The sequence below is a fragment of the Campylobacter sp. MIT 97-5078 genome (assembly GCF_006864455.1).
Taxonomy (GTDB): domain Bacteria; phylum Campylobacterota; class Campylobacteria; order Campylobacterales; family Campylobacteraceae; genus Campylobacter_D.
This window is the reverse complement of the sequence record NZ_QHLK01000004.1, coordinates 1-56,056: the sequence shown is the minus strand read 5'-3', so window position 1 is coordinate 56,056 and position 56,056 is coordinate 1. Positions and strand designations below refer to the sequence as shown.

General features: G+C 34.3%; 61 protein-coding genes and 1 tRNA gene (1 of these 62 cut by a window edge). 43 read left to right on the top strand and 19 right to left on the bottom strand.

The features are described from left to right. The 3 genes from DMB91_RS03120 to DMB91_RS03110 form a co-directional block, all read left to right on the top strand. Nucleotides 1-683, top strand: the 3' portion of a protein-coding gene (locus DMB91_RS03120) for an amino acid ABC transporter permease (protein WP_034902427.1). Its footprint begins 70 nt before the window's first position; the window shows 683 of its 753 coding nt (coding positions 71-753); the start codon falls outside the window, past its left edge; it ends in the stop codon at nt 681-683. 5 nt (nt 684-688) lie between these two features. Next, nucleotides 689-1,369 carry an amino acid ABC transporter permease gene (locus tag DMB91_RS03115; RefSeq protein WP_034902425.1) on the top strand — a complete coding sequence of 227 codons (681 nt, stop codon included), beginning with the start codon at nt 689-691 and terminating at the stop codon, nt 1,367-1,369. 72 nt (nt 1,370-1,441) lie between these two features. After that, nucleotides 1,442-2,371 carry a ribose-phosphate pyrophosphokinase gene (locus tag DMB91_RS03110; protein WP_034902423.1) on the top strand — a complete coding sequence of 310 codons (930 nt, stop codon included), beginning with the start codon at nt 1,442-1,444 and terminating at the stop codon, nt 2,369-2,371. A 28-nt stretch (nt 2,372-2,399) separates the two neighbouring features. On the opposite strand, the gene DMB91_RS03105 is transcribed toward DMB91_RS03110, so the two are convergent. Together DMB91_RS03105 and DMB91_RS03100 are read right to left on the bottom strand one after the other, a co-directional pair. Then, on the bottom strand, nt 2,400-2,798 hold the full coding sequence (locus DMB91_RS03105; protein WP_034902421.1) for an acyl-CoA thioesterase: 399 nt from the start codon (nt 2,796-2,798) through the stop codon (nt 2,400-2,402). 11 nt (nt 2,799-2,809) lie between these two features. After that, the gene (locus tag DMB91_RS03100; RefSeq protein WP_034903595.1) at nt 2,810-3,217 is read right to left on the bottom strand and encodes an acyl-CoA thioesterase; all 408 of its coding nucleotides are present in this window, start codon (nt 3,215-3,217) and stop codon (nt 2,810-2,812) included. 105 nt (nt 3,218-3,322) lie between these two features. Here DMB91_RS03100 and ciaB point away from each other — a divergent pair, with 105 nt between their 5' ends. The 3 genes from ciaB to cysK all read left to right on the top strand — a co-directional run bounded on the left by ciaB (nt 3,323) and on the right by cysK (nt 6,643). Beyond that, complete coding sequence (gene ciaB / locus DMB91_RS03095; RefSeq protein WP_034902418.1) at nt 3,323-5,176, top strand: invasion protein CiaB; 1,854 nt, start codon at nt 3,323-3,325, stop codon at nt 5,174-5,176. Nucleotides 5,177-5,282: 106 nt separating this feature from the next. Continuing rightward, nucleotides 5,283-5,579 carry an HU family DNA-binding protein gene (locus DMB91_RS03090; RefSeq protein WP_034902415.1) on the top strand — a complete coding sequence of 99 codons (297 nt, stop codon included), beginning with the start codon at nt 5,283-5,285 and terminating at the stop codon, nt 5,577-5,579. A 149-nt stretch (nt 5,580-5,728) separates the two neighbouring features. Beyond that, entirely contained in the window at nt 5,729-6,643 is a 915-nt protein-coding gene (gene cysK, locus DMB91_RS03085; RefSeq protein ID WP_034902413.1) for a cysteine synthase A, read from the top strand. On the opposite strand, the gene DMB91_RS03080 is transcribed toward cysK, so the two are convergent. From DMB91_RS03080 to DMB91_RS03070, 3 genes are read right to left on the bottom strand one after another with little or no spacing between them, the layout of a single operon-like run. Next, entirely contained in the window at nt 6,615-7,208 is a 594-nt protein-coding gene (locus DMB91_RS03080) for an SCO family protein (RefSeq protein ID WP_231549650.1), read from the bottom strand. The genes cysK and DMB91_RS03080 overlap by 29 nt on opposite strands. Then, nucleotides 7,205-7,654, bottom strand: coding sequence for a hypothetical protein (locus DMB91_RS03075; RefSeq protein ID WP_034902410.1), 450 nt, complete (start codon nt 7,652-7,654; stop codon nt 7,205-7,207). The genes DMB91_RS03080 and DMB91_RS03075 overlap by 4 nt, the downstream gene beginning before the upstream one ends. Beyond that, a complete protein-coding gene (locus DMB91_RS03070) occupies nt 7,647-8,117 on the bottom strand; it encodes a copper chaperone PCu(A)C (RefSeq protein WP_081946885.1) in 471 nt (156 codons plus the stop codon). Before DMB91_RS03070 ends, DMB91_RS03075 begins: the two co-directional genes overlap by 8 nt. A gap of 168 nt (nt 8,118-8,285) precedes the next feature. On the opposite strand from DMB91_RS03070, the gene DMB91_RS03065 reads away from it, so the two are divergent. Continuing rightward, entirely contained in the window at nt 8,286-9,239 is a 954-nt protein-coding gene (locus tag DMB91_RS03065) for a murein L,D-transpeptidase family protein (protein ID WP_034903585.1), read from the top strand. After that, nucleotides 9,239-10,234, top strand: a complete 996-nt coding sequence (locus DMB91_RS03060; protein ID WP_143116802.1) for an alanine racemase — start codon at nt 9,239-9,241, stop codon at nt 10,232-10,234. The genes DMB91_RS03065 and DMB91_RS03060 overlap by 1 nt, the downstream gene beginning before the upstream one ends. Here DMB91_RS03060 and DMB91_RS03055 read toward each other — a convergent pair. Together DMB91_RS03055 and DMB91_RS03050 are read right to left on the bottom strand one after the other, a co-directional pair. Further along, nucleotides 10,226-10,906, bottom strand: coding sequence for a disulfide bond formation protein B (locus DMB91_RS03055; RefSeq protein WP_052043126.1), 681 nt, complete (start codon nt 10,904-10,906; stop codon nt 10,226-10,228). The genes DMB91_RS03060 and DMB91_RS03055 overlap by 9 nt on opposite strands. Next, the gene (locus DMB91_RS03050) at nt 10,884-11,522 is read right to left on the bottom strand and encodes a thiol:disulfide interchange protein DsbA/DsbL (RefSeq protein WP_034902404.1); all 639 of its coding nucleotides are present in this window, start codon (nt 11,520-11,522) and stop codon (nt 10,884-10,886) included. Before DMB91_RS03050 ends, DMB91_RS03055 begins: the two co-directional genes overlap by 23 nt. A gap of 273 nt (nt 11,523-11,795) precedes the next feature. Between DMB91_RS03050 and mapA the strand changes: the two genes are divergently transcribed. From mapA to DMB91_RS03015, 7 genes are read left to right on the top strand one after another with little or no spacing between them, the layout of a single operon-like run. Continuing rightward, nucleotides 11,796-12,434 (top strand): outer membrane lipoprotein MapA, encoded by a 639-nt coding sequence (gene mapA, locus DMB91_RS03045; protein WP_034902401.1) that lies wholly within the window; start codon nt 11,796-11,798, stop codon nt 12,432-12,434. Beyond that, nucleotides 12,431-13,012 carry a ComF family protein gene (locus DMB91_RS03040; protein ID WP_034902398.1) on the top strand — a complete coding sequence of 194 codons (582 nt, stop codon included), beginning with the start codon at nt 12,431-12,433 and terminating at the stop codon, nt 13,010-13,012. The genes mapA and DMB91_RS03040 overlap by 4 nt, the downstream gene beginning before the upstream one ends. A gap of 39 nt (nt 13,013-13,051) precedes the next feature. Continuing rightward, nucleotides 13,052-15,628 (top strand): DNA gyrase subunit A, encoded by a 2,577-nt coding sequence (gyrA, locus tag DMB91_RS03035; RefSeq protein ID WP_034902395.1) that lies wholly within the window; start codon nt 13,052-13,054, stop codon nt 15,626-15,628. 55 nt (nt 15,629-15,683) lie between these two features. Continuing rightward, nucleotides 15,684-16,250, top strand: coding sequence for a lipoprotein required for motility (locus DMB91_RS03030; RefSeq protein WP_312845393.1), 567 nt, complete (start codon nt 15,684-15,686; stop codon nt 16,248-16,250). Further along, complete coding sequence (locus DMB91_RS03025) at nt 16,226-16,678, top strand: hypothetical protein (protein WP_034902392.1); 453 nt, start codon at nt 16,226-16,228, stop codon at nt 16,676-16,678. Before DMB91_RS03030 ends, DMB91_RS03025 begins: the two co-directional genes overlap by 25 nt. Before the next feature lie 13 nt (nt 16,679-16,691). Beyond that, the gene (locus DMB91_RS03020; RefSeq protein WP_034902389.1) at nt 16,692-16,916 is read left to right on the top strand and encodes a hypothetical protein; all 225 of its coding nucleotides are present in this window, start codon (nt 16,692-16,694) and stop codon (nt 16,914-16,916) included. Next, a complete protein-coding gene (locus DMB91_RS03015; protein WP_143116801.1) occupies nt 16,889-17,821 on the top strand; it encodes a glycosyltransferase in 933 nt (310 codons plus the stop codon). The genes DMB91_RS03020 and DMB91_RS03015 overlap by 28 nt, the downstream gene beginning before the upstream one ends. 1 nt (nt 17,822) lies before the next feature. On the opposite strand, the gene DMB91_RS03010 is transcribed toward DMB91_RS03015, so the two are convergent. The 9 genes from DMB91_RS03010 to gatC all read right to left on the bottom strand — a co-directional run bounded on the left by DMB91_RS03010 (nt 17,823) and on the right by gatC (nt 25,119). Then, a complete protein-coding gene (locus DMB91_RS03010; protein ID WP_034902386.1) occupies nt 17,823-18,752 on the bottom strand; it encodes an AEC family transporter in 930 nt (309 codons plus the stop codon). A gap of 132 nt (nt 18,753-18,884) precedes the next feature. Further along, complete coding sequence (locus tag DMB91_RS03005; protein ID WP_034902383.1) at nt 18,885-19,682, bottom strand: shikimate dehydrogenase; 798 nt, start codon at nt 19,680-19,682, stop codon at nt 18,885-18,887. Continuing rightward, nucleotides 19,679-20,482: an SPOR domain-containing protein gene (locus tag DMB91_RS03000; protein WP_034902380.1), complete on the bottom strand. Its 804-nt coding sequence runs from the start codon at nt 20,480-20,482 to the stop codon at nt 19,679-19,681. The genes DMB91_RS03005 and DMB91_RS03000 overlap by 4 nt, the downstream gene beginning before the upstream one ends. Nucleotides 20,483-20,495: 13 nt before the next feature. Then, nucleotides 20,496-21,041, bottom strand: a complete 546-nt coding sequence (locus DMB91_RS02995; RefSeq protein ID WP_081946884.1) for a DUF1882 domain-containing protein — start codon at nt 21,039-21,041, stop codon at nt 20,496-20,498. Further along, a complete protein-coding gene (locus DMB91_RS02990; RefSeq protein WP_034902378.1) occupies nt 21,038-22,282 on the bottom strand; it encodes a serine hydroxymethyltransferase in 1,245 nt (414 codons plus the stop codon). Before DMB91_RS02990 ends, DMB91_RS02995 begins: the two co-directional genes overlap by 4 nt. Nucleotides 22,283-22,284: 2 nt before the next feature. After that, nucleotides 22,285-23,784: a lysine--tRNA ligase gene (gene lysS / locus DMB91_RS02985; protein WP_034902375.1), complete on the bottom strand. Its 1,500-nt coding sequence runs from the start codon at nt 23,782-23,784 to the stop codon at nt 22,285-22,287. Then, a complete protein-coding gene (locus DMB91_RS02980; RefSeq protein WP_034902371.1) occupies nt 23,784-24,251 on the bottom strand; it encodes a Fur family transcriptional regulator in 468 nt (155 codons plus the stop codon). The genes lysS and DMB91_RS02980 overlap by 1 nt, the downstream gene beginning before the upstream one ends. A 15-nt stretch (nt 24,252-24,266) precedes the next feature. Then, a complete protein-coding gene (locus DMB91_RS02975; protein WP_034902368.1) occupies nt 24,267-24,815 on the bottom strand; it encodes a CvpA family protein in 549 nt (182 codons plus the stop codon). A 16-nt stretch (nt 24,816-24,831) separates the two neighbouring features. Continuing rightward, complete coding sequence (gatC, locus tag DMB91_RS02970; protein WP_034903570.1) at nt 24,832-25,119, bottom strand: Asp-tRNA(Asn)/Glu-tRNA(Gln) amidotransferase subunit GatC; 288 nt, start codon at nt 25,117-25,119, stop codon at nt 24,832-24,834. A gap of 119 nt (nt 25,120-25,238) precedes the next feature. On the opposite strand from gatC, the gene DMB91_RS02965 reads away from it, so the two are divergent. The 14 genes from DMB91_RS02965 to DMB91_RS02900 all read left to right on the top strand — a co-directional run bounded on the left by DMB91_RS02965 (nt 25,239) and on the right by DMB91_RS02900 (nt 38,618). After that, nucleotides 25,239-25,799 carry a hypothetical protein gene (locus DMB91_RS02965; protein WP_034902365.1) on the top strand — a complete coding sequence of 187 codons (561 nt, stop codon included), beginning with the start codon at nt 25,239-25,241 and terminating at the stop codon, nt 25,797-25,799. Next, nucleotides 25,799-26,794, top strand: coding sequence for a hypothetical protein (locus DMB91_RS02960; protein WP_034902362.1), 996 nt, complete (start codon nt 25,799-25,801; stop codon nt 26,792-26,794). Before DMB91_RS02965 ends, DMB91_RS02960 begins: the two co-directional genes overlap by 1 nt. Continuing rightward, nucleotides 26,791-27,105 carry a hypothetical protein gene (locus tag DMB91_RS02955; protein ID WP_034902359.1) on the top strand — a complete coding sequence of 105 codons (315 nt, stop codon included), beginning with the start codon at nt 26,791-26,793 and terminating at the stop codon, nt 27,103-27,105. The genes DMB91_RS02960 and DMB91_RS02955 overlap by 4 nt, the downstream gene beginning before the upstream one ends. Then, nucleotides 27,092-27,721: a type III pantothenate kinase gene (locus DMB91_RS02950; protein ID WP_034902356.1), complete on the top strand. Its 630-nt coding sequence runs from the start codon at nt 27,092-27,094 to the stop codon at nt 27,719-27,721. Before DMB91_RS02955 ends, DMB91_RS02950 begins: the two co-directional genes overlap by 14 nt. 19 nt (nt 27,722-27,740) lie before the next feature. Further along, entirely contained in the window at nt 27,741-29,084 is a 1,344-nt protein-coding gene (locus tag DMB91_RS02945) for an FAD-dependent oxidoreductase (RefSeq protein ID WP_034902353.1), read from the top strand. A gap of 50 nt (nt 29,085-29,134) precedes the next feature. Beyond that, a complete protein-coding gene (gene pyk / locus DMB91_RS02940; protein ID WP_034902350.1) occupies nt 29,135-30,595 on the top strand; it encodes a pyruvate kinase in 1,461 nt (486 codons plus the stop codon). An 81-nt stretch (nt 30,596-30,676) separates the two neighbouring features. Beyond that, a complete protein-coding gene (locus tag DMB91_RS02935) occupies nt 30,677-32,065 on the top strand; it encodes a replicative DNA helicase (protein ID WP_034902347.1) in 1,389 nt (462 codons plus the stop codon). A gap of 74 nt (nt 32,066-32,139) precedes the next feature. Further along, a complete protein-coding gene (lpxD, locus tag DMB91_RS02930; protein WP_034902344.1) occupies nt 32,140-33,108 on the top strand; it encodes a UDP-3-O-(3-hydroxymyristoyl)glucosamine N-acyltransferase in 969 nt (322 codons plus the stop codon). 87 nt (nt 33,109-33,195) lie between these two features. Beyond that, the gene (locus DMB91_RS02925; RefSeq protein WP_034902341.1) at nt 33,196-33,789 is read left to right on the top strand and encodes a UPF0323 family lipoprotein; all 594 of its coding nucleotides are present in this window, start codon (nt 33,196-33,198) and stop codon (nt 33,787-33,789) included. A gap of 21 nt (nt 33,790-33,810) precedes the next feature. Beyond that, a complete protein-coding gene (locus DMB91_RS02920; RefSeq protein ID WP_034902338.1) occupies nt 33,811-34,983 on the top strand; it encodes a glutathionylspermidine synthase family protein in 1,173 nt (390 codons plus the stop codon). A gap of 17 nt (nt 34,984-35,000) precedes the next feature. Then, nucleotides 35,001-35,933: a D-2-hydroxyacid dehydrogenase gene (locus DMB91_RS02915; protein ID WP_034902335.1), complete on the top strand. Its 933-nt coding sequence runs from the start codon at nt 35,001-35,003 to the stop codon at nt 35,931-35,933. Further along, nucleotides 35,923-36,414 carry a YajQ family cyclic di-GMP-binding protein gene (locus DMB91_RS02910; RefSeq protein ID WP_034902331.1) on the top strand — a complete coding sequence of 164 codons (492 nt, stop codon included), beginning with the start codon at nt 35,923-35,925 and terminating at the stop codon, nt 36,412-36,414. The genes DMB91_RS02915 and DMB91_RS02910 overlap by 11 nt, the downstream gene beginning before the upstream one ends. Before the next feature lie 10 nt (nt 36,415-36,424). Continuing rightward, complete coding sequence (locus tag DMB91_RS02905) at nt 36,425-36,901, top strand: hypothetical protein (protein ID WP_052043124.1); 477 nt, start codon at nt 36,425-36,427, stop codon at nt 36,899-36,901. Next, complete coding sequence (locus DMB91_RS02900) at nt 36,894-38,618, top strand: ATP-binding protein (protein ID WP_034902326.1); 1,725 nt, start codon at nt 36,894-36,896, stop codon at nt 38,616-38,618. The genes DMB91_RS02905 and DMB91_RS02900 overlap by 8 nt, the downstream gene beginning before the upstream one ends. Before the next feature lie 26 nt (nt 38,619-38,644). On the opposite strand, the gene DMB91_RS02895 is transcribed toward DMB91_RS02900, so the two are convergent. Next, the gene (locus DMB91_RS02895; protein ID WP_034902322.1) at nt 38,645-38,827 is read right to left on the bottom strand and encodes a hypothetical protein; all 183 of its coding nucleotides are present in this window, start codon (nt 38,825-38,827) and stop codon (nt 38,645-38,647) included. A 217-nt stretch (nt 38,828-39,044) separates the two neighbouring features. Between DMB91_RS02895 and DMB91_RS02890 the strand changes: the two genes are divergently transcribed. From DMB91_RS02890 to DMB91_RS02845, 10 genes are all read left to right on the top strand, one after another. Further along, nucleotides 39,045-39,650, top strand: coding sequence for a nitroreductase family protein (locus DMB91_RS02890; protein ID WP_034902320.1), 606 nt, complete (start codon nt 39,045-39,047; stop codon nt 39,648-39,650). A gap of 308 nt (nt 39,651-39,958) precedes the next feature. Further along, a complete protein-coding gene (gene nrfH, locus DMB91_RS02885; protein WP_409513462.1) occupies nt 39,959-40,432 on the top strand; it encodes a cytochrome c nitrite reductase small subunit in 474 nt (157 codons plus the stop codon). 18 nt (nt 40,433-40,450) lie between these two features. Next, nucleotides 40,451-42,268 (top strand): ammonia-forming cytochrome c nitrite reductase subunit c552, encoded by a 1,818-nt coding sequence (locus DMB91_RS02880; protein ID WP_034902315.1) that lies wholly within the window; start codon nt 40,451-40,453, stop codon nt 42,266-42,268. Between the two features lie 171 nt (nt 42,269-42,439). After that, nucleotides 42,440-42,991: a membrane protein gene (locus tag DMB91_RS02875; RefSeq protein WP_034902311.1), complete on the top strand. Its 552-nt coding sequence runs from the start codon at nt 42,440-42,442 to the stop codon at nt 42,989-42,991. A gap of 178 nt (nt 42,992-43,169) precedes the next feature. Further along, a tRNA-Ser gene (locus DMB91_RS02870) sits at nt 43,170-43,259 on the top strand. A 112-nt stretch (nt 43,260-43,371) separates the two neighbouring features. Beyond that, nucleotides 43,372-45,417, top strand: coding sequence for a capsular polysaccharide biosynthesis protein (locus DMB91_RS02865; protein WP_143116800.1), 2,046 nt, complete (start codon nt 43,372-43,374; stop codon nt 45,415-45,417). 185 nt (nt 45,418-45,602) lie between these two features. Further along, nucleotides 45,603-46,790: a capsule biosynthesis protein gene (locus DMB91_RS02860; RefSeq protein WP_034906236.1), complete on the top strand. Its 1,188-nt coding sequence runs from the start codon at nt 45,603-45,605 to the stop codon at nt 46,788-46,790. Nucleotides 46,791-46,893: 103 nt separating this feature from the next. After that, nucleotides 46,894-48,030 (top strand): hypothetical protein, encoded by a 1,137-nt coding sequence (locus DMB91_RS02855; RefSeq protein ID WP_034906239.1) that lies wholly within the window; start codon nt 46,894-46,896, stop codon nt 48,028-48,030. 6 nt (nt 48,031-48,036) lie between these two features. Then, nucleotides 48,037-49,422, top strand: a complete 1,386-nt coding sequence (locus tag DMB91_RS02850) for a cytochrome P450 (protein ID WP_034906242.1) — start codon at nt 48,037-48,039, stop codon at nt 49,420-49,422. Continuing rightward, entirely contained in the window at nt 49,419-49,772 is a 354-nt protein-coding gene (locus DMB91_RS02845; protein ID WP_034906245.1) for a hypothetical protein, read from the top strand. Before DMB91_RS02850 ends, DMB91_RS02845 begins: the two co-directional genes overlap by 4 nt. A 122-nt stretch (nt 49,773-49,894) precedes the next feature. Here the strand turns inward: DMB91_RS02845 and uvrB are convergent, their stop codons facing one another. Beyond that, complete coding sequence (gene uvrB / locus DMB91_RS02840) at nt 49,895-51,865, bottom strand: excinuclease ABC subunit UvrB (RefSeq protein ID WP_034906248.1); 1,971 nt, start codon at nt 51,863-51,865, stop codon at nt 49,895-49,897. 102 nt (nt 51,866-51,967) lie between these two features. Here uvrB and zapB point away from each other — a divergent pair, with 102 nt between their 5' ends. From zapB to DMB91_RS02820, 4 genes are read left to right on the top strand one after another with little or no spacing between them, the layout of a single operon-like run. Next, nucleotides 51,968-52,198, top strand: coding sequence for a cell division protein ZapB (gene zapB / locus DMB91_RS02835; protein ID WP_034906251.1), 231 nt, complete (start codon nt 51,968-51,970; stop codon nt 52,196-52,198). After that, complete coding sequence (locus DMB91_RS02830; protein WP_034906254.1) at nt 52,188-52,430, top strand: hypothetical protein; 243 nt, start codon at nt 52,188-52,190, stop codon at nt 52,428-52,430. The genes zapB and DMB91_RS02830 overlap by 11 nt, the downstream gene beginning before the upstream one ends. 5 nt (nt 52,431-52,435) lie before the next feature. Continuing rightward, on the top strand, nt 52,436-52,909 hold the full coding sequence (locus tag DMB91_RS02825; protein ID WP_034906257.1) for a prepilin-type N-terminal cleavage/methylation domain-containing protein: 474 nt from the start codon (nt 52,436-52,438) through the stop codon (nt 52,907-52,909). Further along, nucleotides 52,906-54,753, top strand: coding sequence for a primosomal protein N' (locus DMB91_RS02820; RefSeq protein WP_034906260.1), 1,848 nt, complete (start codon nt 52,906-52,908; stop codon nt 54,751-54,753). Before DMB91_RS02825 ends, DMB91_RS02820 begins: the two co-directional genes overlap by 4 nt. Nucleotides 54,754-54,862: 109 nt before the next feature. On the opposite strand, the gene DMB91_RS02815 is transcribed toward DMB91_RS02820, so the two are convergent. Continuing rightward, nucleotides 54,863-56,056 (bottom strand): DUF2972 domain-containing protein (locus DMB91_RS02815; protein ID WP_221886025.1); only part of this gene is annotated, 1,194 nt, incomplete at its 5' end.

The window sequence follows — 56,056 nt, the reverse complement described above, 5'->3', positions numbered from 1 at the left end:
ATAGTTCAAATCCGCTTGCCTTATGGAAATTTATTGATACTTTAAATCATAGCGATCGCTTTTTAAGCGGTTTTGCTTATACGCTTTCAGTGAGCGTTTTAGCTCTTGCTATAGCACTTATTTTTGGCACTATAGGTGGAGTTATGGCTACAAGTAAAAATAAATTCCTTAAAGCCTATACAAGGGTGTATGTGGAGATTTTTCAAAATACACCCCTTGTGATACAAATTTTTTTCTTATATTTTGCCTTGCCACCACTTGGCATTCATTTAGGTATTTTTTTAGTCGGTGTTTTAGGTGTTGGTGCCTATCATGGTGCTTATGTGAGTGAAGTGGTGCGAAGCGGTATACAAGCTGTGCCAAAGGGGCAATTTGAAGCAGCAAGTTCCCAAGGCTTTACTTATATACAGCAAATGCGTTATATCATCGTGCCGCAAACCATTAAAATTATTCTGCCTCCACTTACCAATCAAATGGTAAATTTGATTAAAAATACCTCAGTTTTACTCATTGTAGCAGGTGGAGAGCTTATGTATCAAGCTGATATTTATGCAGGAGAAAATCTCAACTATGCTCCGGCGTATATTTTTGCTGCATTTTTATATTTTATAGTGTGCTATCCTTTGGCGTATTTTGCCAAAACTTATGAGGATAGGCTCAAAAAAGCTCATCTTACAAGGTAGGAAAAATGGAAAATGTTTTTAATGCACAAAATTTTGCCTTTTTGGGACACGGGCTTGTTTTAACGTTTGTTATTGCCTTTGCGACTTGTGTGATTTCTATCGCTCTAGGCACTTTTTTAGCTATTATTCGCAATTACGGCGATGCTTTCAGTAAAGCACTTGCCACTTTTTATATAGAAGTATTTAGAAATTCGCCCTTACTTTTGTGGATGCTTGCTGCTGTTTTTGTTCTACCAAATTTTTTCAGCTTGCCAAGTTTTGTGAGTGCAAGCTATGCAAGTGCTTTTTGGGGAACTATAGGTTTTTCACTTTATACAAGTTCAGTTATGGCTGAAATCATTCGTGGAGGGCTAAACTCTATCCCAAAAGGGCAATTTGAAGCAGCGTATTCTCAAGGCTTTAGCACCTTTTTTACGCTTTTTTATATCATCTTGCCTCAAACCTTTCGCAAGGTTATTCCTTCCATGCTTTCTCAGGTTGTAACGACGATTAAGGATACTTCTTTTTTAGCTGGACTTCAAATCGCAGAACTTACTTATCGGTCAAAAATACTGCTTGCTCAACTTAAAAGCTTTGATCAAATTCTAGCTATGATTGCTTTGGTTGCTGGGGTGTATTTTGTGATTTGTTTTGCACTTTCAAGCTTGGTGCGTTATTATGAGAAAAAAACAGCTTATGCGTTTTAGAGTTTTTGTTTTTGTGCATATTAGTTATTTTTGGTTATAATCATTTTTTGAATTTGACACAAAAGGCTTATCATGCGTGGTTATAAAATTTTTTCTGGTTCAGCGAATATAGAATTTGCAAAAAAGATTTCAAAATACCTTTCTTTACCCATTAGCAATGCCGGCGTAAAACGCTTTAGTGACGGAGAAATTAGCATACAAATCGATGAAAGCGTGCGTGGTAAAGATGTCTTTATTATACAAAGCACTTGTGCACCAACAAATGACAATCTCATGGAAATGCTTATACTCACAGATGCATTAAAAAGATCAAGTGCAAGTTCTATCACGGCTATTATTCCGTATTTTGGCTATGCAAGACAAGATAGAAAGGCTATGCCTAGAGTGCCTATCACAGCTAAGCTTGTCGCCAATTTAATGCAAACGGCTGGTATTGACAGAGTTGCTACTATTGATCTTCATGCAGGGCAAATTCAAGGCTTTTTTGATATTCCTGTGGATAATTTATATGGAAGTATAGTGTTTAGCCAATATATACAAGGAAAACATTATAAAAATCCTATCATCGCAAGTCCGGATATAGGCGGTGTTGCTCGTGCTCGAAGTGTAGCTAAAAGCTTGGGACTTGATCTTGTTATCGTTGATAAGCGTCGCGAAAAAGCAAATGAAAGCGAAGTGATGAATATTATCGGCGATGTTAAAGACAAAGAAGTAATTTTAGTTGATGATATTATTGATACGGCTGGTTCTATTACCAAGGCTGCTGAAGCTTTTAAACAAAACGGAGCAAAATCCGTAATGGCATGTTGCACTCATGCTGTGCTTAGTGGTTCAGCTTATGAAAGGATAGCTAAAGATAGCCTTGATGAGCTTGTTGTAACCGATACTATACCTTTACGCGAGGAATTATCTAAGATTAAAGTTTTAAGCGTAGCTCCTATTTTTGGCGAGGTAATTCGCCGTGTATATTATAATGAAAGCGTAAATTCTTTATTTATTTAAGTTTAAATTTAGCTCTTAAAAAAAAGAGCTAAAAACGGCTTTGCTTTTCTTTATCTAAAAGACTAAGATCGATTTTCTTTCCATTTTTATCAAGGCTTACAAAAGTCGCTTCAGCATTGACGACTTCTTTTTTAAGACTAAAACCTTGTGCATCAAGCCTTTTTAAGTCTATGTGAAGCTGAATTTTGATTGAACTTTTACCAATTTTTGTGATCTTTGCAAAGCACAACACATAATCACCTACCAAAATTGGCTCTTTGAAATGAATATTATTCATCGCTACAGTCACGCTTCTTTGCCCGGTAAATTCTTTTACAGCCACGCCAGCAGCAAGATCAAGTTGTTTGCTTACCCAACCTGCACTGATCTTGCCTTCTTTGTCAATATCGCTTGGCATAGCTATGGTTTTAATCAAAGCTTCTTGCATAATTTATCTTTTCAAACAAAGCCGTGAAGTTTTTTAAGTTCAGGGTCTATTGGCTTTTTCTTTCCATCTTTTGTTACGCTTACATAAGTAACGATGGCTGAAGTTACTGGCACGCACATCGTAAAGCCCTCTTCACTTACTCGATCGGCAATAACTTCGACTTCAACGGTGATAGAAGTGTTTCCAGCTTTAATCACTTTTGCATAACAACACACTATATCACCTACATACACAGGTTGCTTAAATACAACTCTATCCATAGATATGGTTACAGTTCGCTCAGGTGCAAGTTCTCTTGCCGCAACCGTTCCAGCAAGGTCAATTTGTGACATGATCCAGCCCCCAAAGATGTTGCCGGCTGGGTTTGTATCACTTGGCATAGCGACTATTTTTAGCTTTGCTTCACCCATATCTTTTATCGCTGTTTTTTGTATAGAATCTAAATTTGGCATTTTTACTCCTTGTTTTAAAATTTAAATTATAATCAATTTTTCACAACTTTTCACAACAATAAAGGATAAAAGATGAATAATTTTAAAAGCCTAGCCAAACTTACTCACAAAAGAAAACAAAAAATCAATGCGTATTATGATCATATTGCTTCTTTTAAGAACTTACCAAGTGAATTTCAAAATGCTCTTTTACTCTGCGGGCTTGAAGATAATGAAAACACAAGACTTGCTATTTTACGACGTTTTGTTGATCTTAAAGAAGAAGCATTAAAACAAGAGCTTGAAAAGGCGAATTTTTCAAAAGAAAAGATTAAAAATATAATGTATCAAGTTTATGATGAAGTAAGGAAATTTTATGAAAAAGAACACGAGGACTTGATTAAAGAGTTGCAATCAGTTCAAATTTTAGATGAGTTTTATACAGCACTTGTTCAAAGCGTGCATCAAATAGGGCAAGTGATAAATATATGGCAAAGCAAATGGAGTAAGCTCATCTTAGATGAAAACAATGCTTTTTTGGCACGAGAATTTAAGGAGTTAAAAGAAGCTTTACATTTTTTAAAAACAAACAAGCTGTATCAAAAAGATGAAAAAGATAAGCCTTGTGAGCGAAGTTATGGGGCTTTGATGAAAGATGAGAAGGGCTTTAAATTTGCTCCTTATGCTGTGGTATTTAAAGAAGAAGTGCTGGCTTTAGAAAGGCTTTTTGATGAATGCCTTGCAAGCTTACGATCAAAAGCCAAAGAAAAAGAACATTTTGCTTATATGAAGTATCTTGAAAAACTCAAATTTGCATTTTGCGAAAAGGATAATGATAAGGTGATTTGGCGTTGGCAAGAAGCTGAACTTGCTTGGCTTGAGGTGAATTCTTCTTTACAAGTGGCTCATCCGCTTGAGTATTATGAGGACAATTACACACATGCAGTAGCTTTAGAATGGGATATTCGCTTAAATGATGAAAGCGAATTTGACGCTAAAGCCTTTATCAAAGATATAAAACAAAGTTTTAAAACTCTTTATGAAAATCTTGACATAAAAGATCAAGCCTTGTTTGATGAGGTGCAAAATAATCTTGATAAAACACAGCTTTATATTTGTATGCCTATGCTTTTTTATGGGGCGGAGCTTAATGGCTTATTTTCAGCTCAAGTTGTGCCAAATGATGAGTTTGTAAGTGCTAAGGCTGGTAAAAAAATCTTTGGTTTTTTAAATTTTGTGTATGAAAATACCAAAAGTAAGCCTTTTATGAAACTTGCAAGTGAAATTTTTGAAAAAGATTTTTTGTGTTATGGTAGAGAAATTTTATTTTTCGATGAGAAGCTATGGAAAAAAGTCTATGAAATTTCAACTATAGGACATGAGTTCGGGCATATTTTTTTCATCAGCAAAGAAAGCGAAAATTTAATGAATCAAAGTGGCGTATTTAAAAACATAGAAGAGTTTAAAGCCACAGCTGGAGGACTAGCAAGCTTTTTTTTGCATGAACAAGAGAATTTAAAGCTACCTGTTTTTCACGAACTCATCAAAAGAGCGGTTGGACTTATCGCTTGGCAAAAAGTTGAGGAGGTAAAGCCTTATTATACTGAAGGTTTGATCCATTTAAGCTTGCTTTTTAAAACAAAAGTATTGCATTTTAGTGAAGAAAGGTTGAGTATTGATTTTACTTTAGAAGGCTATGAACGCTTTAAAGAAGAGTTTTTACGCATTTATACAATACTGGCTAAACATTATATGCAAAGAAAAGACGCAAGCGAGTTTTTATCTCGTTTTTGCGTGCTTGAAGATGAGGTATTTTTGCCTTTATATAAGGAATGTAGGGAATTTGTGCTATATTATTATAAACGATATGAAGAAATAGGCAACGAGCTTGATAAAAGTGGCGAATTTGAGTATTATAAAGCAAAAAGCTTGAAACATAAGCTCTAAAAAGCTTAAAATTTTACAAATTATAATGAAAATTATATAAAAACTCTTGCAAAAGCGTTTAAAATATGCTAGAATTAGGCACTTTTATCTCAACAAAGGAGCTTTTATGACTAAAGCAGATTTCATTTCAAAAGTTGCTCAAACTTCTGGGCTTACAAAAAAAGACGCTACAGCTGCTACTGATGCAGTCATTGCTACTATTACCGAACTTTTAACAAAAGGCGATACTATTAGCTTTATCGGCTTTGGAACTTTCTCAACTGCAAAAAGAGCTGCAAGAACAGCTAGGGTTCCAAGCACAGGAAAAACTATCCAAGTTCCTGCAACAAATGTAGCTAAATTCAAAGTAGGTAAAAACCTTAAAGAAGCTGTTGCTGGCGGTAAAGCTAAAAAGAAAAAATAATTTTTAATTTTAGCCCAAAAAGGCTAGAAAAACTCTAGCCTTTTTGTATTGATTTTCCTTTTTCACTCTTTTTTATCTCGTTTTATTTCTTTTTAAACTTTTAGTCTGTAAAATGCGTAGGTATTTTATCTTATTAAAAGGAGTTGGTATTGAAAGTATATCAAAATGTTACCGAACTTATCGGTAGGACGCCACTCATAGCCTTAAAGGGCTTTGGAGAAAACTTATATGGCAAATGTGAGTTTTTAAACCCGAGTCATTCGATCAAAGATAGAGCCGCGTTTGCGATGATTAAAAATGCTCTTGATACAGGGAAGATCAATAAAGATACAACTATCATCGAATGCACAAGCGGAAATATGGGAATTTCTTTGGCGATGATTTGTGCTGATTTGGGACTTAAAATCATCATTGCTATGCCAGAGTCTATGAGTATAGAACGAAGAAAAATGATGCTTTTCTTTGGTGCAAAGCTTGAACTAACGCCTGCAAGCGAAGGTATGAAAGGAGCATATAATAAAGCTTTGGCTTTAAAAGAGCAAATAAAAAATTCTTTTATACCAAGTCAATTTGAAAATTTGGCTAATAAAAATACACATAGAGAAAACACAGCTCTGGAAATTTTAAACGATCTTGACGGAAAAATCGACTTTTTTGTCGCCGGTTTTGGCACTGCAGGCACGATTAGTGGTGTGGGTGAGGTGCTTAAAGAAAAGCTTAATGATAAAGTAAAAATTGTAGCCATAGAGCCTCAAAGTTCCCCACTTCTAAGTAAAGGACAGGCTGGCGGACATAAAATTCAAGGCATAGGAGCAAATTTTATCCCAGAAATTTTAAATCAAAAAGTTATTGATGAGATACAAACCATCAGTAATGAAGATGCGATTAACACAGCTAAAGCTTTAGCTAGAAAAAATGGCTTAATGGTTGGAATTTCAAGTGGGGCAAATGTATTTGTGGCAAGCAAAATCGCTCAAGCACACCCAGATAAGATTATTGTAACTATGCTTAATGATACAGCAGAAAGGTATCTTTCTACTGATTTGTTTGCTGATCTAGCATAAGAAAACGTTCAAGGGCATTGTGTAGGCTTTTTTGACTTAGGTCTGAAATTTTTTGAAAAAGCCTACCCTTGCTATCAAATAAAAACAATTCATTACTATGTGCTATAGAATACTCTAAAGCAGAGTCTTTAAGTGGCACTTTTTTGTAAATTACACCATAATTTCGAGCAAGTGTCGCAAGCTCATTTTCATCTTGTGTAAGTAAGGCAGTTGAATTTGCATAAAAATATCTTAGCCATTCATTTGTCGCTTTTATATCCTTGTCTCTTTGTGGATCAAGCGAGATGAAAAGCAATAAAATTTCATTATTTTTCATTTTTTTAAGCTCGTTTGATATAAGGGCCAGAGTCGTTGGACACACATCAGGACAATAGCTAAAGCCAAAATACACGATAAGCTTCTTACCTTCAAAATCCTTTAAGCTTACCTTACCTTGCTCTGAGTTGAGTAAAAAATCGTATTTTTTTTCAGACTCAAAACATCCGATAATACCTGCAATCACACCACAAAGTATCAAAAAACCTATCTTTTTCATAACATAACTCATATTCATAACACAACTCATCTTTTTACATCAAAATCAAAATAAAAATCAAGCTTTTCTTCACCCTCAAAAAACTCCATTCTAAAACGCATAATATCGATCACGCAAGCACTTAAGACTATATTTGCTTTATAAGAATTTGAGTGTATTTTTTCAAAGCTTGGCACTATGTCACCCATATACATATTTAGCCCATAAATTCGAGCATTAAGCTTTTTATAATCGCCCAAGTTTTCAAGTATAAGCTCAAATTCTTGCAAAGAAGCAAGGGGCTTAAGACTTGTTTTTACCAGCACCTTTTTACCTTTAAAATCAAACATACAATCCCTTACATTAAGATCGCATTCCAAAGGTTTTAGCTCGCTAATAAGTTCTCTTTTACCTTGTGTTTTGGTGGTGTTTAAAATGACAAAAAGCACTAAAATACTCAGCAAAACAAGGGCAAAAAAGAATTTTTTTTTATTCATTTTTTGTTACAAGGCTTTTGCTTGGTATGTTTTCAAGTATTATTTTTTCTTTATTGTCAAAATATAGCTCAAGATGTGTTTGTGTGTTTTTATTAACATTTGTATCAAAAAGCATGATATGATCGCCTCCGCTTTGAAGTATGGCTTTTGAATGCGCTTTAATAACAATCTTATCTACAGCTTGCATATGCGAATCTACGTGCGTGTGAAGCTCAACCTTTTGTGTGAGATTGCTTGTGGCTTTGATCAAAGCGATATCTTTATCTGTATTGTTGTAAATGCTTAAGAAAATAGCCGTATTTTTTCTATTTGGCGGAGTTTGCAAGATATAGGCTCCCTCAACGCTTATAGAGCCATTATTAAGCGTAAAATCACTAGCCAAGCTCTGATCTTTACTATGTGTATGCTGTTGTGCAAAACCTAAAACAACACAGCTTAAAAAAGCTAAAATAATCTTTTTCATCATTAATCCTTTAAAAATATACCCTAAAGTCCTAATTATAGCATAATAAATGCAATAAATACAAAAATATAAGTAAATTTAAGTATTTTATTGTATAATTTTGCTTTTAGAAATTTTCAAAGTTATGCGAAAGGGTGATTTGTGTTAAAGTTGAGATTTATCACTATAATGCTGTGTTTGTTTTCTTTAAGTGAGGCGTCAAATTTGGCTAAAATTTATCTTAATGAAGGCTTAGAAGCTGTTGGAAGAGAGCTTGAAAAAGAGCTTGCAAATAAGGATTTTTGGGCTGAAGAGCTTAAAGGTAAAGATGTGTCTTTGGGTTATTATGATGAAGAATCAACTATCATTGTTACAAACAAAACAGAAAAAACTTTTAAAGTGTTTCGTTATCAAGACGGCAAACTCACTCAAGAATTTGATCAAAAAAATACCCTAACCGGATTGATGGGTGATAAAGAAATCGAAGGAGATTTAAAAACTCCTATAGGATTTTATGAGCTTGGTAAGAAATTTACACCACCAACGACTTATTATGGGCATTATGCCTTTGCAACGACTTATCCAAATTTACTCGATAGAGTGCAAGGAAAAACAGGCGGGGGTATATGGATACATGGCTATCCGCTTGATGGATCAAGGCTTGATGAGTATAAAACAAGAGGTTGTATTGCTTTGTATAATGATATTTTAAAAGAATTTGCAAAGCTTATTGAAAATCGCAAAGAAGTATTTGCTATGACAGAAGAAAAAGAGGTTGTAAGAGCAAATACAGATGAAATCGCTGCTTTGTTTGCTTCGCTTTTTGCTTGGAAGCATAGCTGGACAATAAGTGATACAAAAACCTACCTTAGTTTTTATGATGATGAGGATTTTAGACGTTTTGATAAGAAAAAATTCAATGAATTTGCAGCGATGAAAAAGGCTATTTTTTCTAAAAATGAAAGAAAAACGATCAAATTTTCAAAGATTAGCATAAGTCCATATCCAAATATCAAAAACGAAAAGCTTTTTAGGATATCTTTTTATGAGGATTATTACGCTCCAAGTTATCAATTTCGTGGCAATAAGCTTTTATATGTAAAGCTTAAAGACGGAAAAATGCAAATCATCGCAGAGCAATAATGGCTTTCATTAGGCTTGATCAAAAAGCTTACGAACATAATCTTACTTTGCTTGCTAAAAAGGCAGGTGGCTTTCATAGGTTGATTTGTGTCTTTAAAAATAATGCTTATGGGCATGGAGTGAAGCTTTTAGCTCCTATTGCAAAATCTTTAGGAGTGAATTTCATCGCTCTTAAAAACCAGCAAGAAGCTCTTGAGCTTCAAGGGCTTTTTCCTCATATACTCATACTTTCTCATCGTCCAAACGGCGATGAGAAAACTGATTTTATCTATGCTTTGAATGATAAAGAAGATTTGCATAAATTTAAAAAAGGCACGAGCTTACATCTTGCGATTGATACAGGTATGCATAGAAATGGCATTAGCCTTGATGAGCTTGAAGAAGTGTATCAAAATGCGTGTGATTTGGGCTTGAAAGTAGAGGGTATTTTTACACATTTTGCGGGTGCTGATGAGTATGATTCAAGTTTTTTTGTTCAAAAACAAAAATTTCAACTCGCTAAAGAAAAGGCTCGAAAACTTAGTTCCAACTTGCTTTTTCACTCGCATAATTCTGCTGCTTTGCTTCGTTGTGAGAGCCTTGATGAAGATGAGTTGTGCCGTGTTGGTTTGGCTCAGTTTGGCTATAGCGAATATAACACCAATTTGCAAAAAGTCTTAAGCCTTTACGCACAAAAACTTAGCTCAAGGGTGCTTCAAAAAGGACAAAGTGTGGGTTATGGCGGGCGTTTTAGTGCGAGCAAAGATATCGCTATAAGCACCTATGATTTAGGGTATGCAGATGGACTTTTTCGCTTTGATGGCACAGGAGAATTAAAGTTGGCAAATGGCGAAAAACTTTTAGGACGTATGTCAATGGATAGCTTTTCGTGTAGGGATTTAGGCGATGAAGTTTGTGTTTTTAATGATGCTAGGGTGTGGGCGAATTTTTTCCATACTATAGAGTATGAAATTCTTGTCAAACTTTCTCCTTTAATCCCAAGAATTTTATGCTAAAAAGATCAAGCTTATCGTCAAACAAAACGCAAACAAGCCAAATTTGTGTTCTTTGAGTATCAAATGCACAAAGTTAAATAAGCTAAGAAGTAAAAAAAAGCCAAAGATGATCATGCAAGCTGTAGCCATATTGACAAATTCAAATGAAGGTATTAAATACCAACCTTTGCTATATAAGCCATCGCTAAAGCCATGTTCTAAAGTGCCGATAAAAAACTCTTGTATGGAGCTAAGCTGAGTGTTTTCGCTCACTCTTGGGGCATCAAAGCCACAACTTCCACTAATGGCAAAAAGACTAGGCAAAAGCTCATGCAAAGGAAGCTTAAAGGGAAAATGGGGTGTATCAGAACACGCATTTATACCAAAAGGATTGTTTGTTTTTATAGCTTCATAGCTATGTAAAAGCATCAAACATGCCTTAAATCCTAAAAAAATTGCCCAAAAAATAAAAGCATACGCCACACTTTTAAGCCAAGCAAACTTAAAATACCCCACAATACTCGCACATAAGATTACGCTAAAAGCAAAACGGACATACACACATTGTTCGCAAGGTTGCATAAAAAGATAGTGTTGTAAAAAAAAGTGGGAGTAAAGTAAAGAAAAAAAACTAATGCTAAAAAGCCAGAGCCATAAGGCTTGGCTTGATTTATTTTTGTTTGATAAGTTCATCAACAACCTTGATAAGCTCGTCTAGACCTTTAATATTAGCCATTTTGATGATATACTTGCCACCAACGATAAAGGTTGGTGTGCCACCATATTGACTTAATGCTCCATAACTTTTATCAAATTCATTATAGACTTTTTGTCCTTTAGTGCTTGCTAAAAATTGTTCTAATTCAGCCTTTGAAATACCGAGTATTTTAAGTCCAAGTTCGCTAAAGCTTGCTGAGTTTGTATAGTTTTGCTTTCTTTCAAAAAGAGCAGTATAATACGCATCACTAAGCTTATGTGTAAGGCTGTCGCTAGCTAGAGTATTTTTTTTATCCGCAGTATCTTTTGCAAGCGCATAGGCATAAAGTTGAGCAAATTCCTCGCCAAATTGACCACCTTTTACAGGATAAAGCTTGGTGTTTAAATTTGGTAGTTTTTCTTTTATCTTACCTAGAGTGTTGAACTTATGGTGTGTGTAGCAGGCTATGCAAGAGAAGCTAAACACTTCTATGACAGAGTTTTGCTCATTAGCAATGGGAGTTTTTAGCACCTCGTATTCTTTACCTTCGCTTAAAGCAAAAGCATTTAGTGCCATAAATACCATAAGCAAAAGAGCTTTTAATTTTTTCATCTTTTTTCCTTAATGTTTAAATTTTGATTATTAATGATACTTTATTTTGTTAAATCATTAGTATTTCTTTCTTTTGTCGCGTCAATTTGTGAAAGCATACCAATTTTAAATTCTGTTTTTACTATAGCTTAAAAATAAGTTTTGTTATTCTTTTTGACATAAAAAAGTGTAAGAAAAATGCAAATTTCGCATTTTTGCAAACAATTTTGATAAAAAGCTTGAATTTTAGCCTAATTTTGAATAGAATACTCAAATTAAAAAAAAGGAGAATAAATGTTTAAAGTGTTTGTATTTTCAGCATTAGCCTTATTTTTTATAGCGTGTGCTCCAGCCCAAAATACGCTTCAAAAGGCAAGTGATTTATCAAAAAAACAGCCTTGCTATCGTTGTGATAGTCCTCAAGGTTTTGAAGCAAAGATTAAAGGCTTGCTTTACATCAGCGATATAGGGCTTCAGTGTTGTGCGGATAAACGCACTCTTGATCCAAGCTCGGCTTTAAAAAAGGTATATTTTCATAGAATTGATGATCTAAGCGAAGAAAAAAAACTTTTTTTTGCTGGCAATGATAGATATTTTATCAATGAGCAGTTTAATGCCGCTTTTTATGTTTTCTTAAAGCAAGAGCTTGAAGCAAGGGGTATTATCGTTGTTGAGGGGATTAATAACTCGCCTTATGTGTTAAGGCTTGATCTTTCTTTTATCGACTTTAATTCAAAGCTTGATGCTACAGGACTTCACTCAAATATATCAGGAAGGCTAACCTTAAAAAATATCAATATGAATAAGCAGTTTGTAGTTCGCACAAAGCAAGATGTAATGGGCTTTAGCGATGCAAGAGAAATCTCATTTTATACCTTTTTGCTGATTAAGCAAATGGCAAATAAAACTGCCGAGCTTATATCTACATTTTGAAATGCTATAACTGCGACAGCTTTTGCTTGCTTGGCTTTTGTGAGCATTGTTTAGAAGAGCTAAGCGAGCTTAGTCTTGGGGTGAGAAAGCTTGATGAGGATTTTAAGGTGTATTATTTTTACAAATACAGCGAGATCAAGCATCTTTTATACTCCAAGCATAAATTTTATGGCTATTTTATATTAAATGCTTTAGCTAAGCTTTCTTTTGCTAAATTTAAGGATTTTTTTGACTTTCAAAGTGGAGAAAAAATCACAGCCATTCCTCTTGATGATAGGGTTGAAAACTCTTTATATTCGCATTCTGCTTTGCTTGCAAGATATGTAAAAAGTAAAAATATCAAAGTTCAATTTCACACCTTGCACGCTCAAAACACTTTAAAGTATTCAGGAAAAAGCCTTAGTTTTCGTCAAAAAAATAAAAGAAATTACAAGCTTTTAAAGCCTATAAATTCAAGTGTTATCTTAATCGATGATATCATTACTTCAGGATCAAGCTTACTAGAAGCTAAAAAAGTTTTGCAAAATCATAAAATTCGAGTGCTTTTTGCTTTAGTTTTAGCTAATGCAAAAGAATAATTTGCTATAATCTGGCTTTTATTTCAAGGGAAAAACAAGATGAAGAACATTTTTGACAATGACATTCAGGTTGTGGATATTGAAAACTCCATAAAATCAAGCTATTTAGATTATTCTATGAGCGTTATTATAGGACGTGCTTTACCGGATGCAAGGGATGGACTTAAGCCTGTGCATAGACGTATATTATATGCGATGAATAACGATGAAAGCAAAAGTCGCACCACCTTTGTAAAATCTGCTCGTATAGTTGGTGCTGTTATAGGACGTTATCATCCACATGGTGATACTGCTGTGTATGATGCACTTGTGCGTATGGCTCAAAGCTTTTCTATGCGTTATCCAAGTATCACAGGGCAGGGTAATTTTGGCTCTATTGATGGCGATGGAGCTGCGGCTATGCGTTATACAGAAGCAAAGATGAGTAATCTTGCACATGAGCTTTTACAAGATATTGATAAAGATACGGTTGATTTTGTGCCAAATTATGATGATTCAGAAAAAGAGCCAGATGTCTTACCTTCTCGTGTGCCAAATTTGCTTTTAAATGGTTCAAGCGGCATAGCTGTAGGTATGGCAACAAATATACCACCTCACAGCCTAAATGAGCTTATCGATGGGCTTTTACATTTAATTGAAAACAAAGAAGCAAGCCTTGAAGAGCTTATGAATTTTATTAAAGGACCAGACTTTCCAACTGCTGGTATTATTTATGGTAAAAAGGGTATTATAGAAGCTTATAAAACAGGACGGGGTAGGGTAAAGGTGCGTGCAAAAACGCATATAGAAAAAAAGGCAAATAAAGATGTTATAGTTATTGATGAACTACCTTATCAAACTAACAAAGCTCGCCTTATAGAGCAAATCGATGAGCTTGTGAAAGAAAAGCAAATCGAGGGCATAGCTGAGGTAAGAGATGAAAGCGATAGAGAGGGCATTCGCGTAGTGATTGAGTTAAAAAGAGATGCGATGAGTGAGATAGTGCTTAATAATCTTTTTAAATCCACCACTATGGAAAGCACCTTTGGTATTATCATGCTTGCCATACATAATAAAGAACCAAAGATTTTTTCACTCATTGAGCTTTTGAAGTTATTTTTAAACCACCGAAAAACTGTCATCATACGCAGAACTATCTTTGAGCTCCAAAAAGCAAGAGCGCGTGCTCATATCTTAGAAGGGCTTAAAATCGCTCTTGATGATATAGATAAAGTTATCGCGTTAATCAAAGCAAGTGCTGATAATGCTGTGGCTAAAGCGGACTTGATGAATGAGTTTGGCTTGAGTGAATTGCAAGCTAATGCCATTTTAGATATGAAGTTAGGACGTTTAACAGGGCTTGAAAGAGAGAAACTTGAAAACGAACTTAAAGAGCTTATGGCTGAGATCGCTAAGCTTGAAGGCTTGCTTAAGAGTGAAGAAAAGCTTGAAGGACTCATCAAAGAAGAACTTAAGGAGATTAAAGCTAAATTTAATGTGCCTCGTATAACTGAAATCATAGAAGATTATAATGATATAGATATAGAGGATTTAATCCCAAATGAAAATATGGTCGTAACTATCACCCATAGAGGCTATATCAAAAGAGTGCCAAGCAAGCTTTATGAAAAGCAAAAAAGAGGTGGCAAGGGCAAGGTTGCAGTAACGACTTATGATGATGATTTTATAGAAAGCTTCTTTACTGCAAATACGCATGATACTTTGATGTTTGTAACAGATCGCGGGCAGCTTTACTGGCTAAAAGTGTATAAAATACCAGAAGGTAGTCGCACCGCTAAAGGTAAAGCTGTGGTAAATTTGATCAATTTGCAAGCTGATGAAAAGATCAAAGCCATCATACCAACAAGTGATTTTAATGAAAATAAATCTTTGTGTTTCTTTACTAAAAATGGACTTGTTAAACGCACAAATTTAAGCGAATATCAAAATATAAGAAGTGTTGGAGTAAGAGCGATAAACCTTGATGAAAATGATGAATTGGTAACAGCTATTATTGTCGAGCAAGATGAAAACGAGCTTTTTAAAACTGATTTAGGTGAAGCAAGTTCAGCTGAAATTATAGATGAAAGTTTAAGCGAAGAAACAAATGAAACAAGCGATGAAAAGCCGGGCAAAATGCTTTTCGCAGTAACTAAAAAAGGTATGTGTATAAAATTTAAACTTGCTAAAGTGCGTGAAATAGGACGCGTTGCTAGGGGCGTAACAGCGATTAAATTTAAAGAAAAAGATGATGAGCTTGTTGGAGCTGTTTTCATAGAAAATGACGAACAAGAAATTCTAAGCCTAAGTGCTAAGGGCATAGGCAAGCGAACTAATGCTGGTGAATACCGTCTTACAAATCGTGGTGGAAAAGGTGTCATTTGTATGAAGCTTACTGATAAAACAAAGGATTTAATCAGCGTTGTTATCGTTGATGAAAGTATGGACTTAATGGCTCTTACAAGTTCTGGCAAGATGATAAGAGTTGATATGCAAAGCATACGCAAAGCCGGACGTAATACAAGTGGGGTTATAGTCGTAAATGTTGAAAATGATGAGGTTTTAAGTATAGCCAAATGCCCTAAAGAAGAAGGTAATGATGAAGGTGAAAGCGAAAATGCTGACTTACTTGAATAAAATTGGAACGCTTTTTGCTTTAGCTTTAGTGCAAAAATATTTTGAAGGTTGAAAAATGAAGAATACTGCTTTAACGCTCTTCGTAGCTTTAATGATCACGGCTTGTGTTGTGGCTCCTAGATCCACCAATAGTAGCAATCCACTTGCTTCAGCAAATTTTGCAAATCCTACAGGATCAAGTCCTGCGACAAATCAAACGACAAGTACGAGCTCAAAAGATATTATCGTGCAAAAAGTTGATAAAGATGATGTCAGATCCATTATTCAGCAAGAAAAAATGCTTGCTTTGGATAACTCAGAAAATGAACTTAGCTTTAGCTCGGTAGGCGAGGGTATAGCTCCTTTAAATACCGTTTCATCAGCTCAAGCTCTTGCATTAGCCAAAAGAGCAGCTGTAGCTGATGCGTATCGTCAGCTTGCAAGCAAACTTTATGGTGTGAAAATCAACGGCAAAGATACCGTAAAAGATGCTATGCTTGGAAGTTCAACTATCACAGCTCAAGTCAATGGTTTGATTAAAAATGCGAGCATTGTCGATGAGAGCTTTAATCAAGGGCTTTACAGAGTAAATATGGAACTAAAAATAGACGCTGATAAGTGGAAAGAATTATTTGCGTATTAATCTTTGCTTTACTTAGTCTTCAAGCCCAAGATGAGTTTATCTTTTGGGCTGAACTAAGCAACAAAGATCTTATCTTATATCATCAAAGTCAAAGCATATCTTCAGCCATGACTCAAAGCGAAGCTGTTGATGAAGATTTTGCATGTGAGCTTAGCTATAGCGAGGATGATTTAAATTTTTTAAAAAAAACAGCATTAGGCGTCATTGATGATGAGATGCCAAAAGCTTTAAAACTTCGTTTCTTAAACAATCACAAAGAAAGTCTTTTTGAATGCTTTTCAAAGGCTGAAATAAGAGTAAGCCACACCACAAAAATACAACTCTTACAAGCTCAAAGCACAACTTATCTTAAATTTATCCCTTTACGTTTTCGTGTGTATTTTGCTAATGACAAGGCTTTGATTTATCAGCTCATCAAACAAAGATAAAAAGAGGAAAAAGATGAAATTTAAAAGAGGTATTTTGCTTGCTGCAACTGCAAATAGTGCTTTTACGCTTGGAGCGATGATGATCAATCTTTTAGAAATTATGCCAAAAAAGATTGATATTTTTTATATACTTTGTGATGATTTAAGTCCTAAGGATAAGCAAATTATGCTAAATTTAGCTACTGGGGGGGGGGGCTTTGCGTTAAGTTTATATCATTTACTCAACAAGATTTTTTAGCAAAACTTCGTTTTTATACCCCAACACTTTCTTTTAGCTTTAAACAACTCTTTATCAAACGTTGGACTCATATGGCTTTTGCTAGATTTGAAGCCTTAAATTTGCTTGATGAATGCAAAAACATAGTCTATCTTGACTTTGATTGTTTAATACTTAAAGATATTAGCGAGCTTTTTTCAAGCAAGGCTCAAATTTTAGCTGATCGTGGGCTTAATACCTTTAAAAATGAGTATTTTGAGGATAAGCGTATCATCCGCACCGGCATTTTAGTTTTTAATGATACGCTTAAAAATGCTCAAAAACTTTACGAAAGCTTTTATAAAATCATCATAAAACACTATCCAAAGGAATATTTTAACGATCAGTTTGCTTTTTCTCTTTTGGTGTATGAAAACAAGCTTAAGCTTAAATTTATAGATAAAAACAAATACATAGGGCAAATTTTTTATAGAGCAAGCAGAAATTCATCTATCATTCATGCCTATGGGAGTAAAAACCGCTTTTGGAATAATGCCTTATGTAAAAAAACTTGGCCTTTGTGGTGGGAGTATTATGAAAAGTGGCTTAAACTTGGCGGAAGTGTTTATACTGGCGGCATTGTTGCTTTTAATACCCAAAGTAAAGAAAGATTTCGTTTTCATCTTTCTTATAAGCTTGGTTATGCAGTTATAAGGCTTCACAAAAGCTTTTTTGGCTGGCTTCAAATGCCTTTTGTGCTTTTATACATACTTTTTCATCATAAAAAAGAGCGAAAAATTTACGATCAAGAACTTCAACAAAATGCAAATGCAAAGCTACCTAAACTAAGTGAATATGAAGACTTTGAACAAGGCTTAAAAGAAACGCAAACAAAGTCTTATAAAATAGGACAAAGGCTCATAAAAATCTTTCAATTTGATTTTTGAACTATATTTTTACACCCAAATATGCAAAAATAAAAAGTAAAAATGGCATAGAAAAAAAAGCAAGAATCACACCAAAAGCAAGCACGCTAATGGCTAGATTGCTATCAAGCTTGGCTTTAATAACCAAAATGCCAGCCAAAGTCATCGTCGGCATAGCTGATTCAAAGATTGCAACGATTAAAGAAGGTTTAAATTCTAAGTTAAACACAAGAGCTAAGCATATAAAAATCAATGGAGCAAAAAGCATTTTCGCACTCAAAACTAAAAGTGTGCTTTTGATACTTGATTTAATCGAGTTAAAACCTAGCCACAAGCCTATGGCAAATAAAGCTACAGGTGTAGCAGCATTACCAAAAAATCTAATAGGCTCAAAAATAAAACTTGGCAAAGGTATAATTTTAAGACAAAAGCCGAGTGCTAGGGCGATAAAAGGTGGAAAAAGAAAGACTTTTTTTAAATTTTGTATAAAACTCACTTTTTCATCACTTGCCAATGCAATGATAAAAGGTGCAAAAAGTGCCATGGGTAGGGCAGTAGCTAAGGCATCATAAAGTATAATCTCGCCTATAAATTGTTCTTCTTTATAAAAGGCTGAGATGATAGGAATTCCTATAAATAGAGTGTTTCCAAAAGAAGCAAGTAAAAACATACTCACTAAGGTTGCTTTTGAAAATTTGAACCAAAATCCTAGCAAAACACATAATAAACCAGCCAAGATACAAGAAAAAAGTCCCAAGCCTATATAAAAGATCAAAGAAAGATCAAAATTAAGATGATAAGTTTTATCAAATATCAAACAAGGCAAAGCAAAAGTAATGGTAAAATCCAAAAAAGCCCGAGATTGCTTTGCTTTAAGCACACGCAAGCGTTTAGCAACATAGCCACCCATAAGTAGCGCAAGTATAGTAAATAATGGATTAAAAATCAGCACAATTTATCCTTTTATAAAAAACAGAAAGGATTATACTATTTTTTTAAATAAAAGTATATTTTTACTTTGCACTTAAGGCAAATTTTATACAAAATAAAAGCTTGATTTGAGCCAAAGACTAAATCATAAGCTTTAATATAGTAAAAGAGCTTCTTTCATGGCTTTAATTATATTTGCATCTTTGGCCCCGTCTTTTAAACCAAAAAAAAGTTTAAAAGCAAAAATACCTTGCCATAAAAGCATATCAAGTCCGTCTTTGCATTCAAGTTTATTGTGTTTGCAAAGCTGTAAAAAGGGCGTTTGCTTGCCATAAATCACCTCAAAAGCATATCGAGCTTTTTTACAAAGTTCGTTAAGTAAATTTACTTCGCAAGGCAAACTCTCATCTTTAAGTCCAGCTGAAGTGGTATTGATGATAAGATCGTATTCTTGCACTTTGAGTTTGTCATAAGTGTAGTTCTCATAATTTTGAAAATGAAGCAATTTTTCTTTTGAACGATTTGCAACGCACACTTCAACGCCTTTTTGATCAAGCATAAAGGCTAAAGCTTTGGCTGTGCCACCAGCCCCTAAAATCAAAGCTTTTTTTATAATTGTGAAATTTTCTATAGCTTTTAAGAAACCTAAACCATCGGTATTATAAGCATAAATTTCTTTATTTTTTATAAGTAAGGTATTAGCCGAGCCAATTTTTAAGGCAAGATCATCTTTAAAATCAGCGATTTTTAAAGCCTCTTCTTTAAAGGGCAAAGTGATATTTGCTCCATAAAGTCCTAAAGCAAAAAGTGTATTTTTCAGTTCATTTTTATCGCACAAATGATAGCGAAGATACAAGCCATCAAGCTTTAAAGCTTTAATGGCGTTGTTGTGCATTCTAGGAGATTTTGAATGCACGATAGGATCGCCGATGACAGCTAAAAGACGTTTCATTTTACTTGGAAAGTAAAGGCGTCTTTTTTGATCTTTTCTCTGATCTTGCTAAGTTCGGCACTAAGTTCATCTTTTGAGAAAGGCCCTATAAGCACTCTTGTTACATCGTTATTATTGACTTTTGTTTTATAAAGCTTATATTCATAGCCATTTTGTTTGATGAGAGCGAGTTCTTTTGACTTTGGATCAAACTTAGACACTGAAAAAATTTGTATATAAGTCCCAGCACCGAGCTTGTCATCATTTGTCGTAGTTTTCACATCATCAAATAAGTCCTTAGGATCGGTAGCTACTGGTTTTGGTTCAGTTTTTGGCTTTGTTGTAGCTGTTGTGTTTGATTGAGTTTTGCTTGGTGGTGTTGGCTTTTTCTCTTCGGCAGAGGGTTTTGCTGTTGTTTGTGTTGGTTCTTGTGGTAGGGTAGTTGGAATTTCCGCTCTAGGCTCTTCTAAAGGTGGCATTGCAAAGCTTTGATTAGCTTCATTATCCGCACTTTCGTTTTGTTCAAGTCCTTGCATTCTATCTCTTAAAGCTTGAAATTGATCGTCTTCTATAGTTGAAGAGCTGATTGGAATTTGATCAAAAGTATTTGGATTTTGTTCGCTACTTGGTTCGCTCGGGAATATACTTTGAGAATTTTGTGCTTGGTTCGTGCTTTCATCGTTATTAATGAGCTTCATCACTATCATTACAATCAAAAATAAAATAACAAGAGCGATAACACGAAGTAGGATTTTTTTAATCTTTTCACTTTTGTTGTTTTTATCCAAGATGAGATCATCAAAACTATTTTTATTTTCCATATTTTTGCTCCTTTTACATATGTTTAGACCACGAAGAACCGCGTTCTTTACGATATACTTCGTAAGGTAAGATCATGATATTGTATTCTTTTGGCATATTTAAATTTGGAAATGCCCTCCATTCAGTTGGCATTTTGCTCGCAAAAAACGAAGAAAGCTTTGAAGCAAGCTGGCAACCTTCTGTAAAGGTTGTATGCCCTTTATGCACATAAAGATGCAAATGCCCAGGTGTTTTTGTTTTGTAAGCTGTAAAATTAATAAAGCCCTGTTCTCTTAAGATGAGTTGGGCTCTATGCCAAAATTTTTCAGCATTAAAGCCATTGTAATCAAAGACTATGTTTTCGACATGATTGTCTCTCGTGATGAGATCGTGAGCAATGATAATCTTGCCTTCCATATGATCTTTGATTAATTTTGAAGTTAAAGGAGCATCAATTCTTTCAAATTTATTGAAAAAATACTTACCCCGATGTTCAAATTTGTTGATTATATTATCTCGTTTTACAAAATAACGATCGTTAATTATCTTAATCAGTGATAAATCACTCATAGCAATCAAAATAAAGCCTTTGTATAGATGATAAATTGATGAGCTAGTTCCTTAAGCTCTTCTTTTATTTTAGCTTGTAAGGCGGTATTGTCAATATCATCTAAGACATCAGCGATTTTTTCTCCTACAAGCTGAATTTGTTGTTCTTTAAAGCCCCTTGCTGTAAGTGCTGGAGTGCCAAGTCTTAAGCCAGATGTGATAAAAGGGCTTCTTTTTTCTCCTGGAACTGTGTTTTTATTTGCAGTAATGCCAGCGTTTCCAAGTGCTATATCAGCGTCTTTTCCGCTAAACTCACGATCTAAAAAGCTCATTAATACAAGATGATTGTCAGTGCCATCGCTTACGAGTTTGTAATTTCTTTTCATCAGTGTTTGTGCTAGAGCTTTTGCATTATCCACCACTTGTTTAGCATAATTTTTCCACTCATCGCTAAGATTAAACTTAAAACCTACTGCTTTTGCAGCGATAACATGCATTAAAGGACCACCTTGAATACCTGGGAAAATAGCTGAATTTATCTTTTTAGCTATTTCTTCATCATTTGTCATTATGATGCCACCTCTTGGACCTCTTAAGGTTTTATGCGTAGTTGAGCTTACTACATGAGCATGAGGAAAAGGACTTGGATGAACCCCACCCACAACAAGCCCAGCAATATGAGCGATATCAGCAAACAAATACGCTCCAACCTCATCAGCAATTTCTCTAAACTTAGCAAAGTCAATCACCCTTGCATACGCACTTGCACCGCATACTATCATCTTAGGCTTTACTATGTGGGCGATTTGTCTAACTTTTTCATAATTTATACGCCCATCAAGCTCAACGCCGTAAAAAAAGCTCTCATAAACCTTACCAGATGAACTTACTTTAGCCCCATGCGTAAGGTGTCCGCCATGGCTTAAATCCATACCTAAAATCTTATCTCCGGGCTGAAGTAGTGCCATATATACGCCTTGATTTGCCTGCGAACCTGAATTTGGCTGCACATTTGCATACTGACAATTAAAAAGCTTTTTGCAACGCTCTATAGCTATATTTTCTATCTCATCGACAAATTCACAACCCCCATAATAACGCTTGCCCGGATAACCTTCAGCGTATTTGTTGGTAAGTATGCTACCCATAACCTCCATAACTTCAGGGAGGGTAAAATTCTCACTTGCTATCATCTCAAGATGATCGCATTGTCTTTGGAGTTCTTTGTTGGTAAGATCAAAAATTTCTTTATCAAAATGCTCTAAACTCATTTTTACTCCTTGATTTCTGATTTTAAGGGACGCATAGTTGGGAAAAGTATAACATCGCGAATTGATTTTTTGTTACTTAAAAGCATGACAAGCCTGTCAATCCCTATACCCTCGCCTGCAGTTGGTGGCATAGCATAGCCTAAAGCCTGCACAAAATCCTCATCCATCTCGCAAGCCTCATCATCACCCGCCTTTTTTGCTTCAATCTGCTTTAAAAATCTCTCATATTGATCCAAAGGATCATTAAGCTCATTAAAGCCATTGGCAAATTCTTTACCAGCGATGAAAAGCTCAAACCTTTCAGCAATTTGTGCATTTTCGTCACTTCTCCTTGAAAGAGGGCTTATAGAGATTGGAAAATGCGTGATAAAAGTTGGATTGATGAGCTTATTTTCCACGTAATGATCAAAAAGTTCGGCTTGTAAATAGCCTAAATCAAGCTTTTCATTGGCTTCAAAGCCATCTTGTTTGAGTTTGGTTAGAATTTTTTCTTTATCATTAATGAGCGCTTCATCTAAATCGCCATATTTTTTCAAGGCTTCTTTATAGCTTATCTTCTCAAAGGGTTTTGAAAAATCGATGATTTGCTCATCATATTCAAGCTTCGTGCCTAAATTCAACTCTTTTAAAAGCAAAGCAAAAAGTTCTTCAGTTAAGCTTATCAAATCCTCATAAGTATGATATGCCCAGTAAAACTCTATGGAGGTAAATTCAGGATTATGCGTAAGGTCCATGCCCTCATTTCTAAAGCAACGATTGATCTCAAAAACAGCCTCAAATCCCCCTACAACAAGCCTTTTAAGATAAAGTTCAGGTGCTATTCTTAAAAATCGTTCTACGCCCAAGGCATTATGATGAGTGATAAAAGGTTTTGCATTTGCCCCACCAGCAATAGGGTGCATCATAGGTGTTTCAACCTCTAAAAAGCCTTTATTTTCAAAAAAATGGCGGATCAAAGAGATGATTTTTGAACGCAAGATAAAGTCTTTTCTCACATTAGCATTCATAATCATATCAAGATATCTTTTGCGGTATCTTTGCTCTATATCAGTTAAACCATGAAATTTCTCAGGCAAAGGTGTAATAGCCTTAGCAGCAAGTTCTAACTCATCAACATGCAAGCTAAACTCGCCAGTTTTAGTTACAAAAGGATAGCCTTTAACAAGGATTATATCGCCTACTTCAAGGTTTTTCTTGATGAGATTATAATACTGCTCGCCCAAGCTGTCCTTATTAAAATAAATTTGAATGCGATCAAGTTCATCTTCAATATGAGCAAAAACAGACTTTCCAGCTATTCTTAAAAGTTTTAAACGACCGCTTATTACAACTTTTTGATTCTCATCTCTAGCTTGTTCGCTTTCCTTAACATAAGCAAATTTTTCTTTAAACTCGCTTATATTCAACTCTTTTTTAAGAGAGTGAGGATAAGGATTGATCCCATTTTTTCGTAGCTCCTCAGCCTTAGCTATCCTTTGTTGTTCTAAAACATTATCAAACATTAAAATTTCACTTTATATTGATTACAATCCTCGCAAATTCCATAAAGCTGCATCAAATGCCCTGTGAGCTTAAATTTATGCTCTTTAGCAATGAGCGCTTGTTGTCTTTCTACGGTTGGATTTTCAAATTCAACGATTTTGCCACAATTTTTACAGATAAGGTGATCGTGGTGAGGTTTATTAGCAAGTTCAAATTTCTTTCCGGCTGTACCAAAGGAGATGGAAGTAACAATCTCGGCTTCTTCAAGTAAATTTAAGGTTCTATAAACTGTTGCTATGCCGATATTTAAATCCGGTTCTTTAGCTTTTGCTTCCATATATAGAGCTTCAGGCGTGTAGTGCATATCACTATGATAGAGAATTTTTAATACAACTTCTCTTTGTCTTGTGTATTTAAGTCCGCTTTCTTTTAAAATCTTTTTAAATTTTTCGAGCAAAGCATCATACTCTATGTTTTCGATAAACATTGTTTTTCTCCTTAATTAATTTGTTTTTGTATCATTGGTGTCAAAACTTTGACTTACACTTTCAATACCTGCTTTTACTGAAGGTGCGTTCATGATGAAAGCACCGGTTTGTTCAAGCAAAGGTAAAGTATAACTTCCTTGAGTAAATTTGCGTAAGTTTTGATCTAGAAAACCTATTCTGCCGATACAAAAAAGCAAGATTGCAAAAATCAAAAAAACTTTCGCACTTCCAAAAAGGAAACCTCCTATTCGGTCTAAAATTCCTAAACCACTAAGTTTAATTAGCTTTGATACCACGCTTCCTATGATCAAACAAAGTATCCAAAAGATAAGCAAAACTGCTAAAAAGCCAATGAAAACGGCTAAGTCTTGATTTTGAATTTGATAAAAGCTTTTATCGATAAAAGCGGCTGTTTCTTGAGAGTATCTTGATGCGATAAGCACGCCACCCACAACACCTAAAAGCCCAAAAAATTCTTTTACAAGTCCATTAACAATACCCTTAAGTCCTAAGATAATGGTAAAAACAATGATAAATATATCAAACCAATAAATATGACTCATTTATCCCTCTTTATTATTATTCTATAATTTTTGGCACTATAAAAAAGCCATCTTGACATGATGGAGCGTGCGCAAACACTGCATCAATAACCTGCGAAGACTTTATCTCATCTTGTCTAAAAGGCGTTGCAACTTCGATTACGCTTGCTGTGCCTTGTATAGAATCAAGTTCAAGTTCGTTTAAAATTTCAACAAAACTTACGATCTCGCTCAGTTGTTCTATAGTTTCATTTTGCTTTTCAGTTGCTATTTCTAAGGCACTGAGTTTTTCAAGTTTATGAAGTAGTTCATTATCTATTTTCATAAGCAAACCTAAAATCAATATTTTTCTTATAATTATAACACAAAATTATCAAAATTTTAGGATATTTGTAATTTTTTAATGCTACAATTATGTTTTATTTTTGAGTTTAAAGGAAAAATATGGCTTTAAAAGATGATATAAAAGCGATCAAAACGGATTTAAGCACCGAAGAACAGATGATCGAAAACTTCATTAAAGGCGAACGATTTTTTAGAAAATATAAGTATTATATCTTAGCTTTAGTGCTTGCGTTAGCAGTTTATTTTGTTTATGATTATGTGAGTGCAATGATTTATGAAAAAAACACAAAAGCAAATAACGAAATTTATGCAAATTTAATGCAAGATCCAAACAATGCTCAAAACCTTGACTTGCTTAAAGAAAAAAATGCAAATTTATATGCTTTGTTTTTACTTGCTCATGAAAAAGATATGAGTGATTTTGAAGTAAGATTTGCGGAGCTTGAAAAACTAAAGCTTGATCCTTTATTAACCTCAATCTTAAAATCAGATTTAAATAATAGCACTTTTTTAAGAAATTATAACAAGCTTTTACAGGCTTTTGAATTGCTTGAAGAAGGCAAGATAGAACAGGCTCAACTTTTGCTTGCTCAAATTCCAGCGACTTCTGAATTAAGAGAGTTGGCAAATAATTTTAAGCATTATAAAGGCATAAAGTAGTGAAAAGCCTTTTTTTAGCTTTAAGTTTTATTTTGTTCTTTACGGCTTGTGGAACGAAGCGACAGTATTTTGAACCAGAAAGTATAGAGGCAAAATTAAGCTATGATGAAAAACTAAAATCAAGCATTATAGATAAAAATTTAAATTATGCGAAATTACGCAATAATCAAGTTCTTGACGCAAACGGCGTAATTGAAAATTTCAAGCTTGAAAAAGGCTATGAGCTTTTAAAACACGAAGCAGGCGAGTTTGTCATTGCAGATGCGAACGGAAATTTGAAGATCGTTGATGAAGCAGGCGAAGAGCTTTACGCGCATAAATTTGATGCCGCTGTTTTAAGTGTGGCTTTAGAAGGCGATGATTTAGCTCTTGTTTTGGCTGATAATACGCTTATTTTAGCCAACCGAAGTTTAGGTATAAAAATGAGTCAAGCTTTAACTCCAGCGCTCGCACAAGATTCACGTGTTGTGGCACCGTATTTTTTATCAAACATTATCGTGTATCCAAGTTTAGATGGTAAGCTTAATATCGTCGATAAAAACACACAAAAGATCATCAGAAGCGTGGTTGTAAGCAGTGAGGATTTTTTTAATAACATCATTTATTTTAAAATTTTTCACGATAAAATGATCGCTGCAACAGCAAAAAAGATCATTGTGGTAAGTGCTGAAAATACTTATTCTTTAGATGAAGATATTAAGAATGTGGATTTTGCAGATGATTTTATTTTTATCTTTGCGAAAAATGGTAACATTATCAAAACAGATTTGACTTTACAAAAGCTTGTTGAAAAAAAATTTAAATTCGCGATTTATAATGAGAGCGAAATATATAATGAACACTTATATGTTTTTGAAAAAACCGGCTATTTGATAAAAAGTGATTTAAACCTTGAAAATGTGAAAGTTTATAGGCTTAAAGGTGCGGTTGATGAGAAAGCTTTTATGAAGGAAGGTAGATTTTATTATTCTAATAAAATTTTAGATTTATTATGATAGAAGAATTTTGTGATTACTTAGGGCTTAAGTATATAAAAAATATCGATTTAAGTCAGCTAAGTAAAAAAAAGGTATATCGCTGCGCTTTAGCAAGCGAGTTTAAAGATGAAGATACCCTTGTTTTTTTAAACTTAGCTCAGGCAAGGTTTGTTTGCAAAGACGCTTTATTTTTATTTGAACTTAAGTTGAAACTTATCCAGCATTATCAACACATTCAAAATTGTATTATTTTTATCAAAGCCCCTTTATGCTCAAAAGCAAAAAAGCTACTTGATGAAAGGCAGATAAAACACTATGCTTTTGTGTGATATAGGCAACTCAAGTGCGAGCTTTTTAGATGATAATAAGTATCACAGCCTTAGTCTTGATGAGTTTGTGAATTTTCAAAGTGAAAAGAAGGTTTTTTATATCAGCGTTAATGATAGGCTTAAAGAACTTATGAAACAAAAAGCTCATTTTGTCAATCTTGAGCCTTATTTTAAATTTGACACTATTTATAAGGGCTTAGGCATTGATAGAATCGCTGCTTGTTATACTATAGAAGATGGTGTAGTCGTTGATGTAGGTAGTGCTATAAGTGTAGATATAATGTCAAATCGTATGCACTTAGGAGGCTTTATCCTGCCCGGTATTGCAAGCTATAGAAAAGCTTATGCTGAAATTTCCCCACGTTTAAAATGTGAGCTCAATACTCAACTTCGTTTAGATGCTTTTCCACAACGAACTATTGATGCTTTAAGCTATGGGGTATTTAAAGGAATTTGCTTGCTTATAGAAAATGCTACGCACCAGCAAAAGCTTTATTTTACTGGTGGAGATGGGCAGTTTTTGGCGAATTTTTTTGAAAAGGCGATTTATGATAAATTACTTGTATTTAGAGGAATGAAAAAGGTTATTGAGGAAAACCCACAGCTTTTGCATTAAAAAATGATAAGGAAAAAAAATGAAAGAATTTGATGTCATCGTTATTGGTGCTGGAATTTCAGGTGCGGCTTTGTTTTATGAGCTTGCAAGATATACAGATATTAAAAACATTGCATTGCTTGAGAAATACAACGCTCCAGCAACGCTTAATAGTAAGGCTACGAGCAATTCCCAAACCATTCATTGCGGAGATATAGAGACAAATTATAGTGCTCAAAAAGCAGCCAAGGTAAAGCCAAATGCTGATATGGTCGTAAAATATGCCCTTAAAGAAAAAGAAAAAGGCAATCTTTTTGTATATTCACACCAAAAAATGGTGCTTGCTGTTGGCGATGAAGAATGTGAATATCTTACAAATCGTTACGAAGAATTTAAAAGTTTGTATCCTTACGCACAATTTTTTGACAAAACTCAGCTTAAAAAGCTTGAACCAAAAGTTGTGCTTGGTAAAGATGGGGTAAAAGATAGAAGTGAAAACATAGTCGCTATGGGTGCTGAAGCTGGTAAGTCTTATACAACCATTGATTTTGGTAAGATGAGTGAAAGTTTGGTAAAAAATGCCACACAGGAGAATAAAAATACTTTTGTTGCCTTTAATCAAGAAGTGATTAAGCTTGAGAAAAAAGATGGTTATTTTTATATTTTTACTAAAAATTATCAAGAATACAGAGCAAAAGCTATAGTGGTAAATGCTGGAGCGCACTCCTTATATCTTGCGCATAAAATGGGCGTTGGGCTTGATAAGTCTTGTTGGCCTGTAGCTGGAAGCTTTTATTTAACCAAACAAAAGCTTTTAAATGGTAAGGTTTATACAGTGCAAAATCCAAAACTTCCTTTTGCAGCTTTGCATGGTGATCCAGATATTATGGCTGATATGAATACCCGCTTTGGACCTACTGCACTTGTGATTCCAAAACTTGAGCGATACAGAGGCTTAAAGTCTATGCCTGAATTTTTTGAAGCCTTAAAATTTGACAAAATAGTTGCAAAAGTAAGCCTTGATATGCTTAAGGATAAAGATGTGAGAAATTATATTTTTTATAATTATTTATATGAGATTCCAATGCTTAACAAACAATTATTTGCAAAAAAAATAGGTAAAATTATACCGAGTTTAAAACCAGAAGATATTTATTATGCACATGGTTTTGGTGGCGTGCGTCCTCAAGTGATTGATAAAACAAAAGGCGAATTGCTTTTAGGCGAAGCAAGTATCAATGACATAGAAGGCATTATTTTTAACATGACTCCAAGTCCGGGTGCAACAAGTTGCCTAGGTAATGCTAAAAAAGATACTTTAAGCGTGTGTGAGTATTTAGGCGCAAAGTTTGATGAGGATAAATTTCAAAGCGAGTTAGTGTAGTCTTTTTGTTTCCAAAATATGTTATGATATGAAAAAATCAAGGATAAATGATGATTAAAAAAACAAAGATTGTCGCAACCGTTGGACCAGCTAGTCAAAGCAAAGAAGTGTTAAAGCAAATGATCATCAACGGGGTAAATGTTTTTCGTCTTAATTTCTCGCATGGCACGCACGAATATCACCAAAACAACCTTAGCACCATTCGAGAAGTTGCTAAAGAGCTTGGTGTAAGAGTGGGAATTTTACAAGATATTAGCGGACCAAAGATAAGAACCTTAGAGCTTAAAGAACCTTTTGAGCTTAAAAGTGGCGATAGGCTTGATTTTTATAAAGAACACATCATTGGCGAAAAAATAACGCCAAATCACTACAAACTAGGCATAAACCACCCAGAAATTCTTAATATGCTAAAAATTGGCGAATATATCTATCTTTATGATGGTAGCATTAGGGCTATAGTTGTGAAAATCAGTAATGATAAGATAGAAAGCGTGATAGAAAATGACGGCTTTTTAAGCTCAAATAAGGGTATAAATTTCCCAGATACTCGTATTAATATCGATGTGATTACGACTAAAGATAAGGACGATTTGCTTTGGGGGATTGAAAACAATGTGGATTTTTTAGCCATATCTTTTGTTCAAAATGCTCATGATATAGATGAAGTAAAGCAAATTCTAGCACAAAATAATGCTAAAATAGCTATATTTGCCAAGATAGAAAAATTTGACGCTGTAGAAAATATCGACGAGATCATCAAGATAAGTGATGGCATAATGGTAGCAAGAGGCGATCTTGGTATAGAAGTGCCGTATTTTAAAGTCCCAAACATACAAAAACAAATCATTTTTAAAGCAAATCAAGCCAGTAAGCCCGTCATCACAGCAACTCAAATGCTCTTTTCTTTGGCAAAAACCAAAAATGCTACAAGAGCTGAAATTTCAGATGTAGCAAATGCTGTTTTAGACGGCACTGATGCGGTAATGCTTAGCGAAGAAAGTGCAGTAGGCATAGATCCAGCAAATGCTGTAGATATCATGGCAAAAACGATTATAGAAACTGAGAAGAATTACCCTTATAATAAATTTAGTATTTTTGATGACTTTGATGAAACAGATATTATGATGCGTTCGAGTGTTCATCTTGCAAGGGATTTAAATGCTAATGCTCTTATCGCTCTTACAAGTAGTGGAAAAAGCGCCATTAAAATGGCAAGGTATCGTCCAAATGCAAATATTATCGCCGCAGCACACAGCGAAAAAACCTTGAATTTTTTAAGCATAGTTTGGGGTGTGAATGCTGAAGTTTTTGTTGATGGAGATAAGAGGGATTTAACAGATCTTATAAAAGATGTAGTAGATGCAAGCTTTAAACAAGGATTTATCGACAAAGATAAAACTTATATCCTTACAGCTGGCTTTCCAACCGGCGTTGAAGGCTCGTGCAATCTTATTCGTTTGCTCAAAAAAGAGCAAATTGAGTATTATTTAAAGCGAGTTTCACCTTTTTGAGCGTAAAACCTTAAAAATTCATTAATTTATCTTGATTTTAAAGCTTTCTTTGTTAAAATTTGCTCTTTTTAGAAGGTGTGTATGAAAAATAATATAGACGAAAATGTAGATTTGGATTTAGAAAGAGCAATTTTAAGTTCTTGCTTGTATAGTGAGGATTCTTATGCGAGTATTGCTGGGGATATTGAGCCAGGTGATTTTAGCTTTAAGCCTCATCAGGATATATTCAAGGCCTTTGTAGCATGCGTGAGTGCAAATGATCCTATAAGTTCAAGTTTTGTAAAAAAGCACGGCAGGATTGATGAGAATGTATTTAATGAAGTGCTTTCTACTACAGCTATAGTTGATGTTGTTAAATACGCTCACGAACTTCGTGAAAAATCTATCAAAAGACAGCTTTTAAATTTTGCTCACACCATACCTTCAAAGATCAACTCAAACAAAGCCGTATCACAAATCACTGATGAATTAAATAAAGAAATTTTTAACCTTACAAACCGCGTTAATAGTGCTGATATAAAAGATATGCAAGCAGTTTTAAGCGAGCTTTTAGAAGAATTTAAAAAGCAAAAGCAAAGCGAACATAGAGAAATTTTAGGGCTTGATACAGGTTTTTCTGATTTAAATAAAATGATAAAAGGCTTTAAAGATGGTGATCTTATCATCGTTGCAGCAAGACCGGGTATGGGTAAAACAACGATTTGCTTAAATTTCATCGAAAAGGCGTTAAGAGAAGATCAAGGCGTGGTGTTTTTCTCTCTTGAAATGCCAGCTACTCAGATCATGCAACGATTGCTTTCAGCCAAAACTTCCATTCCTCTTCAAAGGCTTTTGATTGCGGATTTAAATGATGATGAATGGAGCAGGGTAAGTGATGCTTGTAATGAGTATTCAAAGAAAAACTTTTATATTTATGATAGCGGATATGCAAGTATCACGGATATTAGAGCTGTTTTAAGAAAGTTAAAATCAAACGATGAGAGTATCAAGCTTTGCGTGGTGGATTATATAGGCTTGATGATGAGTAATTCAGGCTTTAAAGATAGACATTTGCAAGTGAGTGAAATTTCAAGAGGCTTAAAACTTCTTGCAAGAGAACTTGATATGCCTGTCATCGCTCTTTCTCAACTTAATAGAAGTCTTGAAAGTAGAGCAAATAAACGCCCAATGCTCAGTGATTTGCGTGAAAGTGGAGCTATAGAACAGGACGCAGATACTATACTTTTTGTGTATAGAGATGAAGTGTATAGAGAGCAAGAAGAAAAAGAAAGAGAAAATAAAGCAAAGGCTGAAGACAAGGAATATATCAGGAAATTTATCCCACACCCTTTTGAAGAAAAAGCAGAACTTATAGTAGGTAAAAATAGAAATGGACCTACAGGCACGGTTGAGCTTGTTTTTTATAAAGAAAGATCAAGTTTTGCTCAAGCTCCTAAGAAAGAATTTATATCAAAGAGTTTTGAAGAATGAATTTGGATTGTTAGGATTTATTCTTTTTTTACGAAAGAATGATTATAATATTTTTATTTTATTAAGGGGCGATGATGAAATTAAGTGAGATAGCGGAGTTTTTGGGACTTGAGTTTAAGGGCGAGGATTTAGAGATCAAGGCTTTAAATTCGCTTTCAAGGGCAAGTTTTGATGAATTGAGTTATTGTGATAGCGATAAAAATGCTAAGAATATTGCTCATTGCGGAGCTGGAGCGATTATAGTCGGCAAAAAGCATGAAAATTTAGTGCCAAAAGATATGCAAAAGCTCATCAGTGCTGATCCTCAGCTTTCTTTTGCGTATTTGAGCAAGCTGTATGCAAAGCCTTTAATATCGAGTGAAAAAAAGCCAAATACAATCGCTAAAAGTGCCATCATAATGCCAAATGTGTATTTAGGAAGTGGTGTAAATATAGGTGAAAATGTCGTGATTATGGCAGGAGCATATATAGGCGATAATGTCAGCATAGGTGATTTTAGTGTAATCCACCCAAATGTAGTTATTTATAATGATAGCCAAATCGGTAAAAAATGCCATTTGCTCGCAAACTGCGTTATAGGAAGTGATGGTTTTGGTTATGCTCACAATAATGCTGGAGAGCATTATAAAATTTATCATAATGGCAATGTGATTTTAGAAGATTTTGTTGAGATTGGGGCTTGCACAAGCATTGATAGAGCTGTGTTTGAAAGCACTATTATTAAAGCTGGGACTAAGGTTGATAATCTCGTTCAAATAGGACATAACTGCATTATCGGTAAAAACTGCATTATCGTAGCTCAAACAGGAATTTCTGGCTCAAGCGAACTTGGACAAAATGTCATTATGGGCGGACAAAGTGCGACAAGCGGACATCTTAAGATAGGCGATTTTACCACTATTGCTGCACGAGGTGGGGTAAGCAAGAGCTTAGAAGGAGGCAGGGTGTATGGAGGTTTTCCTATCATGCTTCAAAAAGATTGGCTTAAATTTCAAGCCAAGCTTGCAAATTTGTTTTACAAAGATTTAAAAACAAAAGAATAGATAAAATAAAAAATTTGTGTTTTTACAAAGTTTTAGTAAAAATTTGTTACAATCTTAAGAAATTTCATTTTTTGCTAGGAAAAGATTATGAAACACATCAAAAAGATAGCCAAACTTACCATGATAGCAGGACTTAGTGCGGTTGCGGCTGGAGCTTTGACAGCTTGCAATGATGGAGGAACTAGGGCAGAGGATATGAGCCAAAATACCCAGCAAGGTGCTTTTGTCATCATAGAAGAGGTTGCAAAAGGCGAGTATAAGATCAAAGAACAATTCCCAAGTGCTGAAACTAGAGTGGTTTTACAGCAGCTTGATGGCACTGAAAGAGTGCTTACTAAAGCAGAAATGGATGCCTTGCTTAAACAAGAAGAGGCTAAAATTGATAATGGCACTTCAAAACTTACTCAAGAAAATGCTCAAATGAGTGGAGGCGGTTTAAGTCTAGGAGAAGCCTTACTTGCTAGTGCAGCTGGAGCGATCATAGGCTCTTGGATAGGCTCAAAACTTTTTAATAACCAAAATTTTGCCAACAATCAAAGAGGAGCTTTTTCAAATCAAAGTGCCTATCAAAGAAGTATGAATAGTTTTAACAGTCAAAGCACAAGAGCTGGATCAAGCTCAAGATCAGGCTTTTTTGGAGGTGGTTCAAAGGCAGCAAGTTCAAGTAGCTTTGGCTCTTAAATTTAAAAAGATGAGGTAAGAATGAATTTTTTAAAAGTAAAAGCCCTTGAAAAAAGTTATTTAGAAAGCATAGGTTTTAGCTGGCATACTGATAATGATGGCAGTGAGTATCTTTCAAATGAGCTAGTGCAAGTAAGTCAAAAAGAAGTAAATGCTTATTATGAAGCGGTAAATGAGCTTTATGATATGGTTGTTGCTGCAGCTCAAGAAGTGATTGATGAGAACCGCTTTGATGAGTTAGGTATCCCTTTTAGTTTAATTGATGCCATTAAGATGAGTTGGGAAAATGAGGTGCATTGGCATTTGTATTCTCGTTTTGATCTAGCTGGCGGGCTTGATAATAAGCCTATCAAGCTTATAGAGTTTAACGCTGATACTCCAACCAGCCTTTTTGAAACAGCGATTTTGCAATGGGCGATTTTAAAACAAAATGCTCTTGATGAAAGCTTGCAATTTAACAGCCTTTATGAAAGTTTGATGGATAATTTTAAACGCCTTGTTACCCTTGAAGAAAGCGTTGAGGGCTTTGAGCAGTATTATCAGGGCTGGAAAATCCTTTTTTCAAGCATAGCTGGTTCTCATGAAGATGAGATCACCACTAAGCTTTTAGCTCATATTGCTAAAGAAGCTGGCTTTGAGAGTGATTTTAGCTTTATTGATGAGGTGGAGTTTAGCCCTGAAGGCATTTTTAAAAATGGCATAAATTTTGAATACTTCTTTAAGCTTATTCCTTGGGAAAATATAGCCATAGAAGAAGGCGAGCTAGCCATGCTTTTAACTCAAATCATGCAAAATCAAAAGGCGATTATTTTAAATCCAGCCTATACCTTACTTTTTCAAAGCAAGGGTATTTTAAAAGTGCTATGGGAACTTTATCCAAACCATCCTTTGCTTTTAGAAACTAGCGATAAGCCTTTAGTGGGTAAAAAATGCGTTAAAAAACCTGTTTTTGGTAGAGAAGGAGCAAATATAAGCATAATAGAAGCTGATGGTTCAGTAAGCTTTGAAACAAAGGGAACTTATACAAATAATAAATTCGTCTATCAAGAATTTGTTGAATTTAACGAACATGAGGGGCAAAAATACCAAGCCGGTGTATTTTTTGCCTATGATGGCTGTGGTTTAGGTTTTAGAAAAGGTGGCTTAGTGCTTGATAATTTTGCTAAATTTGTAGGACATATCATAAAGGCATAAAAATTAAAGGAGATAAAATGAAAATAGTTTGTTTAGACGCCCTTACTTTGGGCGAGGTTGATTTAAGTGCTTTTAGGGACTTTGGCGAATTTGTAAGTTATGATCTTACAAGCAAAGATGAGGTGATACAAAGGCTAAAAGGAGCTGACGTAGCTGTGGTAAATAAAGTTGTTATCGATGAAGAAGTGATTGATAATACAAGCTTAAAACTCATCTTAGAAACAGCCACAGGTACGAACAATATCGCTGTAGAATATGCCAAAAGTAAAGATATAGTGGTAAAAAATGTAGCAGGGTATTCTACCTCAAGTGTTACTCAGCATACCTTTGCCTTGCTTTTTGCCTTTTTAAATCATATAGTGTATTATGATCATTTTAGCAAGAGTGGTGCTTGGTGTAAGAGTCCTATTTTTACGGATTTTTCCCGTATTATTCATACCCTTGAGGGAAAGAATTATGGCATTATAGGGCTTGGCACCATAGGAAAGCAGGTTGCAAATGTAGCTCAAAGCTTCGGAGCAAAGGTTTTTTATCATTCTACAACAGGGGCGAATTTAAAGGCTGATTTTACTCATCTTAGTCTTGAAGATTTGCTTAAAACTTGTGATATTATCAGTATTCATGCCCCGCTTAACGAAAAGACAAAAAAGCTTATTTCACAAAAAGAGCTTGAACTCATGAAAGAAAAAGCTATTTTGATCAATGTAGGACGCGGTGGCATAGTTGATGAAGAAGCTTTAGCCCTTGTGCTTGATAAAAAAGATATAAGAGTAGGGCTTGATGTGCTTGAAAATGAGCCTATGAGGGCAAATCATCCGCTTTTAAAGATCAAAGCTAAAGAAAAACTCATCATCACACCTCATATAGCCTTTGCAAGTGCTGAAGCTATGAAAAAACTTATAGAAATGGTGCTTGAGAATTTAAAGGAGTTTATAAAAAATGGCAAATGAGCATAGTTTTGATATAAGTGCAGCTATTGATAGCGGAGAGCTTAAAAACGCCCTAGAGCAAGCTAAAAAAGAACTTGAAAGCAGATATGATTTAAAGGGCATAAAGGCTGAGTTTGAGCTTGATGAAAAGCTTGGACTTTTTAAAATCTCTTCTTCAAGTGAAGGCAAACTTGATACCTTAAAAGATATGCTTATTTCAAAGCTCATTAAAAGGGGCATTAACGCTACTGCTATTAAAGAAAAAAGTAGAGAAAGTGGAGCTTTAGCAAGGTTAAGTTTGGAAGTGGTTTCTAGCATAGATAGTGAAAATACCAAAAAAATCAACAAAGCAATTAAAGATAGCAAGCTTAAGGTAAGCTCTCAAATCAGAGGCGAGGAAATTCGAGTGAGTGCCAAGCAAATTGATGATTTGCAAGCTGTGATGAAACTTGTTAAAGAGCTGAATTTAGAGCTTAGTTTAAGCTTTAAAAATTTAAAATAAAGTCTAAATTTTGAGATTTTTTGTCATTTTATTAGGCTTTTTTTTACTAAGCTGTTCTGCACCTTTTCAAAAAGGAAAATCCACGCCTGTGTATGTAAGCTTAAAGATACAAGGTTTAAGAAATGCTGATTTTGGTTTTTTGTATGAAAAACAAAAGGGCGTGAATTTAGAGCTTTATAAACTTGCCCAGGTGCTTTTAAGGCTTAAGATAGAGGATAAAATTTGCTTAGAACAAGCTTGCTTTGAGAAAAAAACCTTTAATCAAAGATACTTAGGGCAGGCTTATTATGATGATTTTTTAGAAGATATTTTGCGTTTTAAGCCTCTTTTTGAGGGTAAGAATTTAATACAAAACGCTTGTGGTTTTAGTCAAAATTTACTCAATATAAATTATGATATAAGCTATCAAGTTTGTGATAAAGAATTGCTCTTTATAGAAAAGAAAAACAATATAAGGCTAAGCATTAAAAAGGTTGATAATGAATGATTTAAAAGAGTTTTTAAACAAAAAAAATATTACAGAAACGCAACTCTTTAAAAAACTTAAATGCAGTGAAAATGAGGCTTTGATCTTAAGAGAACTTTGTAAAAACTATGTGCAGGCAAACTCAAGCACCAGTGCTTTTAGCGTGCTTTTTACTCTTTTTGGGGATTCTTCTTTTTCGCATTTAGATCATTTAGAAGAGCTAAAGCACCTTATAGAGCTTGGTTTTATCACTCAAAGTATGAGTGCTTTTAAAAGCACTGATTCAAGGGCTTTAAGAGCTTCAATGCTCTATTTACTTCAAACTGAGCTGAGTTTAAGTGAGCTTTTTTTGCATTTTATCGAAGAAAAAAGCGTGCTTGATATGTCTAAAAAAGACGCTTATGGCGATTATTTGGAGTATTTAAAAGATGAATTTGAGCGTATTGAGCTTTATGCAAGGCTAAATTTTAACTTAAAATATCAAAATGATGAGCTTAAAAACACCATAAAAGTTTATGAAAAGCATATCAAAGAACGTCTTAAACATAGCAAATTTTACAATGTTTTGGCTGAAATTTTTAAAGAATATGGCTTAAACGAAAAAGAGCAAATCATCTTCATCGCCCTTTTAAAAGAAGAATACAGCATCAATGATGAAAACTCAAATGCAAGGGATTTAAATTCCTTACTTTTACTCATCAGCAACTCTGAACTTGAAAGACTTAAAAATAAAGCCTTATTTGATGAAAACTCAAAACTTATGGAAAAAAATCTTATTGATTATGATGAGTTTTTAAGTCCTTTTGGAGATATTAGTAAAAGTTTTTATCTAAGTGAAAACATTTTACAACGCATCATTGACTTTAAAGAGCCAAGCAAAAACACTAAGATAAGACTAGAAAGCGTTGTAAAAGAACAAGATATATTTGAGCTAATCGAGCCAAACACTGATATAAACGATGTTATCATGCCTATAAAAACAAAGGAGCTTTTAGAAAATATCTTAAAACAACAAGATAAAAAGGTGCTTGAACGCTTGAGTTCTTGGGGTATAAAAAGCTCTAAAAACATAGAAGCAAAGATCATTTTTTACGGACCTGCTGGAACGGGTAAAACGATGTCGGCTTTAAGCCTTGCAAAGTCTATGAAAAAGGCGGTTTTAAGCTTTGATTGTTCTAAAATTTTAAGCAAATATGTGGGCGAAAGTGAGCAAAATGTAAGAAAAATTTTTGATACTTATAATAAAATTGCCCAAAATTGCAAGCAAAGTCCTATTTTACTTTTAAATGAAGCTGATCAGTTTTTAAGCACGAGAATTGAAAGTAGCAGTGGGGCTGATAAAATGCACAATCAAATGCAAAATATTTTCCTAGAGCAAATAGAGCGATTTAGTGGAGTAATCATAGCTACGACAAATTTCTTAGAAAGCCTAGATAGTGCCTTTTCAAGAAGGTTTGAGTATAAGATAGAATTTAAAAAGCCAGACTTTACTCAAAGACTTTTAATCTGGCAAAAATCCCTACCTAAAAATGCCGAATTTGACAAAGAATTTAGCGTCAATGTGCTAGCAAATTATGAACTTAGCGGTGCTCAAATCATCATGGTGATTAAAAACACAGCCTTAAAAGCAGCCATTTCAAAAGAGGGTATTTTCAAAATGCAAGATTTTTTAGAAAGCATACACAAAGAATTAAGCTCAAGTTTTGATAAAAACAAAATCGTAGGTTTTGGAGCTTAGGAAGTTTTTTGTAAAGTCTTAATTAATTAAAAAAGTTTCTTGATAGCTCCTAAAACTTCAGCTTTTATCTGCGTTAAGTCTTGCAAACTTTTACAATCTACCAAACCAATATGATGATCAATCCTTACCAAAGCTTCTTTTTCAAGTTCTTCTTGCATAGCTTTTTGCACTTTTTGAGCATTGTGCCCCCCCACCATTTTTTTTTGCAAGATGAGTTTTCACCTAAAAAATCGCTCTTGAAAACACAAAGGTAGCTTTTCTAAAATTTCCCTCTGTTTAAATTCTGTTTTTGCCACATTACTTGAGTTTGATAAGACATAAAAGGCATATCAGCTAAGATGAAAGCATTTTAAACAAACATAAAAATAAAAATTTTACTATTTTTTGTGTATAATAAAATAAATTCAAATAAACAAAGGAGAAAATATGAAAAAAGAACTTGAAATTTTAAGCACAAGGTATTCGTGCCGTGATTTTTCAGATGCTAAGCTTTCAAGTGAGGATTTAAGGCAAATTTTAGAGATCGCCAGGTTAAGCCCTAGCAGTCTTGGGCTTGAGCCTTGGAAATTTATCTTGACTGAGGATAGAGTGAAGTTACAAGAACTTGCACAAATTGCAAATAAACAAATTCACGTAGCTCAAGCAGCAGCTGTTATCATTATCGTTTCAAGGCTTGATTTTTCTCAGTATTTTGAAAGTAAGTTAAGAAAAAGAAAGATGAGCGAAGGTGAGCTAAATATGCGTTTAAAAACTTATAAACCTTTCTTAGATGGTATGAACGAGGCTCAAAAGCTTGCTTATGCTAGAGAGCAAGCTCATATCGCACTTGCAAGCATACTTTATGCGGCAAATGCTTTGAATATAGGCACTTGCACCATAGGGGGTTTTGATAAAAAAGCTTTAAACGATTATCTTAAGCTTGATACAAATAAAGAGCAAGCCAGCCTTATGATCGCACTTGGCAAAAAAGCTAGCACACAAATTCCAGAAAAAACGCGTTTTGATTTTGATGAAGTGGTGCGTTTTTTATAAATTTTTGATATTTTTATCCTAAAATCCAGCAAAAGTCTTGAAATCTAAGCATTGAAAGACTTTTAAAAGGCTAGATTTTTTACTTGAGTATTTACTTTATCAAAGTAATTTTTTGTATTTTCTTTCAAAGTCTTTTAGAATGGGCTTGTTATCAAAATAAAACAATTTTTATATACAATAAAAAACTAATCAAGAGTAAATTAATCCTTAAGAAAACTTTAAATAAAGTTAATGTATGATTAACAAAAATCTTATCAAAAAAAGGAGGGTGCTTGGAAAAATTAGATAAAAATGAAAGCTCTAGTAGCATTTTTAGCATTTTTCTTGTTTTGCTTTTTGTGTTTTTTGCGTTAGGATTTTATACCTTTTATAATGCAAAAGGAATCTCGTATTTTTCAAACGCAAGCGAAGCCTGTAATAACTGCCACATTATGAATGATGTGTATGCTGATTACTTAAAAGCTCCACACTCAAAGAAAATCGCAGGAGAGCCAAGAGCAAGCTGTAATGATTGTCATTTGCCACATAGTTTTGTTGATAAATGGATCGCTAAGGCTGAAAGTGGTGTAGGACATGCCTACGCTTTTACTTTTAAACTCAATGATTTGCCAGCAAATTTAAGTGCGAATGAAAAAAGCAAAGCTATGGTGCAGGACAATTGCGTAAGGTGTCATGCTGATTATGTTAGCGTCGTGATTAACGCTACGACCAATCCACACAAAGACAATACTCTTAAATGCGTATCTTGTCATGCAGGTGTCGGTCACAAAAGAGGATTTTAAACTTACAAGGAGGAATGAATGAATAAAAAGTTATTGAGTGCGATTGTGATTGTTATCGTTTTGATCGCTGGGGTGCTTTATCTTAATAATGATATCACCAAAAAACAAAACGAAGGGGTTGGAGGGATACTCTCTAAGGATTTAGTCGAGTTAAGTGATGATAATCCAACTTTTGATCATTGGGGTAAAAACTTCCCTGATTATTTGGATATGTATCTTACTGTTGAGACAGAAAAACCTATATCTACCGAATTTGGTGGAAATTTAGCATATTCAAAGCTTATTCGTTACCCGCAACTTACCGTGCTTTGGGCAGGTTATCCTTTCTCTCTTGATGCAAATGAAGAAAGAGGGCATTTTTGGATACAAGTTGATCAAATGGACACAGCAAGAAATAACAAAGATTTCTTAAATGCTCACGGCTTTAAAGCTTTTGGCGGACAACCAGCTGCCTGTATGAATTGTCATAGTGGTTGGACTCCTTGGCTTTTAAATAATACTGCAAAAGGTGATTGGGTGGCATTTAACTCAGCAAAATACTGGACTATGATCAAAACTGTTCCAGCAGTAAATGGTTATGCTGAAAATTCAGCCGAGCATTCAGGACCACACGGGGGTAAAAGAATGGGCGTAACTTGTGCGGATTGTCATAATCCAAACGATATGAGTTTAAGACTCACTCGTCCAGCAGCGATTAATGCTCTTGTTTCAAGAGGCTATGAAAAAGACCCAGTAGCTGGCATTAAAGCTACTCGTGAGGAGATGAGAACCCTTGTTTGCTCACAATGCCATGTTGAATACTACTTTAAACCAACTGGCACAAAGGTAAAAACTATAGGCGAAACCATAGCACAAGATCCAAGCAAAAAATGGTTTGATGGCACTCAAAAAACTTATGATGAGTTTGATTCTTTAAGAGATGGCAATCAATTCACAGAAGTTGAAGTCGCAGGTATAGAGTTAGCATTTCCTTGGAGTGAGTGGAAAAAGGGACAGCCATTTAGGATAGAAATGTTTGATGATTATTATGATAAAGTGCGTGCAAACTTTGATAAAGACTGGGCTCACAAGCTTAGCGGTGCACCTATGATTAAAATTCAACATCCAGAAAGCGAGCTTTACAGCGGTGGTGTGCATGCAGCAAATGGCGTTTCGTGTGCGGATTGTCATATGCCTTATATTAGAAAAGGTGCAAAAAAGCTTACTCAACATAATGTAACCTCACCTTTACAAAACATTAATGCAGCGTGTAAAACTTGTCATACTCAAAGTGAGGATTATCTAAAAGCTCAAATTTTAGATATTCAAAAATCAGTAGCGTATGATTTAAGAAGTGCTGAGTATGCGACAGTAAGTCTTATTATGGATATTAAAAAGCTTAGAGAACTTTTAGGTGCTAAGGCAGAGTATCAAACAGATGGCAAGGCTGATCAGGCTAAAATTTCAGCTACACTTAAAGAGGTGTTAGAGCTTCACAGAAAAGCTCAAATGAGAGGCGATTTTGTGGGTGCTGAAAACTCAACAGGTTTTCACAATCCAAGAGAAGCTTCAAGAATGCTTTTGCAAGCAGTTGAAATGGCAAGAGAAGGACAGACTAAACTTGTGCAAATCGCTGCAGCTAATGGTATAAATGACTTTAAAACCTCAAATCTTGGTTTTGAAGATATGCAAAAGCTCAATCCGGGCGAAATTCGCTACAAAGTGGATATGAACGGACACAAAGCAGGCGATAGATACTATCAACACGAAGAGATTAATGGCAATCCACCAGCTGAATATCTTGAGTTTGATAAAAACACTAAGCCATATAATTATCAGGTGATTGATAAATACTAAAATCAAAGCCCCGCTTCGGGGCTTTTACATTTTTAACTTGTTATTTTTCTTGTTTTTATATCGATTTAAACTTGTTTTTTGCTATTTGTTTTTAATGAATTATCATTATTTGTTACATTTTGTTTATTAAAAAACATTAAATTTTGATTTATAAAATAAAGGGATTTTGATATGAATAAAAATAAATTTTTTCGCCAAATTCATATTTATGTGAGTTTATTTTTTCTGCCACTTGCTTTGATGTATGCTGTTACAGGTATAGCTTACATCTTTGGAATAAATCAAGATATAGGACTTAAAGAACAAAGCTTTAGCGTAAAAAAAACGCTTACTCTAGGCAAAGAAAAAGAAGAACTTCTTGCTTTGCTTAAAGAACTTAAACTTAAAATTCCAAGTAATACCAAGCTTAAAAATGATAAAAAAGGCAAGGGCATGAGTATGGGTGGAGTGCATTATAGTATTAATATCAAGCAAGATAATGATCAAATTGTGATTACCACGAAAGAGCGAAGTTTGCTTGGCGATATGATCATGCTTCACAAGGATAAGGGTAAATGGTATTTTAGTGTGCTTTCTGTGGGTTTTGGGCTGGCTTTGATTACTCTTTATATCTCAGGGCTGATGATCACGCTTGTGGCGATAAAAAAAGACAGACAAAAACAACTTCTAACCATTGCTTTTGCTTTTGTTGTAACCTTTATTTTAGCCTATCTTAGCCTATAACACAGCTTCTTTTAGGCTTTTTGAGCTTAAGAGATATTTAATTTTATCTTTTAATTTACAATTTTATCGTTTTGGTATGGTTATTTTGTTTTGAAGCTAAAAACAAAGCCAGCGGATTTAAGCTTTTTAAGTTAAATTCAAGCTAGATTCGTTATAATTACAGCTTTAAAACCACAAAGGACAGATGGGTGAGTGGCTGAAACCACACCCCTGCTAAGGGTGCAGATCTTAACGGGTCTCGAGGGTTCAAATCCCTCTCTGTCCGCCACTTTCAAGGCTTCTTTTGTTAAGCCTTATCATTTTTCTACTTCATACAAGCAGATAAAAGCAAAAGTATCTTAAATTTAATGTTATAATTTATTTTTTTGAAAAGTGATGATATGAAACGATACGCAAACTCTAAACGTCTTATAAACAATGTCAAGTCTTTTTTAAACCTTAAGCCTTTCATACTAGGTGCTAAGGTTGATAAAAAAAGTGTATTTTATGGCTGGGGGCGTAAGAGTTCTGGATTTTGGGCGCTAAAGCAAGCTCAAAGATATAAGGCTAAATTTGAACTTTTAGAAGATGGGTTTTTACGCTCTGTTGGTTTGGGGCTTGAGCATTCGCCTAGTTTTAGTCTGGTGCGTGATGATGTGGGTATTTATTATGATGCTACTTCGCCTTCAAGGCTTGAAAATATACTTAATGAATATGACTTTAAACAGGATAAAAGCTTACTTCAACTTGCTACACAATCAATACAGCTTATCAAAAAATACGGGTTAAGCAAATACAATAACGCTCTTGATTTACCAAATGATTTTTTCACAAAAAGTAAGCAAAAACGTATTTTAATCATCACTCAAAGTGCAAATGATGCGTCCTTAAAATATGGCTTAGCCTTGCAGTTTAGCACTCAAAAAATGATAAATGATGCCATAAAAGAAAATCAAAATACTCAAATTTACATTAAAATTCACCCAGATGTGTTGAGCAAAAAGAAAAAAGCTGATTTTGATTTTTGCAATTTACCTAGCAACTGCGTGTTGATTAAAGAAAATTTTAATCCTATAGCCTTGCTAAAACATTTTGATAAAGTTTATACAAAAACTTCTCAAATGGGCTTTGAAGCTTTGCTGTGTGGCTGTGAATGCGTATGTTATGGCTTGCCTTTTTATGCGGGCTGGGGTTTAACTACAGATAAACTCGTCTGTGCCCGTCGCAAGAGAAAACTTACACTTGAAGAGCTTTTTGCAGCAGCATATATACTTTATAGTGAGTATTTTAATCCCTACTCACAAGAAAAAAGCGATATTTTAGATACTATAAACTCACTTTATAAGTATAAAACTATCGAGCAAGTCAATTCAAATACTTTGTTTTTCTTAGGTTTTTCGCTCTGGAAACATCATTTTATCAAGCCTTTTTTTAAAGCTAAAGCAAACAAACTCATTTTTTTAAATTCTCTTAAAAAGCCTATAAATTTTAAAAATGATGACAAGCTTTTTGTGTGGGGAGCAAGTTTTAGTGATGAAAAAATCAAAGAAGTTTTTGGCGAAAGGGTGAGAATTTTTAGAGTTGAAGATGGCTTTATCCGATCGGTTTCTTTGGGTTCTGATTTGACGCGTCCTTTTTCTTTGGTAATTGATAGTAAGGGACTTTATATTGATCCAAGCAAGGAAAGTGATTTAGAATACCTCTTGCAAAATTACGAATTTAATCAAAGTCATATCCAAAAAGCACAAAAAACGATCAAAGAAATTATCAAGCATAAATTCTCAAAATACAACAATGATATTCATAAAAATATCAAATTTAATGCCAAAAAAGAACAGAAAATCCTCCTCATCGCTGCTCAAGTTGAAGATGACGCTTCTATGTTACTTGGCGGTTTTAAGCTAAGCACTCAAGAGCTTATTAAGCAAGCAAGACTTGAAAATAAAGATGCTTATATAGTCTTTAAACCTCATCCTGATGTGCTTAGCGGTAACAGAAAAGGGCTAAAAGATGAGAAAATCATACTTGAATATTGCGATGAGATAGTTTGTGATGTGAGTTTGCATTCTTGTTTAGATAGTGTTGATGAGGTGCATACTATCACTTCAACCGTTGGTTTTGAGGCGATTTTAAGAGCTAAAAAAGTGGTGGTATATGGACTTCCTTTTTATGCGGGCTGGGGTTTAACTACAGATAAACTCATCTGTGCTCGTCGCAAAAGAAAACTTACACTTGAGGAGCTTGTCGCGGGAACTTTGCTTATATATCCAAGATATATTAATGCTAAAGATAAAAAGCTTTGTGAGTTTGAACCTGCTTTTAAGAGCTTGCTTGAGCTTCAAAATGCGTATTTTTCTAAAAAATGGTTGAGATTTTTGCTTGTTTTAAGAAATGTTAGCCTAAGAAAGATAAGACGAGCATATGAATACTTTTTTATAAAAAATTAAATTTGACTTGGAAATTCTTCTTAATAAATTCTTGCGTTAAAGTCAAGATAGCGCATAAAGAAAATTTAAAAAAATGTTGCTTTTTAGACTTTATTTCAAGTTAAATTTTTATTTTTTTGTTATAATTAAAATTTTCAAAAATCAATATTTTATTAGAGATATGGGGCGAGGATACGTTAGTCGTTATGAATTTTAAGCAAAAGATGAAAGAATTTGCTGGTAAAAATGTTCTTTTACTGCAAGGTCCAATCGGTCCTTTTTTTAGCAAACTTGCAAAAAAACTTAAACAAAATGATGCTAGGGTATTTAAACTTAATTTTAACGGCGGAGATAAGTTTTTTTATCCTTTTAATGCTCATAAGTATAAAGGCGAGCTTAAAAATTTCAAAACCTTTTTTAAAAATTTTTGCAAAGAACACAAGATCGATTATATCATCACTTATAATGACTGCCGTCCTTTGCATAGCATAGCTATAAGGGCTGCTAAAAGCCTTAAAATAGGCATTTACATCTTTGAAGAAGGCTATCTTCGCCCAAATTTCATCACTTTTGAGAAAAACGGCGTTAATGCAAATTCTCAGCTTCCTAGGGATAAGAATTTTTATATTGATCTTGAAGTTCCTGTAAGTGTTGCGAATGAGAAATTTGAAGGTGCTTTTGAGTGTATGGCTTTTTTTGCTTTTTGGTATTGGCTTTTTGCTTTTTTGCTGGCTCCTTTTTACAACAATCGCTTACATCATCGTTCTTTAAGCCCACTCGAACTTATCCCTTGGATACGAGCTTTTTATAGGAAATTTTGGTATAAATTTAGTGAAAAAAAGACGAATGAAGAGCTTAAAAAACTCAAAGGGAAATATTTCGTCGCTGTTTTGCAGGTATTTAATGATACGCAAATTTTAAAGCATTATAAGGGTGGGAGTGTTGAGCATTTCATCATTCAAACACTAAGCTCTTTTGCTTTAAATGCCAGAGATAAACACTGCCTTGTGTTTAAGCATCATCCTATGGATAGGGGTTATACTCATTATGGTGTTTTGATAAACAGGCTTTGTAGGCAATATAAGCTTGAGGGAAGAGTTTTTTATATACACGATGCTCACTTACCAAGCCTTTTAAACGATGCTTTGGGTTGTGTTGTTGTTAATTCAACCGTTGGACTTTCAGCCTTGTATCATAACTGTTCGCTTAAGGTGTGCGGTAAGGCATTTTATGATATAGAGGGCTTGAGCTATCAAAAACCTTTGGATATATTTTGGAAAGAAGCCCATGCGTTTAAGCCAAATTATAAACTCTATACAAATTTTAGAAGTTATCTCATACAAAACAATCAAATCAATGGCAATTTTTACAAAAATTCTTTTTTAGAACTTTGATAATAAGCCCGTAAAATTACTATAAATTAGGCTTTTTTGCTCTTATAAATGTTAGGAATTGATTAATTAATTTTAGTTAAATTCTCAAAAACAAAGAGCTATAATGCAAAAAAGAGATATTTTTTACATAGCAGGGTATGATCCAAGAGGCTTTAGATATTATTATTTAATGTTTAAGAAAAATTTAGCCTTTTACGAAAAAATGACACAAAAAAAATTCATACTCTCTAAGAATAAACAAGAATATGAATTCCACACCTCTTGGAGCATTCAAGGTGAAAATTCACAAAATTATTATCATTTTTTAGCGTGGAATGACATAGTCAAGGCAAATTGGCATAAAAATATCTTTTCCATACTTGCTGATGCTTTTGATTTTTTTAAAATTTACGTGATTACGGGCTTGTTTGTGCGTTTTGCGAAGGCGTGTAAAGCTCCTTTAGTAGCTGGATTTTATCCATTTTTTTATGTGCTTTTTAGCTATTTGTTTATCTTTGCTTTTATCTTTTTTAGCTTCAAGCCTATAGTAAATGCAAGCCACGAGATTATAGCTGTGATATTTTCTTTGCTTGTGTTGTATTTTTCAAGCAAGCTCATTTTTAAGATAGGCAATAAAACAGCGGCATTTTGGCTCTTACGAATATGTGCATTTTGCTCTCGTTGGGCTAGAGGCGAGATTAAAGATATAGACGCAAGAACGGCTGAATTTGCTAAAATTGTTTTTAAAACTCTGAAAGCTAATGCACGAAAAGAAAATTATGAGCTCATACTTTGTGCACATAGTGTAGGCACGATCTTGATCATCAACGTGCTTGCAGACTTGATTAAACAAAGTCTTGATGAAAATATCCCTTTTGATAAGCTTAAGGTGCTTACTTTGGGCGAATGTGTGCCTTTGATGAGCTATCATAAACATGATAATTTATACAAACAAAATCTTGCCTTTTTAGCTCAATTTAAGCTTACTTGGTTTGATTTTACTTCCAAGATTGATGGGGCATGTTTTTATAAAGTTGATTTTTTTAAAACGAGTGGGATTAAGGATATGCAAATTTCACCATCCTTTCTTTCGACACATTTTTATAAGCTTTATAGTAAAGAAGAATACGCTAAAATAAGGCGTGATTGGTATAGAGCCCATTTTTTATACTTAGAAGCAGGCCAGCACAAAGGTGAATATGATTTTTTTGCTTTTGTGGTTGATGAAAAAATACTTGAAGACAAAATTAAAGCGAGGTAAAACACTATGATACAATGTCCTTTTAAGCCAAAACCTTACAAAAATAAGGCGTCAAATTTAATGACTTTTTTGCTTAAACGTAGATCATGGCTTGATGGGCTGTATGAGAAAAGCTATAGCATGCAAACAGGCAGGGTAAAAATGCCCGGCTTTGATCTTTTTGTAGTTAATAACCCCCAAGAAGTCAAGAAAATCATGGTGAACGAGGTAAAAGAATTCCCGAAAAGTGAGCTTTTGCACCGCCTTTTAGAGCCACTTTTAGGACAAAGTATTTTTACGACAAATGATGAGGTATGGAAAAAGCAAAGGGAGCTTTTGCGTCCAAGCTTTGAGATGACAAGGATATACAAGGTTTTTGAGCTTATGAGTGCAGCAGCTAGGGACTTAGTCATTCGCCTTGAAAGGCAAATTGACAAACAAGCAGATGGCATCATCGAAGTTGATGAGGAGATGACTTTTGTAACAGCTGATGTGATTTTTCGTACTATAATGAGTGAAAAACTTGATGAACAAAAAGGTAAAATCATACTTGATGCCTTTGTTACTTTTCAAGAACAAAGCGTGAGAACAGCGATGAGGCAAATGTTTTGCTTTCCAAAATGGCTTTCAAATTTACTTGGCGAAAAAAAACGTTTAGAAGCTGGAGAAGTGATAAGAAAAGTGCTTAGCGATATTATCAAACCTCGCTACGAAGAAGAAAACAAGGGTTTAGCAGAGGATAGAAATGATATTTTAGCTTCTTTGCTTAAGGTTGTTGATAGTGATACAAATGAACGTTTTTCTTTTAAGGAAATTCTTGATCAAGTTTCCATGCTCTTTTTAGCAGGACATGAAACCACAGCAAGTTCTTTAACTTGGACCTTGTATCTGCTTTCTTTATATGAAGATGAGCAAGAAAAGGCATATAAAGAGCTTAAGGAAATTTTACAAGATGAAAAAGAGCCAAAAATCGAGCATATTAAAAAGCTTAAATGGCTTAATTACTGCTTTAAAGAGGCATTAAGGCTTTATCCGCCTGTTGGATTTTTTGCTAGAAGTGCTAGAAAAGATACGCAAATTCGTGATAAAGAGGTTAAAAAAGGTTCAGGTGTGGTTGTTGCTCCTTGGCTTATACATCGCCACCGCAAAATTTGGCATAAGCCAGATGATTTTGATCCTTCAAGATTTGAAAAGCTTGAAAATAAAGACGCTTATATGCCTTTTGGTATGGGAGAAAGGGTGTGTATAGGACAGGGCTTTGCTATGCAAGAAGCCATGATCATACTTAGTTATATTTTAAGCAAATATAAGCTAGAATTACAAGAAAATTTTATCCCAGATGTCGTTGGGCGTCTTACTATACGCACGGCAAATGGAATGTATATCAAGTTTAGTAAAAGAAAGAGTGAATGAAAGAAAAGCTAGCTGGCACCTTACTTTTGTGTGTTGTAGTGCCTTTATTTATTATAGGGTATATTTTTATCGTTTTTGTGGGAATTTTCGTCAGTGTAGCAAGGGTGCGTCAAGGTGTGCGTGCTATGGATCATTTTGTTAATGCAACTTTATTTAACGGCTATGCGTGGGAAAGCCTCTCTTCGCACGCGTGGCGAGAAAGAAAAAAAACTTGGGCTAAGGTTGTGATAAAAATCACTGATTTTTTTCAAAAAGACCATTGCAAAAGAGCTAATAAAAGAGAACAGCCTATCATTGATCTTATGCTTAAAAAAGGACTTGACAAGCAAAGCATAGGTAAGCAAATTTAAGTTTTTTTTACTTTTGATATTTTTGAATTTTTTGCTTGCAAAGTTATTTTTAAATTTTCATTAAGGCTTTTCTTTAAGTTTTGCTTGTAACACCTTAAAGTTTTAAAACAAATTTAAGCAATTTATACAGTGCGAAGCTTGGCTATCTCATCTCTTAAAGCTGCTGCTTTTTCAAACTCAAGTGCTTTGGCAGCCTCCAACATTTGCTTTCTTAGTTCTTTTACAAGCTTCGCTCTTTCACTTGCTGGCATTTTTTCTAATTTTTTGCCTTTGCGGTAAATTTCAGCTTCATCGACTTCATTTTTAAGACTATCTTCTAAATTTCTTTTGACTGAACTTGGGGTGATATTATGCTTTTTATTATAAGCTTCTTGCAATGTTCTACGTTGAGTTGTAATATCCATGGTTTCTTGCATGGACTTTGTGATTTTTTTGCAGAAGAGCAAAACCCTGCCATTGACATTTCTAGCTGCTCTTCCTATGGTTTGAATAAGACTTGTTGTGCTTCTTAAAAAACCTTCTTTATCAGCATCCATTATGGCTATAAGACTAACTTCAGGTAGATCAAGTCCCTCACGAAGTAAATTTATACCTATGAGTATATCAAAAAATCCTGTTCTAAGCCCTCTTATGATCTCATTTCTTTCAATGGCATCAATATCTGAATGCATGTATTTTACCTTTAAACCAAGCTCTATATAATAGTGGCTAAGTTCTTCAGCTAGCTTTTTAGTGAGCACAGTAACTAAAACTCTTTCATTTCTAGCTATAACCTTTTTTGCCTCATCAAAGAGAATTTCAACTTGATTGTCGCTATCTTTTAGCTCTATTAAAGGATCAAGTAAGCCTGTTGGACGCATAATTTGCTCAAAAACTTGATCTTTGCTAAGTTCGAGCTCAAGGGGTGCTGGGGTTGCTGAAACAAAGAGAAATTGACAATTTTTGTTTATAAACTCATCAAACATTAAAGGGCGATTATCAAGGGCTGAAGGCAAGCGAAAACCATAATCAACCAAGGTTTGCTTCCTGCTTCTATCGCCTGCAAACATGCCCCTAAACTGAGGCAAAGACACATGGCTTTCATCGACGATAACAAGGAATTTTCTATCACCTATATTAAGATAATCAAAGAGCGTATAAGGCGTATCGCCGGGCTTTAGTCCTGTTAAATGCAAAGCGTAATTTTCAATGCCCTTACACATACCTGTGCTTTCAAGCATTTCTAGATCAAACTCAACTCTTTGCTTAAGTCTTTGATACTCTACAAGCTTATTTTCATTTTCAAAAAAAGCTAATCTGGAGGCGAGTTCTTTTTTAATGTCTTTGATGGCTTGTTTTAGCCTTACTTCACCAACGCTAAACTGGCTTGTTGGATAGAGTATGAATTTTTTCAGTTCTTTGCCTTTTTTATTTTCAAGCACATTAACATGATACATTTTCTCAAGTTCATCGCCAAAAAATTCAAGCCTCACCACCTCATCTTCAAAATAAGCTGGATAAATATCTATAGTATCGCCATTTACCCTAAAATCAGCCCTATCAAAAAAGTTATCATTTCTTTTATAGCCCATATCCACAAGCTTTTTTAAAAGCTCTTTTTGAGAAAGTTGCATGCTTTCTTCAAGGATTAAAACCATGCCTACATACTCATTTGGATTGCCTAAGCCATAATTTGCTGAAACGCTAGCAATACAAAGCACATTTTCATAGCTTAAAAGTGAAGCTGTAGCACTCAAACGAAGCCTTTCTAAGTCTTCATTTACTGAGCTGTCTTTTTCTATAAAAACATCAGTGCGTGGGATATAAGCTTCTGGCTGATAATAATCATAATAGCTGATAAAATACTCCACAAAATCCTCTTTGAAAAAGCCCTTAAATTCGCTATAAAGCTGTGCACACAAGCTTTTATTATGACTCATTATCAAGGTTGGCATGTTTAGCTTTTCAATCACATTTGCCATAGTAAAAGTCTTTCCACTGCCTGTAACACCGAGCAAGGTTTGGTATTTATTGCCTGCTTTTATGCTTTTAACTATGCCCTCAATAGCTTGGTGTTGATCAGGACTTGGGATAAAATCGCTGGTAAGTTTCATAGACTTTTTTCCTTATTAAAAGCCAAATTCTACAAAAAAATGCTTAAAATTTAAAACTTTTTTGCTACAATTAGAAAAATATTTTTCAAAAAGGCAAGATCAATGTATGATGATAAAATTATTAACACACTTACAGATAAGGTTAATGAGCTTTTAGAGCGTTATAATGAACTCGTAGAAACCTGCGACAACTTAAGAAATGAACTTGTGAGTGTAAAAGCTCAAAATGAAGCTAAAAGTAATGAAATTTCAAGACTTGAAGAAGAGTTAAAAAGCAAAAACATAGTCAGCGAAGATATTACTAAGAAAATAGAGGCTGTGCTTGGCAAGTGATGGGATAAAAGAAGTCATCATCAATGTTTCAGCAAAAGATTTTACCGTTCGTTGTGGAGAAGATTTTGCAAACTACCTTGAAACAGATATTGATCTTGTTTCAAATGGAACAAAAAAAATAGAACTCAAACAATTCGTTAATGCCTTTGTGAAGAAAAGCTATGATTATTATATGTTGCAAAAAGAACTCAACAAGCTTTTAAAAACGATCAATGAAACACCACTAAAGTAAAATTTATGGCTTTTAAAAAAGCTTTTTCCCTGCTTGAACTTGTTTTAGTTATACTTATTTTAGCCTTGCTTGTAGGTATTGCTCTGCCGTATTTTCATCTTAGCAAGCAAGATGCGAATTTATTTCGTTTAAAGGCTGATTTTACCACTATACAAAGTGCTTTGGCTTTTCACAAAAATCAAGATATTTTTACCCAAACACAAAATTTAGCCGTGCTTGATGAGGCAAGTATAATGAGTGAAAAACAGACTTTGTTTTATTGCTCTATAAGCGAAATTAAAGCATGTAATGGGGGCGATTGTTGCACAAAAAGTGTGCTGGTAAGTCCAATTTATTCAAATTCTAAAGCATGGATGAAAACAGGAAAGCGAACGTATCGTTTTTATCTCAGCAGCAAAAGCTTTGTGGATTTTGTGTATGAGCCTAGCACCATGAGTTTTGAGTGTGTAAGCTCAAGCATTTGTAAAGAGCTTTTATGAGGTATTATGAACTTGCCATTATAGGCTCTTATCTTGATAATCTTACTTATGAAAGCGAATTTGAATGCGAGCCTTTAAGCGAGGTAATCCTGCCTTTTGGCAAGCAAAATAAGCCTCATAGGGCTATCATTCTTAAAGAACTTTCAAAGCCAAATTTTACGACTAAAGCCATCATAGAAAAAACCGGACGCGTTTTAACCCAGACTCAATTTGAACTAGCTAGTTTTATAAGTTATTATTATACCTGCAAGCTAGGCTTTGTTTTGGCTTCTTTTGAACTTTTAAAACCTTATAAAACTCATGCTTTTACACCTTTAAAAAGTGTGAGTTTAAGCCCTTTGCAAACTAAGGCTTATGATTTTTTACAAGAACAAAGCTCAAGCTTGCTTTTTGCAGATACAGGCAGCGGAAAGACTGAAATTTACATAAGCTTGATTAAAAAATGTATGCAAAAAGGTGAGCAAGCCTTACTTTTAATGCCAGAAATTTCACTTAGCCCACAAATGCAAAAACGTTTGAGTGTGTATTTTGAAGATAAATTCATCATGTGGCATTCAAAAATTTCAAAAAAGAAAAAAGATGAAGCCTTGCAAGCCTTGCAAAATGGCGAAATTTTACTTGTTGCTGGGGCAAGATCGGCTTTAAATTTACCCTTTAATAAACTTAAACTCATCATCGTTGATGAAGAGCATGATAATTCTTACAAGGCAAATAACAAGCCTTATATCAATGCAAGGGATTTGGCTGTTTTTTTGGGACAAAAGCATAATATACAAGTGCTTTTAGGCTCAGCTACGCCAAGCTTAACAAGCTTTTATAAGCAAAAGCATTTTAGACTTCGTGGCACTTTTTATGAAAGCGAAAAAGAATTCATCTTTGATGAGAGTGATTTAGGGCTTTCTAGTGTTGTTTTAAGGGAACTTAGAGTAAGTTTAAGAGCAAAAAAACAGGCTGTGGTTTTTCTGCCAAGTCGTGCAAATTTTCGCCAAGTGCAATGTAAAAACTGCGGTGAGAGGATCAAATGCCCATTTTGTAGCATAGCCATGAGTGTGTATAAAAACAAAAATCTTTTAAAATGCCATTATTGCTCCTTTGTAAAGCCCATAGATCAAATCTGCCCTCATTGTCAAGGTGCTATGCTTGAAGCAAGCAAGATAGGCACAGCAGAGCTTTGCGAGCAACTTAGGCAAGCTTTAAGCGAATTTAGCCCAAATATCGCTCAGTTTGATCGCGATAAAATCACAAGCATGACTAAGCTTAATGCTATACTTAAGGACTTTAACGAGCAAAAGATTGACATTTTAGTTGGCACTTCTATGCTGGCTAAAGGACATGATTATCATAGTGTGGATTTAAGTGTGATTTTAGGGCTTGATGAGTTTTTGTTTCGTCCAAATTATAAAGCTAGTGAAGAATGCCTAGCTTTAGCCATGCAAGTAGCTGGAAGAGCTGGACGCAAGGGCAAAGCAAGGGTGCTTATACAAAGCAAGCAAAAGGCTTTTTTTCAAGCTTATATCAAGGATTATGATCGCTTCTTGCAAGATGAGCTTGAAAACAGAAAAAACCTTTATCCGCCTTTTAAAAGGCTTTTAAGGCTTGTCATCGAGCATAAAGATCAAAGAAAAGCAAAAGAGCTTTGCGAGTTTTTAGCTGGGGAGTTTAAAAAACTTAAAAGCGTTGAGCTTGTAGGTTTTGGAAGCTGTGCTATAGAATTAATCAACGCAAAATGGCGTTTTTATCTCTTGCTAAGAAGTAACACACATACAAATTTGATCAAAATCGCTCATTTTGCCCAGCAGTATAAGGAGCTAAGTGCGGATATGGATCCGAACGACTTTTCTTAGTGTTTTAGCGTTTTTTAGCTTGAAAAGTTCTCATTTTTATTAAAAATAGCTTGATTTTTTGTCTAGTTTGGTTTAAATTTTTATATTTAAGCTATTTTTATTATGTGTTTTAATCTTTTTCATCCAACTCCTCACACATTTTTTCAAATTCCTGATAGTATTTCCAAGAAGCGGTGATGTCAGGGCGAGTTTGTTTGATATAAGCGAAATTTTTATCAAAAAGCTCTTTAAAAATCTTTCTATATTTTGTTTCCCTTTTTAAGAAATTAAGCAACTTCTCATTAGTTATACGTCTATTTTTTGTTTCTTTCCAATGTTCATTAAGTGCGAAATGAAATTTTTCAATCCATACTTTTACCTTTTCACATAAGTGCAAGTCTTTATTAAGAATTTCATTTTGATTTTTGTCAATTAAATAATAAAGTTTTAAGTATGGACTTTCAATCTGTAAAAAATTAGATTTGCTAAGCTCTATTAAGTTATTATTTTGGGAAGGTATAAAATTGTTTATGATAATATCAATTTCTTCATTGACATGAAGGGTTATTGGCAATCCTAAAACAAAACCTGCGTTTTTATTAGCCTTAAGATAGGATATATCCTCAAATTTTACACCTTTTATATTTAATTTCTTGCTCAAAGTATTCATAGTAGAAAAAATGTTTTCTGGTAAGTTTTCTTGAAAATCTACAACGAGATATTGGTCAAAATTTTTACAAGTTTTTAATACATAATCATAAAACATCATCATATAAAGCATATGTTCTTGATAATAGAGATCAAGTCCTTTAAAAGTTGCATATTCAACAAGACGCTCTGTAACTCCACCATGTAAAAATCTTGTCCGATCAGCAATTTCTTTAAAGTTTGTATCATCAAGTGTATAATAATTTCCTTGCGTTGGCCATGGAACATTTAAAAAACTTGTTAATGAGTCAATAGGATCCCTAGAGACAAGGAGTGCAAGAGTATTTTTAGGTAAAAGATGTATTGTTTTATCAATATCTTTATTTTTATAATATACAGCATCAAAATCGATATTTGCTTGCTCTTTCTTGAATAAATTAAAAATTCTTATATAATCTCTTTTGCCATTTCTTAATGTGGTTAAATTAGCCCCAGCCGTATTTAATGCCGAGTGTAATGCCTTTCGCCCAAAAGTATGTGGCATAAAAGCAACAAATTTACACCCCCTCGGCAAAGCCAAATTCAAATCCCAAGCCACTTCAGCTTCTATATCAGTATAAGATAAAGTTTTGCTTGTATTAAACTCATCTTGATCAGTATTATTTTCACTCGTTTT

What these genes read in the sequence shown, in the direction of transcription:
- pyk (WP_034902350.1), top strand. Translation starts at nt 29,135, where the DNA reads ATGATTAAAAAAACAAAGATTGTCGCAACCGTTGGACCAGCTAGTCAA.
- DMB91_RS03090 (WP_034902415.1), top strand. Translation starts at nt 5,283, where the DNA reads ATGACTAAAGCAGATTTCATTTCAAAAGTTGCTCAAACTTCTGGGCTT.
- DMB91_RS02825 (WP_034906257.1), top strand. Translation starts at nt 52,436, where the DNA reads ATGGCTTTTAAAAAAGCTTTTTCCCTGCTTGAACTTGTTTTAGTTATA.
- DMB91_RS03050 (WP_034902404.1), bottom strand. Translation starts at nt 11,522, where the DNA reads ATGAAAAAATTAAAAGCTCTTTTGCTTATGGTATTTATGGCACTAAAT.
- gyrA (WP_034902395.1), top strand. Translation starts at nt 13,052, where the DNA reads ATGAAGAACATTTTTGACAATGACATTCAGGTTGTGGATATTGAAAAC.
- DMB91_RS02950 (WP_034902356.1), top strand. Translation starts at nt 27,092, where the DNA reads ATGCTTTTGTGTGATATAGGCAACTCAAGTGCGAGCTTTTTAGATGAT.
- DMB91_RS02845 (WP_034906245.1), top strand. Translation starts at nt 49,419, where the DNA reads ATGAAAGAAAAGCTAGCTGGCACCTTACTTTTGTGTGTTGTAGTGCCT.
- uvrB (WP_034906248.1), bottom strand. Translation starts at nt 51,865, where the DNA reads ATGAAACTTACCAGCGATTTTATCCCAAGTCCTGATCAACACCAAGCT.
- ciaB (WP_034902418.1), top strand. Translation starts at nt 3,323, where the DNA reads ATGAATAATTTTAAAAGCCTAGCCAAACTTACTCACAAAAGAAAACAA.
- DMB91_RS02850 (WP_034906242.1), top strand. Translation starts at nt 48,037, where the DNA reads ATGATACAATGTCCTTTTAAGCCAAAACCTTACAAAAATAAGGCGTCA.
- DMB91_RS02945 (WP_034902353.1), top strand. Translation starts at nt 27,741, where the DNA reads ATGAAAGAATTTGATGTCATCGTTATTGGTGCTGGAATTTCAGGTGCG.
- lysS (WP_034902375.1), bottom strand. Translation starts at nt 23,784, where the DNA reads ATGTTTGATAATGTTTTAGAACAACAAAGGATAGCTAAGGCTGAGGAG.
- gatC (WP_034903570.1), bottom strand. Translation starts at nt 25,119, where the DNA reads ATGAAAATAGATAATGAACTACTTCATAAACTTGAAAAACTCAGTGCC.
- DMB91_RS02860 (WP_034906236.1), top strand. Translation starts at nt 45,603, where the DNA reads ATGAATTTTAAGCAAAAGATGAAAGAATTTGCTGGTAAAAATGTTCTT.
- zapB (WP_034906251.1), top strand. Translation starts at nt 51,968, where the DNA reads ATGTATGATGATAAAATTATTAACACACTTACAGATAAGGTTAATGAG.
- DMB91_RS03005 (WP_034902383.1), bottom strand. Translation starts at nt 19,682, where the DNA reads ATGAAACGTCTTTTAGCTGTCATCGGCGATCCTATCGTGCATTCAAAA.
- DMB91_RS02925 (WP_034902341.1), top strand. Translation starts at nt 33,196, where the DNA reads ATGAAACACATCAAAAAGATAGCCAAACTTACCATGATAGCAGGACTT.
- DMB91_RS02820 (WP_034906260.1), top strand. Translation starts at nt 52,906, where the DNA reads ATGAGGTATTATGAACTTGCCATTATAGGCTCTTATCTTGATAATCTT.
- DMB91_RS03075 (WP_034902410.1), bottom strand. Translation starts at nt 7,654, where the DNA reads ATGAATAAAAAAAAATTCTTTTTTGCCCTTGTTTTGCTGAGTATTTTA.
- DMB91_RS02915 (WP_034902335.1), top strand. Translation starts at nt 35,001, where the DNA reads ATGAAAATAGTTTGTTTAGACGCCCTTACTTTGGGCGAGGTTGATTTA.
- DMB91_RS03030 (WP_312845393.1), top strand. Translation starts at nt 15,684, where the DNA reads ATGAAGAATACTGCTTTAACGCTCTTCGTAGCTTTAATGATCACGGCT.
- DMB91_RS03020 (WP_034902389.1), top strand. Translation starts at nt 16,692, where the DNA reads ATGAAATTTAAAAGAGGTATTTTGCTTGCTGCAACTGCAAATAGTGCT.
- DMB91_RS02920 (WP_034902338.1), top strand. Translation starts at nt 33,811, where the DNA reads ATGAATTTTTTAAAAGTAAAAGCCCTTGAAAAAAGTTATTTAGAAAGC.
- DMB91_RS03115 (WP_034902425.1), top strand. Translation starts at nt 689, where the DNA reads ATGGAAAATGTTTTTAATGCACAAAATTTTGCCTTTTTGGGACACGGG.
- DMB91_RS02965 (WP_034902365.1), top strand. Translation starts at nt 25,239, where the DNA reads ATGGCTTTAAAAGATGATATAAAAGCGATCAAAACGGATTTAAGCACC.
- DMB91_RS03105 (WP_034902421.1), bottom strand. Translation starts at nt 2,798, where the DNA reads ATGCAAGAAGCTTTGATTAAAACCATAGCTATGCCAAGCGATATTGAC.
- DMB91_RS03060 (WP_143116802.1), top strand. Translation starts at nt 9,239, where the DNA reads ATGGCTTTCATTAGGCTTGATCAAAAAGCTTACGAACATAATCTTACT.
- DMB91_RS02865 (WP_143116800.1), top strand. Translation starts at nt 43,372, where the DNA reads ATGAAACGATACGCAAACTCTAAACGTCTTATAAACAATGTCAAGTCT.
- DMB91_RS03070 (WP_081946885.1), bottom strand. Translation starts at nt 8,117, where the DNA reads ATGAAAAAGATTATTTTAGCTTTTTTAAGCTGTGTTGTTTTAGGTTTT.
- DMB91_RS02890 (WP_034902320.1), top strand. Translation starts at nt 39,045, where the DNA reads ATGAAAAAAGAACTTGAAATTTTAAGCACAAGGTATTCGTGCCGTGAT.
- DMB91_RS02875 (WP_034902311.1), top strand. Translation starts at nt 42,440, where the DNA reads ATGAATAAAAATAAATTTTTTCGCCAAATTCATATTTATGTGAGTTTA.
- DMB91_RS02980 (WP_034902371.1), bottom strand. Translation starts at nt 24,251, where the DNA reads ATGTTTATCGAAAACATAGAGTATGATGCTTTGCTCGAAAAATTTAAA.
- DMB91_RS02910 (WP_034902331.1), top strand. Translation starts at nt 35,923, where the DNA reads ATGGCAAATGAGCATAGTTTTGATATAAGTGCAGCTATTGATAGCGGA.
- DMB91_RS03065 (WP_034903585.1), top strand. Translation starts at nt 8,286, where the DNA reads ATGCTGTGTTTGTTTTCTTTAAGTGAGGCGTCAAATTTGGCTAAAATT.
- DMB91_RS03055 (WP_052043126.1), bottom strand. Translation starts at nt 10,906, where the DNA reads ATGAACTTATCAAACAAAAATAAATCAAGCCAAGCCTTATGGCTCTGG.
- DMB91_RS02880 (WP_034902315.1), top strand. Translation starts at nt 40,451, where the DNA reads ATGAATAAAAAGTTATTGAGTGCGATTGTGATTGTTATCGTTTTGATC.
- mapA (WP_034902401.1), top strand. Translation starts at nt 11,796, where the DNA reads ATGTTTAAAGTGTTTGTATTTTCAGCATTAGCCTTATTTTTTATAGCG.
- DMB91_RS02855 (WP_034906239.1), top strand. Translation starts at nt 46,894, where the DNA reads ATGCAAAAAAGAGATATTTTTTACATAGCAGGGTATGATCCAAGAGGC.
- DMB91_RS02990 (WP_034902378.1), bottom strand. Translation starts at nt 22,282, where the DNA reads ATGAGTTTAGAGCATTTTGATAAAGAAATTTTTGATCTTACCAACAAA.
- DMB91_RS03110 (WP_034902423.1), top strand. Translation starts at nt 1,442, where the DNA reads ATGCGTGGTTATAAAATTTTTTCTGGTTCAGCGAATATAGAATTTGCA.
- DMB91_RS02975 (WP_034902368.1), bottom strand. Translation starts at nt 24,815, where the DNA reads ATGAGTCATATTTATTGGTTTGATATATTTATCATTGTTTTTACCATT.
- DMB91_RS03000 (WP_034902380.1), bottom strand. Translation starts at nt 20,482, where the DNA reads ATGGAAAATAAAAATAGTTTTGATGATCTCATCTTGGATAAAAACAAC.
- DMB91_RS02955 (WP_034902359.1), top strand. Translation starts at nt 26,791, where the DNA reads ATGATAGAAGAATTTTGTGATTACTTAGGGCTTAAGTATATAAAAAAT.
- DMB91_RS03080 (WP_231549650.1), bottom strand. Translation starts at nt 7,208, where the DNA reads ATGAGTTGTGTTATGAATATGAGTTATGTTATGAAAAAGATAGGTTTT.
- lpxD (WP_034902344.1), top strand. Translation starts at nt 32,140, where the DNA reads ATGAAATTAAGTGAGATAGCGGAGTTTTTGGGACTTGAGTTTAAGGGC.
- DMB91_RS02935 (WP_034902347.1), top strand. Translation starts at nt 30,677, where the DNA reads ATGAAAAATAATATAGACGAAAATGTAGATTTGGATTTAGAAAGAGCA.
- DMB91_RS02900 (WP_034902326.1), top strand. Translation starts at nt 36,894, where the DNA reads ATGAATGATTTAAAAGAGTTTTTAAACAAAAAAAATATTACAGAAACG.